The sequence below is a fragment of the Pseudomonas sp. BF-RE-22 genome (assembly GCF_019956155.1).
Classification (GTDB): Bacteria; Pseudomonadota; Gammaproteobacteria; order Pseudomonadales; family Pseudomonadaceae; genus Aquipseudomonas; species Aquipseudomonas migulae.
Map to the genome: position 1 here is coordinate 1 of NZ_JAHBDD010000004.1, position 57345 is coordinate 57345.

Here is a 57345-nt window from a genome sequence, read left to right on the forward strand (position 1 = left end):
CCCCCCATAACCCCCAGCCCCCAACAGCTCTAAGCCCACTGGAATTCCAGAAAAACCCTGCTGTACTCAGCCAAGGTTCTGGAGATGAGCCTGTCGTAAATCTGCAGGATGCATAACTCGATACAGTCTCGATAGGAAACCTATCAAGGACACTCTCATGTCTCTGTTCAAACGTTCAGTCACTGAGTTGTTAGGTACGTTCTGGCTGGTGTTGGGGGGTTGCGGCAGTGCGGTTCTGGCCGCGTCTTCTCCGCTTGGAATCGGAGTGCTCGGTGTGGCCATCGCGTTTGGTCTCACCGTACTGACCATGGCCTTCGCCATCGGCCACATCTCCGGTTGTCATCTCAACCCCGCCGTATCGGTCGGTTTGTCAGTCGGTGGCCGATTCCCCGCCAAGGAACTGCCCGCCTACATCATCGCCCAGGTCATCGGCGGGATCATCGCCGCCGCGTTGATCTACTACATCGCCAGCGGCAAGGAAGGCTTCGACCTCTCCGCCGGCCTGGCCTCCAACGGCTACGGCGAACACTCCCCCGGCAAATACTCGATGGCCGCAGGCTTTGTCTGTGAGCTGGTAATGACGGCGATGTTTGTGCTGATCATCCTCGGCGCCACCGACAAACGTGCGCCGGCCGGGCTGGCACCGATCGCCATCGGCCTGGCCCTGACACTGATCCACCTGATCTCGATTCCCATCACCAACACCTCGGTCAACCCGGCCCGCAGTACCGGCCCGGCCCTGATTGTCGGCGGCTGGGCGATCGCGCAACTGTGGATGTTCTGGGTCGCGCCGCTGCTGGGTGCGGTGGTCGGTGGTGTGACGTATCGGTGGCTGGGCAAGGAAGGCACTTGACCCCATGGAAGAGGATCAGTCCTGTCGGTAAGGCAAGGCGGTCCTCGCTTCCTCGGCATAGGCCAGGACGCCGAGACGCTCCTGATGAAGGAAGTCTTTGACGGCGGCTTTCAAGCCGGGATGGCGCAAGTAGTGCCAGGAATGGGTGATCACCGGTTCAAACCCGCGAATCAGTTTGTGCTCACCCTGAGCACCGGCATCGAAACGCTGAAAACCGTTGGCAATTGCGTAGTCCATCCCTTGATAGAAACACGTCTCGAAATGCAGACGATCGAACTCCGCCAGACAGCCCCAGTAACGCCCATAAAAACTGTCGCCGCCCACCAGGCTGAAGGCCATGGCCACCGGCCGTGAGCCCTGTTTGGCCAGGACCACGCGAATCGATTCCGGCATGCGCTCGGCCAACAGACTGAAAAATTCCCGCGTCAGATAGGGCCGTTGCCGGCGCACCGCGTAGGTGTTGGCGTAACAGGCGTAAACGAAATCCCACTGCGCCTGATCCAGTTGCTTGCCTTCCAGCCACTCGAAATCAAACCCCTGCCCCGCCACTTGCTCGCGCTCTTTGCGCATCTGCTTGCGCTTGCGCGAACTGAGGACGTCGAGGAAGTCCTGAAAATCCCGATAGCCGCGATTTTGCCAGTGGTACTGACAGCCGATGCGCTGCAGCCAGCCAGGTTGTTCGGCCAGCGCCGCGTCGGTGAACGGATCGGTGAAATTGATGTGCGCACTGGAGAGTTCTTCGATCTCGAGGTAGCCCGGCAAACTTTTCAGCAGCTCGAAACCGTCCTCGACCAAGGCCGCCAGCAAGCGCGGTCCGCTGACCGGACTGAACGGCACGGCGGTCAACAGTTTGGGGTAATAGTCGATGCCGGCACGCTCGCAGGCATCGGCCCAGGCGTGATCAAACACGTACTCGCCATAGGAATGCCATTTGCGGTAACTGGGCAGCGCGGCGATCAACCGGTCCCCGTCCATGTGCAACAAATGCTCGGGCTGCCAACCGGAATGCGGACCGACGCTGCCGCTGTCCTCCAGTGAACTGAGAAAGGCATGGCGCAGAAACGGCTGATCATCCGGCACCAGGGCATCCCAGGTGTGCGGGGCTATTTCGGACAGTCGTTCCAGGCGTTGCAGCGGCATCACTTCCCTCTCCACTTCTTGGCGTAAAAGCCTCGCGAGTATCGCCTATCGAGGCGCAATCCACACTCGTGATCCGCCGACAGGGCCCGGAATAGAAAGTTCCTTCGCACTTTGTATCGTCATCGAGCCGCCATCACTTTGCCACTGCCTTGTCATAAACCATCGCGATACTGGCGCCAGTTTTTAGAGCGTCGGGTTCTATCCCGATCACTGTTTTCCGTCCGACATCGGTCGGTTGTGCCCTGGATGGCTAAGTCATCCCCTCTCATCTTCGGAGATTGATATGCGTCTTGCTTCCACGAAAACTGCGGCGGCCCTGTGTGGCGGCCTGCTGCTGGCCATGAGTGTTCCGGCCAGCGCCGCAGTCGACGCCAAACTGCTCGACATGCTGAAGGCTAACGGTTCGATTACCAACGCGCAGTACAGCGAGTTGCAAGCCGAGCTGGCCAGGGATCAGAAGGATCAGCAAATCGCCCGTCAGGCTCAGCAAGAGACTAACGAGCAGATCGCGGCCACCGCGAAGAAAACCGAAGCACTGAGCACCTTCGACCAGAAACTGGCGTGGGCTGCCAAGACCCAGTTCAAGGGTGACGTGCGTTTCCGCCAGGAAACGGTCAAGAACGACGGTGTTTCCAACACCGGCGACCAGGATCGTCAACGTATTCGCGTCCGCCTGGGTGCCTACACTGCAATCAACCCGCAAGTGGACACCGGCATCCGTATTGCCACTGGCAGCGACAACGACTCTCGTTCCACCAACCAGAGCCTGGATGGCAACTTCACCAAGAAGGATATCTGGCTGGACCAGGGTTACGTCGACTACCACCCTGACGCCATCAAGAATCTGCACTTGATCGGCGGCAAGATGGCGCAACCATGGGTGAGCATGGGCGACATCATCTGGGATAGCGACATCAACCCGGAAGGTCTGGCAGTGACTTACAAATACCCGCTGGGCGGCAGCACCGAGCTGTTCGGTAGCGCCGGCCACTTCACCCTCAAGGACAACGTCGACGGCGAAGGCAAGCAGTTCCGCCACGACCTGCGTCTGTACTCAGGCCAGTTGGGCGCGCGTTTCGCGATCACTGATAACCTGAAAATGACCTTGGGTGGCAGTCTCTACGCTTACGACAACGACAACGACATCAACAATACCTGTGCGGCGAACACCTGCCGACTGGCCATTAACGGCAACACGGCGAACGAACAGTTCAAACTGTACGAAGGCTTTGGTCAGCTCGACATCGGCGGCCTGCCAATGCCACTGTCGATCTACGGTCAAGTCGTCAACAACGACGATGCCAGCAACGATCAGGACATGGGCTGGCTGGCCGGTGTCAAGACCAACGTCTTCGGCTTCGGCGTGGACTACAACTATCGTGACGTACAGCGTAACGCCGTGGTCGGCGCCTTCACCGACTCTGACTTCGCCAACGGTTTCACCGGTTCGCGCGGCAGCAAGTTGAAAGTGAGCTACGAGATCGACAAGAACTTCGCCCTCGGCGCGACGTACTTCATGGCTGATTCCGACTACACCAACGCCACCCTGCGGGACTCGAAAATCAACACCCTGCAACTGGATGCCGAAGCCAAGTTCTGATCCCTGCTACACGGTTCGGGCAAGGACGCCCAAACTGCTTTTACAAACTCGCGCTGCTGTATCGGTCCCCATCATCCGTCCGATTCAGCAGCGCGAGTTTTTTTATGCAAAAAAAAGATCGCAGCCTTCGCAGGCTGCGATCTTTTCATTTACCGCGACAACTCAACGCTTGCGCAGAATCACGCTACCAATCGAATAACCGGCGCCGAACGAGCTGAGCACCGCCAGCGAACCCGCCGCCAGATCATCCTGGTTCTTGTGAAACGCAATCACCGAGCCCGCAGAGCTGGTGTTGGCGTAGGTGTCGAGAATCACCGGGGCTTCTGCTTCGGTGGCTTCGCGACCCAGCAGTTTCCTCACGATCAAGTGGTTCATGCTGAGGTTGGCCTGGTGCAGCCAGAAGCGCTTCACGTCGCCGACGTTGAGCTGGTTCTCTTCCAGGTGCGCACCGATCAGCTCGGCCACCATCGGGCAGACTTCCTTGAACACCTTGCGGCCTTCCTGCACGAACAGTTTGTCCTTGGCACCGATGCCCTCTTCTGCCGCGCGGTTGAGGAAGCCGAAGTTGTTGCGGATGTTGTTGGAGAACTTGGTCAGCAGCTTGGTGCTGACCACGTCGAACTGATACTTGGACGTCGCCAGGTCCGCTCGCTCGATGATCACTGCAGTGGCCGCGTCGCCGAAGATGAAGTGGCTGTCGCGGTCACGGAAGTTCAGGTGACCGGTGCAGACTTCCGGGTTGACCATCAGCACTGCCCGGGCCTGGCCCAGTTGCACGCTGTTGGCCGCCGCTTGAATGCCGAAGGTCGCCGAGGAGCAGGCCACGTTCATGTCGAAACCGAAACCCTGGATGCCCAGCGCTTCCTGGACTTCGATGGCGATGGCCGGGTAGGCGCGTTGCAGGTTGGAGCACGCGACGATCACGCCGTCGATGTCCGCCGCGGTTTTGCCGGCGCGCTGCAAGGCTTGTTCGGCTGCGCCGATGGCCATCTGGCAAAGCACCGACCACTCGTCGTTCGAGCGCTCCGGCAGGCGTGGCGCCATGCGTTGCGGGTCGAGAATGCCGTCCTTGTCCATGACGAAGCGGCTTTTGATACCGGAGGCTTTTTCGATAAACGCGGCGCTGGATTCGGTCAATGCCTCGACTTCGCCACGGGCGATGGCGTCGGCGTTGTCGGCGTTGAACTGCGCGACGTAAGCGTTGAAAGACTGCACCAGCTCTTCGTTGGAAATGCTGTTGGCCGGGGTGTACAGGCCGGTGCCGCTGATGACGACGTTATGCATGGTCGTTTCTCTAATCTGTTCAGGCAGAAAGCATTGGCACCGACGTACCAATACATAAAGGGTCTGTTCCCGTCACAGGAAGCAAACCTGGCATCGCTTTATTCCGAACCGCCCGAACCTGTGGAGGCTCAAAACCGCGGGGCCGGCGTTTATAGGCGCGAAGTTTGCCATAAACGTTGGGGTTTGGCGCCTTTTGCGAGTGCAACGGCACTACGTTTCAAGTAATGACAAATGGCAGATATCCAACCTGTAGGAGCACGGCTTGCCGGCGAAGGCGGCCTTGAACCTTGCATCGCACTCAAAGACGCCTTCGCCGGCAAGCCGTGCTCCTACAGGTTTTAGGGTTCGACCTGGGTCCATTGCTTGTTCAGGCGTTTGTCGGAGATCGGCACCTTGGTCCCCAACTGCTGGGCGAACAGCGAAACCCGGTACTCCTCCAGCCACCAGCGATAGAGCTCAAGCTGCGGATCGCGTTTGCCTTCCTGGGCGTGTTTGTTGGCGCGGGTCTGGTATTGAGTCCAGAGGCCGGACAGCTCACCGCTCCAGACCCGATCCTTCTGCACCTGCGCAGCCAGTTTCTCGAAGCGCTGCTCGATGGCTTTCAGGTAACGCGGCAGTTCCTTGAACCACTGCATCGGCGTTTCGCGGACGAAACCCGGATACACCAGATGACTGAGCTGCTGCTTGATGTCATTCAACGCCACGGCCTGCGCCAGATCAATCTTGCCCTTGAAGCGTTTTTGCAGGCCGTGCCAGAGCTTGAGAATTTCCAGGGTCAGCTTCGCCAGACGCTCGGCATGCTCGGTCCAGCCGCCGCGCTTGCGTTCGGCCAGCGCCGCCAATCCGGCGCCATCACGCGGCAACGGGTCTTCGCCGTCGAGGATGCAGCTGTCGAGACTGGCCAGCAGAATGTCTTCCACCAGACTGTCGACGCGGCCCATGTCGCGGTACATCAGGCCCAGCTCCGTCAGGCCAGGCAACTTGCCGCGCAGGAACTTCGCCGGTTCCGCCAGTTGTTGCATCAGCAGGCGCTGCAACGCGCGGCGATGCTGGAACTCGGCTTCGGCCGGCGTCGAGAACCGCCCTTCCTTGACCGTGCCGGCCTCTTCGACCAGCGCCGGATACACCGTCATCGACAATCCGGCAATCTTCTGTTGGGTCTTTTCCGCCACGGCGGCGAAGACTTTCGCCTCCACCGGCTGCTGACTTTTTGCCGTTTGCGGGACGGCCAATGCCGCCTGGCTGGCTTCAGCGAATCGCGCGGTGAGCTCCGCCAGATCTCGTCCTTCGCCGAGGAACTTGCCCTGGCCATCGACGATTTCCAGGTTCATCCGCAGGTGATTTTCGACCTGCTGCGCCGCTTCGGCCCACGCCTCATCGCTGACCCGCGCACCGGTCATGCGCAGCAACTCGCGACCCAATGCCTGAGGCAACGAGCCCTCGGCAAAGGTCATGCGCTGCAACGCGGCTTTGACGAAGTCCGGCACCGGCACGAAATTCTTGCGCAGCGCCTTGGGCAGGTTGCGCACCAAGGCAATGCACTTGGCCTCGATCACGCCGGGCACCAGCCATTCCAGACGTTCCGGCGGCAGCATCGGCAACAGCGGCGCCGGCACGCGCAGGGTCACGCCGTCACGCGGGTGGTTCGGTTCGAAATGGTAACTGAGCGCCAGTTCCAGATCGCCAATGTGCAAGGTGTCCGGGTAATGCAGCGCGGTGACTTCACTGGCCTCGCGGGCCAACACGTCCTCTTCGCGCATGATCAGCAGTTGCGGGTCTTTCTGGCTGTTGACCCGATACCAGCTGTCGAAGGTCGCGGTCTGGTGAATCTCCGCCGGCAGTCGCGCATCGTAGAAGGCGAACAGGGTTTCTTCGTCGGCCAGAATGTCGCGACGGCGAGCCTTGGCTTCCAGCTCGTCGAGCTGTTCCAGCAGTTGCTGGTTGGCGGTCAGGCACTTGGCTTTGGATTGAATCTCGCCGCGCACCAGGCCTTCGCGAATGAAAAACTCACGGGACACCACCGGGTCGATCGGCCCGTAATGCACCGGCCGGCGACCGACCACGATCAGCCCGAACAAGGTGATCTGCTCGAACGCCACGACCTGCCCGCGCTTCTTCTCCCAATGGGGTTCGAAGTGGTTTTTCTTGATCAGGTGCCCGGCAAGCGGCTCGATCCAGTCAGCATCGATCTTCGCGACCATGCGCGCGTAGAGCTTGGTGGTTTCCACCAGTTCGGCGGTCATCAGCCATTGCGGACGCTTTTTGCCGAGGCCCGATGACGGGTGAATCCAGAAGCGCCGCTGCCGGGCACCGAGGTAATCGCCTTCATCGGTTTTCTGCCCGATCTGGCTGAGCAGGCCCGAGAGCACGGCTTTGTGCAGCTTTGGGTAATCCGCCGGCTCTTTGTTCAGGCTCAACTGCATGTCGCGGCAGATCAAACTCAACTGACGGTGCGAGTCGCGCCACTCGCGCAGCCGCAGGTAGTTGAGGAAATTCTTGCGGCACCAGTTACGCAACGGACTGGCCGTCAGCGCCTGGCGTTGCTCTTCAAAACCACGCCACAGATTGACCAGCCCGGCGAAGTCCGAGTCCACGTCTTTCCATTGCGCATGCGCCTGATCCGCCGCTTGCTGACGCTCTGGTGGACGCTCGCGCGGGTCTTGAATCGACATCGCACTGGCGACGATCAGCACTTCCTGCAAGCTGCCGAGTTTCGCCGCTTCCAGCAGCATGCGGCCCATGCGCGGGTCCACCGGCAGGCGCGCCAATTGGCGACCTAGCGGGGTCAGCTGGCTGTTGCGGTCCACCGCCGACAGTTCTTGCAGCAGGTTGAAACCATCGCTGATGGCCTTGCCATCGGGTGGCTCGATAAACGGGAAATCGGTGATCTCGCCGAGGCGCAGATGCAGCATCTGCAAAATCACCGCCGCGAGGTTGGTCCGCAGGATTTCCGGGTCGGTAAATTCCGGGCGACCGATGAAGTCTTCTTCGCTGAACAGCCGTACGCAAATGCCTGGCTCAACCCGACCGCATCGACCTTTACGCTGGTTGGCGCTGGCCTGGGAAATCGCTTCGATGGGTAGGCGCTGGACCTTGGCGCGGTAGCTGTAACGGCTGATGCGCGCGGTGCCGCTGTCGATCACGTAACGAATGCCCGGCACGGTCAGCGACGTTTCGGCGACGTTGGTCGCCAGCACCACGCGACGACCCGGGTGCGACTGGAAAATCCGCTGCTGTTCGGCCGGCGACAAGCGTGCGTACAACGGCAGGATTTCGGTGTGCTTGAGTTGCGCCTTGCGCAGCATGTCGGCGGCGTCGCGAATCTCGCGCTCGCCGGGCAGGAACACCAGCACGTCGCCGGGGCTCTTGCGCTCGCTGCGTTCGAACGCGGCGATTTCGTCGAGGGTGGCGAGGATCGCCTGATCCACGGTCAGGTCATCCTCGACGCGGTTGCCCTCTTCATCCTGTTCCAGGGTCAGCGGGCGATACCAGGTTTCCACCGGGAAGGTGCGGCCGGAGACCTCAACGATGGGCGCATCGTCGAAGTGCTTGGAGAAACGTTCCAGGTCGATGGTCGCCGAGGTGATGATGACTTTCAGGTCCGGACGACGGGGCAGCAGGGTTTTCAGGTAACCGAGCAGGAAGTCGATGTTGAGGCTGCGTTCGTGGGCTTCGTCGACGATGATCGTGTCGTAGCGTTCGAGGTAGCGGTCGTTCTGGGTTTCCGCCAGCAGGATGCCGTCGGTCATCAGTTTGATCAGCGTATTGGAATCGCTCTGATCCTCGAACCGCACCTGATAGCCGACCAGCGCGCCCAATGGCGTCGCCAGTTCTTCGGCAACCCGGCTCGCCACGCTGCGCGCCGCAATTCGACGTGGCTGGGTGTGGCCGATCAGGCCATGCTGGCCGCGACCGATTTCCAGGCAGATCTTCGGCAACTGGGTGGTTTTGCCCGAGCCGGTTTCGCCGGCGATGATCAGCACCTGATGCTTGAGCAGCGCTTCCTTGATTTCATCGCGCTTGGCGGCGATGGGCAGGCTGTCGTCGTAACGAATCACCGGCAGGCTGGCGCGTCGCGCCAACACCTGATCACAGGACGCCTGCATGCGCGCCACCCACTGGGCCAGCTTGGCTTCGTCAGGTTTCTTGCGCAGCTCAAGCAACTGCCGACGCAGCCGGTGGCGGTCGGCGAGCATGGCGTGATCGAGGTTTTTCAGCAGTTTGTCGAGTGAAGGCGATTCGTCAGTCATCAGGTACGCAATAAGTCGTCTAGTGGCGCAGGGGGCGGATTGTCGCAGATTTAGAGGACAAGCGAGATCCCTTGTAGGAGCCGGCTTGCTGGCGATAGCGGTGTATCAGTCACTTCATGGGTGTCTGTCAGGCCGCCATCGCCAGCAAGCCGGCTCCTACAAGGGTTGTGGTGTCATTCGGTATCCATGCCCTTGCGCCGATACGGGAACACGTCGATCACCTTGCCCGCACGAATCGCCTCTTGCAGGCTTTTCCAGTAATCGGCGTTGTACAACTCGCCGTGCAACTGATCGAACAAGCGCCGCTGCGCGGAATCGGCAAACAGAAACGGCGGAAACTCCTCGGGGAACACATCCAGCGGCCCGATCGAATACCACGGCTCGGACGCCATTTCGTCTTCCGGCGTGCGCGGTTGCGGGATGTGGCGGAAGTTGGCTTCGGTCAGGAAGCAGATCTCGTCGTAGTCATAAAACACCACACGACCGTGACGGGTGACGCCGAAGTTTTTCAGCAGCATGTCGCCAGGAAAAATGTTCGCCGCCGCCAGTTGCTTGATCGCCAGGCCGTAATCTTCCAGCGCGTCGTGCACCTGCGCCTCGTTGGCGTTTTCCAGGTACAGGTTCAACGGCGTCATCCGCCGCTCGGTCCAGCAGTGGCGGATCAATACCGTGTCGCCTTCCACCGACACGGTAGACGCCGCCACGTCCAGCAATTCTTCCAGACACGCCGGCTCGAACTTGCTCAACGGAAAACGGAAATCGGCGAACTCCTGGGTATCGGCCATGCGCCCGACGCGGTCGACGCTTTTCACCAGCCGGTATTTCTCGATCACCGTCGCGCGGTCGACGTTTTTCGACGGTGAGAAACGGTCCTTGATGATTTTGAACACGGTGTTGAAACCCGGCAGCGTGAACACGCTCATCACCATGCCGCGCACGCCGGGGGCCATGATGAACTGGTCGTCGGTGCTGGCCAGGTGGTTGATCAGCGCCCGGTAAAACTCCGACTTGCCGTGCTTGTAGAACCCGATCGAGGTGTACAGCTCGGCGATGTGCTTGCCCGGCAGGATCCGCCGCAGGAAACCGATGAACTCCGCCGGCACCGGCACATCGACCATGAAGTAGGAACGGGTGAACGAGAAGATGATCGACACGTCGGCTTCGTCGGTAATCAACGCATCGATCTGGATGCCTCGGCCCTCAAGGTGCAGCAGTGGAATCGCCAGCGGCCATTGCTCATCGGTGGTGTAGATGCGCCCCACCAGGTAAGCGCCCTTGTTGCGGTACAACACCGAGGAAAACAGCTCGACGCTCAGCTCGGGATCCTTGCACACCCAGTCCGGCAGGTTCTCGCGCAGTTGTGCTTCGAGGCGACGCAGATCGCCCGCGAGGTCGGCGTAATCCTCGCTGAAACGGTAGTCGGCAAAAATGCTCGCCAACATGCCTGACAACTGCCCCTGAGGTTTGTAGGTGCGGGTTTGCGCGGCGCGGGCCCGGCGCAGGCTTGGCCGGGTGGTGTGGATGAACATGCAGCCGTCGCTGATCAGGTCGTGGCTGAACAGCCCGCAGAAGATCGAGTTGTACCAGGTCTCGGACAGCTCATCGTCGAAACGCAGGTCGATCAGGCTGATGTAGGCGCTTTTGACCAGTGGCCAGCAGCTGACATCCAGCGTGTCGGCGTCGAACGCGATGCGCAGCCGGTCCACCGTTTCGCTGACTTTATCTTCGTAGAGGTTGATCCGCGCCGCCGAGGCGATTTGCGTTTCCTGCCATTGGGCTTGCTCGAAACGCGCTCGGGCGCCGTCGGTGATCTGCCGGAAATGCTCGCGGTAATCGTCAAAGCCATCGAGGATCATTCGGGCGATGTCGGCGGCTGGCCATTGCTGCGGCATGGTGAGACCTCTACGGGAATTCGGAAGGCCTGAGCTTAGCCAGTGAACCGGGTGCAGGAGAAGCCTAATTTCGGTCCGAAAACGAATGAATCACTCATGGGCGCAGTTTTTTCGGACTTTTTTTAATCGACCGTTCGGTCAGTAAACAACCTAACCAGTCCCCTTCATTCCACTTAATCGATTCATCTACAGCCCTCTGATTATCAGGTGTACGGATCCAATCCACGCTGAGGCAAACGTCAGCCTTTAGATTTTCTGCTTTTCCCGGAATGCCAGCCCGCCTGAAAAGCGCTCTCGGATTGGTCTTACCAAGATGATGGCTCTTTGATATACACCCCACGTTCACCCGCCTAAAAACAAGATCCTCGGTCCACGAGGACTACCTCTCAAAATGCCCAAGGAGCACATAAGATGCCTATAAGGAACATGCGCATAGGTTTGCGCGCGAGCTTGAGTTTTGCTGTGCTGGCCAGCCTGCTGGTGCTGGTCGGGATGTTCGGCCTGGGTCAGATGGCGACCCTGCGCGAGAGTGCATCGGTCATCGAGGAATCGTGGATGCCGAGCATCGAGAGCATCCATGACAGCGCGTCCAACATCGCCACCATCCGCCTGGAATCGTTGCGGTTGATCGCCAACAGCCAGAGCGCTGTGCGGGAAAGGAGCAAAGGCATCCTCAACGCGCAACGCCAGGAATTGCAAAAGCGCCTCAACGACCACAAGACGCTGCTGTCCAGCGACCAGGAACGGGCCATGCTCGACAGCCTGAATGCCGCCGTTGCGAAGTACCTGGCCATCCTCGATCAGATCCTCGCGCAGATCGATGCCGGCCAGGATGAGCAGGCCTACGCCCGCCTCAACAGTGAACTGGCCCCGCAGGGCATCGTGCTGGATAAAGTCCTGGAATCGATGATCAGTTTCAATCAGCAAGGCGCCGATACCGCTGCGGACGCCGCCGCGTTGATGTATCAGCGCGCGCAATGGATCGTCGGCACGATCATCGTGATTGCACTGCTTGCCACGCTGCTGTTGGCCTGGTTGCTGACGCGCAGCATCACCACGCCGATCAATCAGGCGCTGCAGGTCGCACGCCGGATTGCCGCGGGCGACCTCAGCGGACAGATTGCCAGCCACGGCAAGGACGAAGCCGCGCAATTGCTCAACGCCCTCGCCGACATGCAAGGCAACCTGCGCACGACCATTCGCGGCATCAGCGACTCGGCGCGCCAACTGGCGTCGGCAGCCGAGGAGATGAGTTCGGTGATGGAGGAAAGCACACGCGGCCTGCAGCAGCAGAACGACCAGATCGAGATGGCCGCCACCGCCGTCACCGAGATGAGCACTGCGGTGGACGAGGTCGCCGCGAATGCCGTGTCCAGCGCCGAGGCCTCCCAGGCGTCGAACGAGGACAGCAAGCACGGCCACGTGCAGGTCACTGAAACCATCACCGCGATTCAGGGGCTGGTCAGCGAAGTGCTTGGCGCCTCGGAACGGGCCGAGGGCCTGGCGGTTCAGGCGCAGGACATCAGCAAAGTGCTGGAAGTGATTCGCGGCATCGCCGGGCAGACCAACCTGTTGGCGCTCAATGCGGCCATCGAAGCCGCACGCGCCGGTGAAGCCGGGCGCGGGTTTGCCGTGGTGGCCGATGAAGTGCGCTCGCTGGCGCAACGCACCCAGAACTCCACCGAAGAAATCGAGCTGATGATCAACAACATCCAGCACGGCACCGGGGCCACGGTCAGCGCGCTGCAAAGCAGTGCCGAACACGCCGGCCAGACCTTGCGCCGGGCCAACAGTGCCGGCAGCGCCCTGGAGAAAATCACCGCATCGATCTCGCAGATCAACGAACGCAACCTTGTCATCGCCAGCGCCGCCGAACAGCAAGCGCTGGTGGCCCGGGAAGTCGATCAGAACCTGGTGAACATTCGCGATCTCTCGACCCAGACCGCCGCCGGCGCCACCCAGACTTCGGCCGCCAGTCAGGAACTGTCGCGGCTGGCAATCGACCTCAACGGCCTGGTGACACGTTTCATAATTTGATGCCGGTTTTTCGGTTGCCATAGGCAAGGCTCTCGGCAACACTCTCGTCCCCATCAAGGAAGGAGTGCACCGTGAGCCCTGTCGATATCGTTCGTTTACTGTCGCTGGCGGCCATCTGGGGCGCGAGTTTCCTGTTCATGCGCATCATCGCCCCAGTGATTGGCAGCATCCCCACGGCGTTTTTCCGCGTGTCGATTGCGGCGGTCGGGTTGCTGGTGATTGTCGGGCTGATGCGCATCAGCTGGGATTTCAAGGGCAAGCTCAAAACCGTGATGCTGCTCGGGGTGATCAACTCCGGGATACCAGCGACCCTCTATTCAGTGGCGGCCCAGGTGCTGCCCGCCGGTTACTCGGCAATCTTCAACGCCACCACGCCACTGATGGGCGTGTTGATCGGCGGCCTGTTCTTCAGTGAGCGGCTCACTGCCGCCAAGCTCGGCGGGGTGTTTCTCGGTTTGTTCGGTGTTGGCGTGCTGACCCGTGCCGGCCCGGTGGCCTTCGACCTGCAACTGCTGATGGGCGCCCTCGCCTGCCTGCTCGCCACCACCTGTTACGGTTTTGCCGGGTTCCTCGCCCGCCGCTGGCTCGATCAGGCCGGCGGGCTCGACAGTCGTCTTTCGGCACTGGGTAGCATGCTCGGGGCGACCTTGTTCCTGCTGCCGTTGTTCGGCTACAGCGTGATCAGCCAGCCACCGGCGAGCTGGGGCGGCTGGAGCGTGTGGCTGTCGTTGCTGGGATTGGGGCTGGGGTGCACGGCGTTTGCGTACATTATTTACTTCCGTCTGCTGAGCTCGATCGGGCCTTTGAAATCGATGACAACGACGTTCCTGATTCCGCCGTTCGGGGTGTTGTGGGGGGCGTTGCTGCTGGATGAGCCGTTGTCGATGGCGCACGTGTATGGCGGGGTGTTGATTGCGGCGGCGTTGTGGTTGGTGTTGAAGCCTTCGGTGATGAAGGTCGCCGAGGTGACCGCCAAATAGAGTTGTGGTGCTGCTGATGACGCCTTCGCGGGCAAGTCGGATCGCCGCACCGCTCGCTCCTACGGGTTTTGTGCAGGACCTGTAGGAGCGAGGCTTGCCCGCGAAAGCAATCGCTCAGGCACTACAAAGCTAACTGACTCTCTTCGCCATCCACCAACCGCCGAATCCCCAGCGGATTCGCGTTCTGCAACGCCTCGGGCAACAACGCATCCGGGTAATTCTGGAAGCACACCGGCCGCAGGAATCGATCAATCGCCAGCGTCCCCACCGACGTCCCGCGAGAATCCGACGTCGCCGGATACGGCCCGCCATGCACCATCGCCTCACAGACTTCGACCCCGGTCGGATAGCCGTTGAGCAAGATCCGCCCGACTTTTTCCTGTAGCAATTGCGCCAGCCAGCGGTATTCCAGCAGCTCTTCGGCCTCGCCGATCAGCGTCGCCGTCAATTGCCCGCGCAGGCCGTGCAGCGCCGCCGCGAGCTGCGCCCGATCTTCGACTTCGATGACGATGGTGGTCGGCCCGAACACTTCTTCCTGAAGCAACTCATCGCCCTTGAGCAACAGGCTGACATCGGCCTTGAACACCTGCGGTTGCGCCTGATTGCCCTGCTGCGGTTTGCCCGCCAGGTGCGTCAGCCCCGGATGTTCGTGCAATTCCCCAAGGCCTTGGCTGTAGCTGACCAGTGCGCCGGCGTTGAGCATGGTTTGTGCCGGCTGCTCGTTCATGTTGGCGCAGAACTGTTGAAGGAAAGCGCTGAACTGTGGCGAACGCAAACCGATGACCAAACCCGGATTGGTGCAGAACTGCCCGCAACCCAAGGTCACCGAACCGGCCAGTTGCGCCGCGATCTGCTCGCCCCGCACGGCGAGGGCTTCGGGCAACAGGAACACCGGGTTGATGCTCGACATTTCGGCAAACACCGGGATCGGTTGCGGCCGGGTCGCGGCCATGTGGCTCAGGGCATTGCCACCCTTGAGCGAACCGGTGAAGCCCACGGCCTGAATGGCCGGGTGCTTGACCAGCCACTCACCAACGCCACCGCCATAAATCATGTTGAACACACCCGCCGGCATGCCCGTGCGTTCGGCGGCGCGGATGATGGCGTCCGCGACCCGTTCGGCGGTCGCCATGTGTCCACTGTGCGCCTTGAATACCACCGGGCAACCGGCGGCCAGTGCCGAAGCGGTATCGCCACCCGCCGTGGAAAAAGCGAGAGGAAAATTGCTGGCGCCAAACACCGCCACCGGACCGATGGCGATGCGGTACTGGCGCAGATCCGGGCGTGGCAACGGCTGACGATCCGGCAAGGCCCGATCGATCCGCGCACCGTAGAAATCACCGCGCCGCAGGACCGTGGCGAACAGACGCATCTGGCCGCTGGTGCGCCCGCGCTCGCCCTGGATACGCCCGGCCGGCAGTGCCGTTTCCCGGCAGACCGTGGCGACGAAGTCATCGCCCAGCGCATCGATTTCATCGGCGATGGCATCGAGGAACGCCGCGCGTTTTTCCGCGCTCAGGTTGCGGTAGATCGGGTACGCCGCAGCGGCGGCTTTGGCGGCGGCATCCACTTCGGCTTCAGTCGCCTGGAAGAAGGTGCCGGGCAGCGGCTCGCCGGTGGTGGCGTCGAGGCTTTGCAGTTGCAACGTGCCGTTGGCGCTGCGCTGTCCGCCGATGTAGTTGTGTCCAAGTAACGTGGTCATGAGGTAATTCCTGATCAATTAGCACGGACCTGTAGGAGCCGGCTTGCTGGCGATGGCGTAGGGTCAGCCAACATAAATTTCGCCTGACAAATCGCTATCGCCAGCAAGCCGGCTCCTACAGGGATCAAGCGTTCCGCCAGTTTTAGAGCGAACGCACTTGGCCGATGGCCAACGGCTGGGCGCTTTCGCCGATGCCGTTTTCCAACGGTGCGCCAAACGCGTCGTGGCTGATCTGGAAGCGATCACCCGGCTGGGTTTTCACGCCGTCGGCAAACGACAGCGTCGCGGTGCCGAAGTAATGCACGTGGACATCGCCCGGACGCAAAAACTGCGCGTATTTGAAGTGATGGAATTCGAGGTTGGCGAGGCTGTGGCACATGTTGTCTTCGCCGCTGAGAAACTCTTTTTCCCAGAGGGTTTCGCCGTTGCGGATGATGCGGCTGGTGCCCGCCAGGTGTTTAGGCAATTCACCGACACGCAGCTCCGGACCATAGGCGCAGAAACGCAGTTTCGAGTGCGCGAGGTACAGGTAATTGCGGCGTTCCATGACATGGTCGGAGAACTCGTTACCCAAGGCATAACCGACACGATACGGCTGACCGTCATCGCCAATCACATAGAGGCCGGTCAGCTCCGGTTCTTCACCGGCATCTTCGGCAAACGGCGGCACCGGGAAATCCGCGCCGGGGCGCACGACGATGCTGCCGTCGCCCTTGTAGAACCATTCCGGCTGCGCGCCGACCTGCCCGGCTGCGGGTTTGCCACCTTCCAGGCCCCACTTGAAAATGCGCATGGTGTCGGTCATGCCGGCTTCAACGGCGCCATCCTGCTGGTGCATTTTGTCCCGCGCCGAGGCGCTGCCGAGGTGAGTCAGGCCGGTGCCGCTGATCAGGCAGTGCGCAGGGTCTTCGTGATCCAGCGGCGGCAGGACGTTGCCCTGCTGCAACAGTTGCGCGTAATCCGGGCCCGCCTCGGTGCCGCGTTGGGCCACTTCTTCTTGCAGGCTGCGTTGGGCGCGGATCGCCGCGAGAGCCAGTTCACGGGTGCTGCGGGTGCCTTTGAGCACCTGGACCTGCGAACCTTCGACGACGCCGACCTGACGCTCACCGGCAGTGTTTTCAAATTGAATCAGGCGCATGACGGCCCTCCATAAAGTCGGGGATGGCGCCGCCCAAAAGCGGCGCCTCAAGGTCACTCGATGATGTTGAAGTCGCTCAGGTATTCATCGGAGATTTCCAGGCCCAGGCCCGGCTTGTTGTCGTCGAGCTGGATGTAGCCGTTGACCGGTTGCGGCTCGCCCTTGAACACGTAGTAGAAGAGTTCGTTGCCGACCTCGACGTCGAAGACCGGGAAGAACTCGGCCATCGGCGAGGCGGTGGTGGACATGGTCAGGTGATAGTTGTGCATCTGCCCCGCGTGCGGAATCACCGGCACCGACCAGGCTTCGGCCATGGCGTTGATCTTGCGCGCAGCGGTGATGCCGCCCACACGGTTGGTGTCGTACTGGATCACGTCGACGGCGCGGCGTTCCAGCAGGTCTTTGAAGCCGTAGGAGGTGAATTCGTGCTCGCCGCCGGAGATCGGCATGATCCCCATTTTTTTCAGCTCGATGTAGCCCTCGATGTCGTCGGCGATCACCGGTTCTTCGAGCCAGCGCGGTTCGAATTCGGCGAGTTTGGGCAACATGCGCCGTGCGTATTCCAGGGTCCAGCCCATGTAGCATTCGAGCATGATGTCGATGTCCGGGCCGGCCAGCTCACGCAGTGCGCGCACTTGTTCGATGTTCTTGCGCATGCCCGCCGGGCCATCTTTCGGGCCGTAGCCGAAACGCATTTTCAGCGCGGTGAAACCCTGGTTCAGATAGCCCTGGGCTTCTTCGAGGAACAGGTCGAGGTTGTCGTTGGCGTAGAGCTTGGAGGCGTAGGTCCAGATCTTTTCCTTGGTGCGGCCACCGAGCAACTTGAACACCGGTTTGTTGACCGCTTTGCCCATGATGTCCCAGATCGCGATGTCGATCGCCGAGATCGCCGCCATGCCGATGCCTTTACGGCCCCAGGCGTGGCTCTGGCGGTACATCTTCTGCCAGATGTATTCGTTGTCGAACGGGTCTTCACCAATCGCAATCGGCGCCAGGTAGGTGTCGATGATTTCCTTGGCAACGCGTGGCGCCAAGGCGCAGTTACCGATGCCGACAAGACCGGTGTCGGTCTCGACTTCCACCACCAGCCAGCCGTGGAAACGGAACGAACCCATGGCGTCGCCGCGCTCGAACAGGATGTCGCTGGCGTTGGTGCAGAAGTGCGCTTGTGGTGGGACGACTTTGCCTTTCCACTCGAAAACGCGGGTACGGATTGCTTTGATTTTCATGAATTCAATTCCTTGCTAACGCTTGGGTAGTGATCAGCCAACCTGAGCCGGTGTGAGCTGCGAGGGGGATTTAGGGGTGTGGGTGCTGCGAAGTCGGGACAACAGGACGGCGCCGACAATGCCGACCAGGGCCAGGGCGAACATGCCGGCGCGGGGGTCGGCGAAGCTGGTTTCCATCACGGTTTTCAGGTTCGGCGCGACGAAGCCGCCGAGGTTGCCGATGGAGTTGATCAGGGCGATCCCGCCAGCTGCGGCGGCACCGCTGAGGTAGCTGGTGGGAATGGTCCAGAACAGTGGCTGCACCGAGACGAAACCGGCAGCGGCGAAACAGAAGGCGAGGACCACCGGAACCATGCTGGTGCCCAGCGCCGAGGCGGCGATGCCGAGGGCGGCCATGGTCAGCATGCACACGGCGAGGCGACGGTGCTGGCCAGTACGGTCGGCGTAGCGAGTGACGAGACGGGTCACGACCAGAGCGCAGACCCACGGTATCGCGGTGATCAGGCCGACGTTGAGGCCGACGTGGCCGTCGAGCAGCCCGGCGATGCGCGTCGGCAGGTAAAACACCACGCCGTATACGCTCATCTGAATGGTGAAATACGCCAGGCAGAATTGCAGCACCCGAGGGTTGCGCAGCGCACTGAGAAAACCATGGGGGCTGCTGTCTTTTTTCTTCGCGTCTTCTTCGCTGAGCGCGGTTTGCAGCGCCTGCTTTTCATCGACGCTCAACCACGTGGCATCGGCCGGGCGGTTGACCAGATAGAAGTACGCAGCGATGCCGACCACCGACGCCATCAAGCCTTCGACGACGAACAACCATTGCCAATTGGTCAGGCCGAACACGCCGTGGAAGTCCAGCAACCAGCCCGACAGCGGGCTGCCCAGCACCAGCGCCAGGGGCAAGCCGAAGTAGAACAGACCGAGCGCCTGGCCACGGCTTTGTGCCGGGAACCAGTAGGTGAGGTAAAGGATGATCCCCGGGAAGAAGCCGGCTTCGGCGACCCCCAACAGGAAGCGCAGGACGTAAAAGGTTTCGGCGTTGTGGGCGAACATCATTGCCGCCGACACCAGGCCCCAGGTGACCATGATCCGGCACAGCCAGACCTTCGCGCCGAGGCGGTGCAGCATGTAGTTGCTCGGCACTTCGAAGAACGCGTAGCCGATGAAGAAGATGCTCGCGCCGAACGCGAACGCGGCATCGCCCAAACCGGTGTCGGCCTGCAACGCGGCTTTGGCGAAGCCGACGTTGGAGCGATCGATGAAGGCGAGGATGTACATCAGGATCAGAAACGGCAGCAGACGCAGCCGGCTTTTGGAGATGGCACTGGACAGAGCCAGGGCGAAATCTGGACGAGTCATGTGAAGGTTCCTTTGCTGCCGGTATGTGCCTTGCGGAAGTGACAAGGCGGGCTTTTTGTAGTTGTTGAATCGTGCGATCGAGGCAGCTCGGGTGGCCGGCTCTGGTCATTCGATGGAGCGACTTTAGCCAGCGCACAGGGCGACGGATAATCACTTATGCACATCCATCGATAACCTGGGGTGATAGGTAAGTGCGGTTATTGCCTAGATCGAGTTATCAGGCGCCCCCTAAAACAACTGTGGGAGCGAGCCTGCTCGCGAAGGCGATCTGACAGGCACATTGCAGTGACTGATAGAGCGCTATCGCGAGCAGGCTCGCTCCCACATGGGGTTTTGCGTTGATTGAACAACCTGGCAGCACCACGCATTACTGTAGGAGCCGGCTTGCTGGCGATTGAGGTCTGACAGGCACTTCATCTGTGTCTGTCAGGCCCTCATCGCCAGCAAGCCGGCTCCTACAGGGAGTTGCGGTGTGTCAGTTAGCTTTGCGGTGTGTTGGTGAGTTTTGTGGGGGGTCAGTAGTGGTTGGTGCCCATGCGGCAGGCGATTTCGAACGCCTGGCGGATCGCGCCGGGGTTGGCTTTGCCCTGCCCCGCGATATCAAACGCGGTGCCATGGGCCGGTGTGGTGATGGGGATCGGCAAGCCGCCCTGCACCGTCACCCCACGGGAGAAGCCCATCAACTTGATCGCGATCTGTCCCTGGTCGTGGTACATCGTCACCACCGCGTCAAAGGCGCTCGCATCGCCCTGCACCTTGAGGAAAATCGTGTCGCCCGGGTACGGACCTTCGGCCGCAATCCCCAACGCCTGCGCCGAACGTACGGCCGGGCCGATGATGTCCAGTTCTTCGCGACCGAACGAGCCGTTGTCGCCGTTGTGCGGGTTCAGGCCGCACACGCCGATGCGCGGTTTCTCCAGGCCGTTGCGTTTGAGCGCGGTGTCGATCAGCTGGATCGCTTCCACCACCCGCGCTTGCGTCAGCATGCCCGGCACCTCCGCCAAGGCCACATGCGAAGTCACCCGCGATGTCCAGAGGTTGTCGAGCACGTTGAATTCGCAGAACGGCCCGTGGAAATCCAGCAGCTCAGCGAACCAGTGCAACTCGTCGTTGTGGGCCATGCCGGCCATGTGCAGCGAGGTCTTGTTCAGCGGCCCGAACAGCACCGCGCCGGTGGTGCCGGCCTCGGTGAGACGCAGGGCTTTTTCCAGAGTGTCGAGGCTGTAGCGGCCACCAATGACGCTGGCTTCACTGCGCGGGAATTCGCCGATGGTGTCGCCGCGAAAGTCATAGAACAACGGCGTGTCATCGACAAATGACAGCTGATCCAGCGACTCGACGCGACGGTATGGAAATTCCACCCCGGCGATGCGCATGCCGCGCCGCATTTCCGCCTCGTCGGCAATCAGGATCACGTTGGCCTGGCTGCGAACCTGAGGCTCGGCGAGCAGGCGTGCGATCAGTTCCGGGCCGATGCCCGCCGGGTCGCCCAGGACCATGGCGATGGTTGTCTTGCTCATGCTTCACTCCTCAAGGGTTCGGGCCATGTACGGTCAATGGCGCTAGGCTCGCAGCGATAAACCCGCTGCGCGTTGCTGTAGAACAGGCGCTCCTGATCCGCCCATGGCAGGTCAGCAACGATGGATTTGAAACCGCTGTAGATGTCGTCGAACGAGCCGCACAGGCTGTCCACCGGAAAGTTGCTGGCGAACATCACGCGGTCGGTGCCGAACATGGCGATCACTTCGCGCACGATCCAGGCATTGTCTTTGGCGCGCCACGCCTGCCCTTTCAGGCCCAGGCCGGAAACCTTCACCTGCACGTTCGGCCATTCGGCCAGTCGTGCCATCGCCAGACGCCACCCCGCCAGGCCTTCGGCGCTGCGGTCATTGGGCAACCCGGCGTGGTTGAGAATCAGCGTGGTGCCGGGAAAGTCCCGGGCCAGCCGTTCGGCTTCGTAGAGGTTCCACCAGGGTGTCTGCAAATCGAAATGCAGCCCCAGCCCTTGCAGCGCGGCGTAACTGCGGCGCCAGTGTTCATCGCTCATCAGGCTGCGCAGATGGCCCACCTGCGCCGTCGAAGTCGGGCCACCGGGTTTGTGGCGCACGCTGCGTACGCACTTGAAACTCGCCTGCTCGGTGAGCACCGCGATGGCGTCCGGATGATCGAGCCAGGCCTGCGCGACGATTGCATTCGGTACGCCGTAACGCGCCGCCAAACCTTCAATGAATCGGGTTTCGCCAATCGGGTCTTGCGGGTCCCATTCGGTCTCGATGTACACCGTTTGCACGACGTTATGCGGCCCGGCATCGGCGAAGTAATCGTCTGGAAAATAGCGCCGTTTGATCGCGCTGTAGTCGCCGTAGCGAAACGGGATCCTGGCTTCAGGCGCGAGCCACGGATGGTGATTGATCGTCGGGTCCCAGAAGTGGTGATGGGCGTCGATGATCGGCCCCGTATACAACTCAGTCATGGCGCACCTCGTCGAGGCTGATGAACAGCGTGGCGAAAACGAAGACCGCCGAACACGCCGCAAAGAAACCCAGCACCGGCGCGAATCCACCGGCCATTTGCAGGATCACGCCGACCAGGATCGGCACCGCAATCCCGCCCGTGCTGCCGGCCATGTTCATCACGCCGCCGATCAGGCCGACCCGCGCCGGCGCCGCCAGCAATGCCGGGAAACTCCAGTAGAGGCTGCCCCACATCAGGAAAAACGCAGTCATGGCCAACAACGCCACGGCGGCAAAAGGGTTAGTCAGGGTCGGCAATAACAGGAACGCGCCGAGGGCCACCAGGCCGGAAAACGCCAGCAGACTCTTGACCGCCACACCGCGACTGACGCCTTTGCGGATCAGCCCGTCGCAGAGGAAACCACCGGTCAACGAGCCGAGCGCACCGCAGACAAAAATCACGAACGTCGCCGCGCCAATGCCCTTGATATCGAAGCCGCGAGCCTGCGCCAGATAACTCGGGCCCCAGGTCAGCAAGCCGAAATACACCATCGCCCAACTGGCGCGGCCGATCAACAAACCGCTCAGGGAACGGGCCGCAATGCCCAGGCCTTTGACCGGCACTCGCGCCGCTTCGGCTGCCGGCGTGGCGCGCCCGGCGTTGATCTTCTCGAGTTCTTCGGCATTCACTTGCGGGTGACTGGCCGGGTCATCGCGCAGATACCGCCGCGCCAGCCACGCCAGTACCAGCGTCGCGATACCGGCGATCACGAACGCCAGGCGCCATGAGTCCAGCGACGCGATCAGATAGGCGATGATCAACCCGCCGAGCGCCACGCCCAACGGGCTGCCGCTGTCCATCAGCACCGCGCCGCGACTGCGCTCGCTTGGCGCCAGCCACAACGAAATCAATTTGCCGCCCGACGGGAACAAGGGAGCCTCGGCAGCACCGAGTGCAACGCGGGCGAACAACAATGACAAGCCGCCCGTGGCAAATGCCGCCAACACTTGAAACGTCCCCCACAACCCGGTGGACCAACTGATGACCCGGTGCGGGCCGAAGCGGTCGATCATCCAGCCGCCGGGAATCTGCAACAGCGCATAGGCCCAGAAGAAGCTGCTGAGGATCAGGCCTTGCATGCTTGGCGACAGGGAAAACTCATGGGCGATGGTCGGCATCGCAATGGACAGCGACACCCGGTCGATGAGGTTGACCATGGTCAGCGCGAAGATGATCGCGAAGATCCGCCAGCGCACATTGCTGGCCTTGGTGGTGCCGGTCAGCGGTGTGGCCGCTGCGGCGGGTAATTGCAGGGAAGCACTGGAACGAGCCATGGTGCGTACCTCGAATTTATTATTTTTGTGGAGTTGCAAACACCGACCTGTAGGAGCCGGCTTGCTGGCGATTGCGGTGGGTCAGGCGCTATCAATGTTGACTGATACACCGCAATCGCCAGCAAGCCGGCTCCTACAGTGATTGCGGTGCATCAATTGATATTGATGGCGCCTGACATTCCGCCATCGCCGGCAAGCCGGCTCCTACAGGGTTCGCGTTTTGCCGTGTTTTTACGGCATTGGTGAGCACTATCGAAGGCTCACTGATAACCGTCTAATCAAAACTTGAAATAAGGCGATAGCCTCGGGTTATGTCATGCCCTGCTTTCAGGGGGCTTTCAATGGATAAGGCCTGCACACACTTTCCACTCAAACTGCTCTGGCGCAAGGCCCGCGGCGATCTTCACGATTTTTCCCCTCCCGAGCTATAACCCCAGGCTATCGGTGTATGTATTGTTTTGACTAGACGCGACGCCTGAGGCTTCCCACACTCGGGCCAGGCTTGCAGCTTTACCGCTCAGACAAGTCACTCATAACAACTACAAAAACGAGGCCCTTCCATGCGAAATGCATTCGTCCGTCGCACATCCCGTCTGTTTCTTGGCTGCACGCTGATCGCCGCCGGCGCCCTTCCCGCCCTGGCCCACGCCGCCTGGCAACCGGACAAGAACGTCGAAATCGTCGTCGCTGGCGGTCCCGGTGGCGGCACCGACCAGCTCGGCCGTTTGATCCAGTCGATCATCACCACCCACAAGCTGCTCGACGTGAATACCATCGTCCTCAACAAGGGCGGCGGCAATGGTGCCGAAGCTTTCCTCGACCTGAAAATGAACAAGGGCGATCCGGAAAAACTGGTGATCGGCACCAACAACATCTACTTGTTGCCGCTGGTGTCCAAGCTCGGCTACCAATGGCAGGAACTGACCCCCATCGCCGCCGTGGCCGAGGACGATTTCATTCTCTGGAGCTACAAAGACGCACCGTGGAAGGACGCCAAGGGCTTCTACGAAGCGGTCAAGGCTGACCCGTCGAACCTGCGCATGGGCGGCAGCCAATCCAAGGACGTGGACCAGACCCTCACCCTGCTGTTGAACCAGACCACAAACAGCAAACTGGTGTACATCCCGTTCAAGAGCGGCAGCGAAGCCGCGACCCAACTGGCCGGCAAACACATCGCCGCCAACGTCAACAACCCCAGCGAAAGCATCAGCCAATGGCGCGGTGATCAGGTCGAGCCGCTGTGCGTGTTCAGTAAAGAACGCATGAGCTACACCGAGAAAGTCGCCGGCGACAAATCCTGGGCCGACGTGCCGACTTGCCACGAGCAGGGCCTGGGCATCGATCAGTACCGCTTCCCGCGCACCGTGTTCATGCCCGGCGAAGTCACCGCCGAGCAACGGGCGTTCTATGTTGAGCTGATGCGCAAAGTCACCGAAACCCCGGAGTTCAAGGCCTACGTCAAACAGAACGCACTGGTGCCAACCTTCCTCGAAGGCGAGCCGCTGACCGCCTACATTGAGAAAGACACCGCCCGCGTCACCCCGGTGTTCAAAGAAGCCGGCTGGCTGAAAAACTGAGTTGCCGACGGCCGTCCGCCTGCGCACGGCCGTCACCTCTGGAGGTGCTTTCATGTCCCATTCTTCGGATTCACCGGCGCTGGTCGGTACCCGCTGGGTCGAACTCGGCCTGACCGTCTTCACCGCGCTGATCGGCGTGGTGGTGATGTTCGGCAGTGTCGAACAAGGTATCGGCTGGGGCGATTCCGGCCCCGAGCCGGGTTACTTCCCCTTCTACATCGGCCTGATGCTCAGCGCCGCAAGCGTGGCCAACGGCGTGTTGACCCTGGTGCGCTGGCACGCCCTGAGCATTGCATTCGTCAGCCGCAGTGCGTTCAAGCAAGTGTTGTCGGTGTTCATCCCGATTGCGCTGTTCGTGGGCGCCATGCCGTTCACCGGCATCTACGTGGCGTCGGCCTGCTTCATCGCCTGGTTCATGTGGCGTGACAAGGTCCGCGCCAAGCCTTACGGCAAACTGATGATCGGCAGCGTATCCCTCGGCGCGGTGCTGGCCAGCTACCTGATTTTCGCGCTGTGGTTCAAGGTCCCGCTGGATGCCGGCCCGATGGGCGACTGGATTGCCCTGGCCGGGAGAAATTTCAAATGAGCGAGTTCGATTCCCTGCTGCAAGGCATGAACCTGATCCTCACCCCGGGCCACATCGGCCTGATGGTGATCGGCGTGCTGCTGGGCATTCTGGTCGGCGTACTGCCCGGCCTCGGTGCCCCCAACGGCGTGGCGTTGTTGCTGCCGCTGACGTTCACCATGTCGCCGGTGTCGGCGATCATTCTGCTGTCGTGCATGTATTGGGGCGCGCTGTTCGGCGGCTCGATCACCTCGATCCTGTTCAACATCCCCGGTGAGCCCTCATCGGTGGCGACGACCTTCGACGGCTACCCGATGGCCCGCGAAGGTCGCGCCGCCGAAGCCCTCACCGCCGCTTTCAGTTCGGCACTGATCGGTGCGCTGGCCGGGGTGTTGTTGCTGACCTTTCTATCGACCAAGATCGCCGCATTCGCCATGTCGTTCAGTTCACCGGAGTTCTTCGCGGTGTACCTGTTGGCGTTCTGCACCTTCATCGGCATGAGCAAGAACCCGCCGCTGAAAACCGTGGTGGCGATGATGATCGGTTTCGCCATGGCGGCGGTCGGCATGGACACCGTGTCCGGCAACCTGCGCCTGACCTTCGACCAGCCGATCCTGATGACGGGCATCAGCTTCGAAGTGGCGGTGATCGGCCTGTTCGGCATCGGTGAAATCCTTTGCACGGTCGAGGAAGGCCTGGTGTTTCGCGGCGAGCATGCGCGCATTACGCCAATGGTGATTCTGCGTACCTGGGCCAAGTTGCCGCGTTACTGGTGGACCATTCTGCGCAGCACGCTGGTCGGTTGCTGGATGGGCATCACGCCCGGCGGCCCGACGGCGGCCTCGTTCATGAGCTACAGCCTGGCGCGGCGCTTCTCGAAGAATCGCGAGAACTTCGGCAAGGGTGAACTCGAAGGCGTGATCGCTCCCGAAACCGCCGACCATGCGGCCGGCACCAGCGCCCTGCTACCGATGCTGACCTTGGGCATTCCCGGTTCCGCCACGGCAGCGGTGATGCTCGGTGGCTTGATGATCTGGGGCTTGCACCCTGGCCCGACGTTGTTCGTCGAGCAGCACGATTTTGTCTGGGGCCTGATTGCGAGCATGTACCTGGGCAACGTGGTGAGCCTGATCGTGGTGCTGGCCACCGTGCCGCTGTTCGCTTCGATCCTGCGCATTCCGTTCTCGATCATTGCGCCGATCATCATCATGGTTTGCGCCATCGGTGCCTACTCGGTGCACAACTCGTTCTTCGACGTGGTGCTGATGCTGGGCTTCGGCGCGCTGGGTTACTTGTTCAAGAAACTCGGTTACCCGATTGCGCCGCTGGTGTTGGCGGCAGTGCTGGGTGACAAGGCTGAAGATGCGTTCCGTCAATCGATGCTGTTTTCTGACGGCCACTTGGGGATTTTCTGGTCCAACCCGCTGGTGGGCAGCCTGACCACGGCGGCGCTGCTGATGCTGTTCTGGCCGCTTATTTCCAAAGGGTTGAGCAGCCTGATGGGCCTGCGCAAACCTCACGTCGCCAAGACCAAATCGGTGCTGTGACACGGCAATGCTGGCAACGCCTGACATTTGTTGTCAGGCTTGCCGCAGTCTTTTTCGCGAGCGCGGCCCATGACCCGAATTCCTGATGCCAATGTGATCCACAGTCGACTGCGTCTGCGCCAATTGCGGCTGATGCTGGCGTTGCAGGAACTCGGCTCGCTGCGCCGCGCCGCCGACCACATCGGCATGACTCAACCGGCGGCGACCAAAATGTTGCACGAGGCCGAGGACTTGCTCGGCGTCGAACTCTTCGAACGCTTGCCTCGGGGCATGCGCTCTACCCCGTTCGGGGAGACCGTCATCTACTACGCGCGCATGGTGTTTGCCGAACTCAGCGGCATGCGTGAAGAACTGGTCGCCCTGGAATCCGGCAACCTCGGGCGAGTCGCCGTCGGGGCGATTCCGGCGTTGGCCTCGGGGTTGCTGACCCGCACCATCGCCACCTTGAAGAAAAGCCATCCACGGTTGTCGATGAGCATTCAGGTCGACACCAGTGATGTACTGGTGCAGGCACTGTTGCAGGATCAGCTCGACATTGTGTTGGGGCGGATTCCGGCGGGTGCGCGGGCCGAAGAATTGCTGTTCGATAGTTTGGGTGAAGAGGAGCTGTGCGTGATTGCCGGTGCGCAGAATCCATTGGCGCGGGAGAAGAACCTGAGCTGGGCGGAATTGCAGAACATGACGTGGGTGTTGCAACAGCAACCGAGCCCGATGCGCGCGATCATCAATCAGGTGTTTCACAATGCGCGGGTCGACATTCCCAGCAGCATCGTCGAGACCACGTCGATCATGACCTTACTGTCGTTGATCCAGCAGACCGACATGCTCGGCGTCACGCCGGTGTCGGTGGTCGAGGATTATCCGGGGCGTGATTTGCTGGCGGTGTTGCCGATCAAGTTTGAAGCGCGGTTGCCGCCGTATGGGTTGATTACCCGGCGTCATCGTATTCAGTCTTCGGCGATGCAGGCGTTTATGAATTCGGTGCGGGCTGAGCATGCTTTGAGTAAGTAGGCCCTTGGGTATGCGTATATATCCGTTGCTTCGGTAACGGCGGCTATTGGTTTCGCCCTTACGGCGAGTCACTTTCGAAAAGCCTGCGCGGCCCGGCGGAAAGTAACCAAAGCGCTTTTGCCCCTTTCGTTCGGTGGCTCGCTAATGCTCGCCATGCCCTCGCTCCGGTCCTGCTCCGTGGGCCCGCCGCCATCGGCCATCCATGGCCGGGGGCGGCTAACCCGGCATCCATGCCGGGTTGCCCACTGCGCAGAACCTCCACTCGGCCTATCGAGGAGGCGACTACCGCCACAGCCGCCGAGGCGGCCTGAAAGCCGGCCTGGGTCTTTTGATGTCCGCGTTGTCCTTCTCTGATGCGTTCACCCATTCCGGACATTGGCACCGCTCCCCTGTAGGAGCCGGCTTGCTGGCGATAGCGTCTGTCCAGCCAATACATACGTGACTGACCCACCGCTATCGCCGGCAAGCCAGCTCCTACAGTTGATCGTATTTATCCAAACACATCTGCATTTCCCTTGTAGGAGCCAGCTTGCTGGCGATAGCGTCCGTCCAGCCAATAAATAGGTTGACCGACCCACCGCCATCGCCAGCAAGCCGGCTCCTACAGGGGTCTGTGTTTGCTTTTGATTCCCACCACTCATCAGGCCGAGCGTTAGCTCGCCTTCCGCTTTTGATCTGAGCGCCCCCTCGAGAGGCCGAGCGCAGGTTCAGCGCAGTGGGCAACCCGGCATGGATGCCGGGTTAGCCGCCCCCGGCCATGGATGGCCGATGGCGGCGGGCCCACGGAGCAGGACCGGAGCGAGGGCATGCCGAGCCTAGGCGAGGCACCGAACGAAAGGGGCAAGAGCCCTTGGTTACTTGGGGCTCTTCCAAGTGACTCGCTGTAAAAGCGAAACCGCCAGCCGCCATCACAAAAAAAACGAATATGCCCCCCCCAACCGCTCTACCCCGCCTGACGAAACACAACCCCCAGACCAACAATAATCAGCACCATCCCCACCATGCTCAACACCGCAAGTTGGTTGCCGAAAAACAGATAATCCATCACCGCCGTCACCGCCGGCACCAGATAGAACAGACTGGTGACATTCACCAGATTGCCCCGGGCGATCAGCCGATACAGCAACAACGTCGCCAACACCGACACCACCAGCCCCATCCACAACACCGGCACGATGAAACCGCTGCTGCGTTCAAAGTGAAAGGGCTGGAACGGCACGAAGATCCCGCACAACAACAGCCCCGCCAGATACTGCACCGGCAGCGTACCGAGGGGATTATCGGTGATGCGTTTCTGCATGATCGAACCGAACGTCATGCTCGCCAACGCCAGCAAACCGAAAAACATCCCGGCCAGCGACATGCCGGCCAGACCAATACCCTGATACACCACCATGATCAATCCGGCCAAACCCAGCATCAAACCGAACACCCGGTTCGCTGAGCGCTGGCGCTCCATGATCACCACCGTGAGGATGGGCTGCACACCCATGATCGTGGCCATCACGCCTGGCGTGACCTTCAGGTCCAGGGCCAGCAGATAGAAAATCTGATAAGCGCCCAGCAACACCACACCAGTGGCCATCGCATACAGCATCGGCTTGCCACCCTTGGGCAGTTTCAGCTTGAGCAATGGCACCAGCAGCACCAATCCACAAAGCGCGATGGCGAAACGAATCAGCAAAAAAGCGAAGGGCGACGCGTGGGCCAGGCCCCATTTGGAGAAGATCGCCCCGCTGCTCCACAGCAAAACGAACAGGCTCGTGGACGCCGCCGCGAGCGCGGATTTTTTCGAAAGGACAAACATGAATACCACCTGTAGTCAGGCATAAAAAGCCAACTCAGCCGAAGCTGAAATCCAGTAGTTTTTCAGGCGAACGCTTTTAGAGGGGCAAGGGAACAGCAGGGAAAGCTGATCAGCCCGAAACGCCAACGCCCGGCGGTGATACGACTGCGTACACCGGCGTGCTACGGACAGGTGGGGGGTAATGACTGATCTGCGCAGGCTGCTGATCCCCGCACGGCACGACGCCAGCGTGGACCGCTGAATCGACTACCGCGTTGATGAGGGAAGCAGGCATGGGCTGATCTTTTTTGATGGGATGGACGGCGAACGGAAATCACCGAGCGCCGACTATAACCAGCGCTCGACATGGATTGCAATGACTTGGACAAAGGGCCAGTAGATACAGGTTGTTCTCCGCGTTCTACCTTGGAGAGGAAAGCAAACGCCCGATAGTGGGAATATGGAATGACAAAGATTTAATGCCAAGGGAACGGACTCAACTTCGGTATCAGCTGTACAGATCAAATGCTCGAAAGCTGGCAATTGCCACCCTATCCCGACTTCATCAAGAACTGGAGCATGGAGGGCACGTCGGCTTCGATTTTTCCAGGATTCGTTTCGAACCAATCAACGCACAGGCATTGAATGCATTCCAGCACTGGAATGATCCGCACTACTCATGGAATGAGGTCGTTGGATGGAAGGCAAAAGAGCCGATGTGTTTTGATCTTGCGATCTGGTTTGATCTGGAGTTATGCGGGCTGTGTTTTGCGAATCCAAACCAGAGTCGTCAACGAGTAAAGATCGTGCGATTGGAGGGTAATCCAGAAAGAGGTCATCCCCTGAAAAGTCTGATTGCTTCGCTCGCACTGACCGCTGTTACTCACTTTGCACAAATCATTGGCTGCAGACAGATCGAAATACAGGAGCCTGTAAAGGGTGCCATCGCCATCTATCAGCAGCTTGGTTTTGAATTCGACACAGAGGGTCGGCTTGTGATGCTTATGGAGTGCGACTAATATCGGGCCAACTGCTCATTTAATGATCAACGCTGGAGATTCAATGAAAGCTCTCGCTGAAAAAAATATTGCAGATAGACAACCGATCAAGGCAACTCCGAAGCGACCACCCACTGAGTTGCCAGAAAGTGTTTTGCGTCGCATCAGAGATACACTGGCAAACCCGGTAACAGAAGAGCCGATGGGCGTTCTCGCTGGAGCTTCGTTCACCTTTTCCTCATAAAAAAACCGCTCACAAGGAGCGGTTCTTTATTCAAAGTCCGGTTTCACCCAAACAACCAATACCCCAACAACATCAACACCACCACCGCGAGCACCGGCCGCAGCACACGGTAGGCTTTAGGATTGCGCCGCTTCCACTGCTTGACCACACCGCTGACCTTATCGCTGGAGTTCTTGCTCCAGGCGTAGGCCCGGTTAATCCCGCCGACACGCTCGTCATCGAGGTTCTGCGGCGCAGTGGCACGACCGAGCAGGCTGCTGATCGAGCGGTTGATGCGGGTCATGATACGGTTGCTCAACGGACGTTCGATGTCGCAGAACAGAATGACCCGGGTCTTCTCGGTTTCGTTCTTGACCCAGTGCACATAGGTTTCGTCGAACATCACGTCTTCACCATCACGCCAGGCGTAAACCTGACCGTCGACGAAGATGCGGCAATCATCGGAGTTCGGCGTCGACAACCCCAGGTGATAACGCAGGGAACCGGCAAACGGATCGCGGTGCGGGTTGAGATGGCTGCCACCCGGCAGCAAGGCGAACATGGCGCCTTTGACGTTGGGAATGCTGCTGACCAGGGCCACGGTTTTCGGGCACAGCGTTTCGGCCGATGGCAGGGGTTTGTCGTACCACTTGAGGTAGAAACGCTTCCAGCCTTTCTTGAAGAACGAGCCAAAACCGGCGTCGTTGTTTTTCTCGGCGGCGCGAATGTAACCCTCATCGAACAGGTGCATGGCTTCGTCGCGGATCACTTCCCAATTGTCCTTGAGCACATCAAGTTCCGGGAACTTGCTGCGATCCAGATAGGGTTTGGAGGGCACGCTGGAGAACAGGTACATCAAGGCGTTGTACGGTGCGAACAAAGCGGAGTGGTTGACGAACTGACGCAAGACCGGCAATCGCGCCTTGCCGCGCAAGTGCACATAGAGGGTACTGCCGAGGAACAGCAGCAACAGCGATGCCTTCGCGGCAATGGTAAAGGTCATCTACAACTCCTTGAGAATTAGCAACTCTGCACTACGCCATTTACCCGACGTGGCAGTCGGCCATGATAAACACTACCGGCCTCGGGAAAAACCCGCTTTCCTCAACATTCACTGTTAAAGATTGTGCAACAACGCACTTCTTAACATATGTCTCCTGAACGGGGGCTGACCTGGATCAGCCCACTTGTCGGGATCAAAATCGAAACATCACTGCTTTGATTTGTTCACGATTACTGCTGATTCTCCTGCTCGGTAAACAGATCGCTGAACAGCATGCTCGACAGGTAACGCTCACCGGAGTCCGGCAGAATCACCACGATGGTCTTGCCCTGCATTTCCGGCGTTTCAGCCAGGCGCACGGCCACAGCCATGGCCGCACCGCAAGAGATGCCGCACAAAATCCCTTCCTCCTGCATCAAGCGCAAAGCCATTGCCTTGGATTCGTCATCGGTGACCAACTCGACCCGGTCCACCATCGACAGATCGAGGTTCTTCGGCACAAAGCCGGCACCGATGCCCTGGATCTTGTGAGGGCTAGGCTTGATCTCTTCACCGGCCAGCGCTTGCGTGATCACCGGAGACACCACGGGCTCCACCGCCACCGAGAGAATCGGTTTGCCCTGGGTATTCTTGATATACCGCGAAACCCCCGTAATGGTTCCGCCCGTTCCGACGCCGGCCACCAGCACATCAACGGCACCGTCAGTGTCGTTCCAGATTTCCGGACCAGTGGTTTTCTCGTGAATGGCCGGGTTGGCCGGGTTTTCGAATTGCGCCGGCATGAAGTAGAGGGACGGGTCGCTGGCAACCATTTCTGTGGCCTTTTCGATCGCACCTTTCATGCCTTTGGCCGGCTCGGTCAGCACCAGTTCGGCGCCCAACGCCTTGAGCACTTTGCGCCGTTCGATGCTCATGGACGCCGGCATGGTCAGCATCAACTTGTAGCCCCGTGCGGCGGCGACAAACGCCAGGCCAATGCCGGTGTTGCCGGAGGTCGGTTCGACGATGGTCATGCCAGGCTTGAGTTTGCCGGTGCTTTCGGCGTCCCAGATCATGTTCGCGCCAATCCGGCACTTCACCGAGTAACCAGGGTTGCGCCCCTCGATCTTGGCCAGGATGGTCACGCCACGCGGCGCAATGCGGTTGATCTGCACCAGCGGCGTATTGCCGATGGAATGGGCGTTGTCAGCAAAGATACGGCTCATGGCTGGGTCCTTATGCAGCGTTGAATTAGCCCTCCACGGTATGCCTGTTGCCCGTGGTCGTCCAGTCAGTCGAACGTCCGGCCCGCACAGCAGTCAATCGCTTTACACCGCCAGAGATTTGCCGCCATGAAGCGTCGATACAGTTGGCCTCTGTGGACCCTCGCCGGCCTCCTCATGTTGCTGTTTGCCCTGCACATCGCCCTGCCCTATCTGGTGCGTGACTACCTGAACGAACGATTGGCGAATATGGGTGACTATCGCGGGCAGATCACCGACGTGGACCTGGCTTTGTGGCGCGGCGCCTACAAAATCAACGGCCTGAAAATCGTCAAGGTCGAAGGCAAGGTCCCGGTGCCTTTCGTCAATGCGCCGCTGATCGATCTTTCCGTCAGTTGGCACTCGCTCTGGTACGACCACGCGGTCGTGGCCAAGGCGCAGTTCGTCAAACCCGAAGTGAACTTCGTCGACGGCGGCGCCAACAAGAAAAACTCCCAGACCGGTGAAGGCACCGATTGGCGGGCACAATTGGAGAAATTGCTGCCGATCACCCTGAACGAAGTGCGGATCAGCGACGGCAAGATCAGCTTCCGGAACTTCAATTCCAAGCCCCCCGTGAACATGAACGCCACCCAGGTCAATGCGAGCATTTACAACCTGACCAACGTCGTCGACAAGGAAGGCAAGCGCGACGCACGGTTCGATGGCAAAGCGCTGCTGCTGGGGCACGCGCCACTGGAAACCAGCGCGACCTTCGATCCGCTGAGCGACTTCGAAGATTTCCAGTTTCGACTACGCGCCACGGGCATCGAACTCAAACGCATGAACGACTTCGCCTCGGCCTACGGAAAGTTCGATTTCAATGCCGGGCATGGTGATGTAGTGATTGAAGCGCAAGCGAAAAAAGCCCAATTGACTGGCTACATCAAGCCACTGCTGAAAGACGTCGATGTGTTCAACTGGCAACAGGACGTCGAGAACAAGGACAAAGGGCTGTTCCGGTCCATTTGGGAGGCCATTGTCGGTGGCTCCGAAACCGTGCTGAAAAACCAGGGCAAGAACCAGTTTGCAACACGCGTTGAATTGAGTGGCAGCGTTCACCGGCAAGATATCAGCGCGTTCCACGCGTTTTTACAGATTTTACGTAACGGTTTTATCGAGGCGTTCAATGCCCGGTATGAACGGCCGAAGCCGGAGGCGGGCTGAGTCAAGATGTGACGCCCCATTCAGAGACTGAATAAGCCGTCTGCGTTCACAGTCGACCGGGCAGCGCGTTATAGTCGGGTACTACAATTATTGCGCCCCGCCCTGCCCAGTCAGGTCGGCGTTACCGTTCGAGGATTAGCAGATGAAGTTCGAAGGCACCCAGGCCTACGTCGCCACCGATGACTTGAAGCTGGCGGTCAACGCCGCCATCACCCTGGAGCGTCCGCTGCTGGTCAAGGGCGAGCCGGGCACCGGCAAGACCATGCTGGCCGAGCAACTGGCCGAGTCCTTCGGCGCCAAGCTGATCACCTGGCACATCAAATCCACGACCAAGGCGCATCAGGGCCTGTACGAGTACGACGCGGTCAGCCGCCTGCGCGATTCGCAGCTGGGCACGGAAAAGGTCCACGACGTTCGAAACTACCTGAAAAAGGGCAAGCTCTGGGAGGCTTTCGAGTCTGAAGAGCGGGTGATTCTGCTGATCGACGAAATCGACAAGGCCGACATCGAGTTCCCGAACGACCTGCTGCAAGAACTCGACAAGATGGAGTTCTACGTTTACGAGATCGACGAGACCATCAAGGCCAAGAAGCGCCCGATCATCATCATTACCTCCAACAACGAGAAAGAGCTGCCGGACGCTTTCCTGCGCCGCTGCTTCTTCCACTACATCGCCTTCCCGGATCGCGTCACGCTGCAGAAGATCGTCGACGTGCACTACCCGGACATCAAGAAGGATCTGGTCAGCGAAGCGCTGGACGTGTTCTTCGATGTGCGCAAGGTGCCGGGCCTGAAGAAGAAACCATCGACCTCCGAACTGGTGGACTGGCTGAAGCTGCTGATGGCCGACAACATCGGCGAAGCAGTGCTGCGCGAACGCGATCCGACAAAGGCCATTCCGCCGCTGGCCGGTGCCTTGGTGAAGAACGAACAGGACGTGCAATTGCTTGAGCGCCTGGCCTTCATGAGTCGTCGCGGTACTCGCTAAGCTCTGATTAAGTAGGGGCTAACGCCATGTTGCTCAACCTGTTCAATGAAATGCGCGCAGCCAAGGTGCCCGTCTCGGTGCGCGAGCTGCTGGACCTGATCAACGCGCTGAAACAGCGCGTGACCTTCGCCGACATGGACGAGTTCTACTACTTGTCCCGGGCAATTCTGGTGAAGGACGAAAAGCATTTCGACAAGTTCGACCGAGCGTTCGGTGCTTACTTCAATGGCCTGGAAAAACTCGACGATCACCTTCAGGCCCTGATTCCTGAAGACTGGTTGCGCAAGGAATTCGAGCGTTCGCTGACCGACGAAGAGCGGGCGGCGATCCAGTCCCTTGGCGGCCTGGACAAGCTGATCGAAGAATTCAAGAAACGCCTGGAAGAACAGAAAGAACGCCACGCCGGTGGCAACAAGTGGATCGGCACCGGTGGCACCAGCCCGTTCGGTTCCGGCGGTTTCAACCCGGAAGGCATTCGGGTCGGCGATGCCGGCAAGCGCCAGGGCAAGGCGGTCAAGGTCTGGGATCAGCGCGAGTACAAGAACCTCGACGATTCGGTGGAACTGGGCACGCGCAACATCAAGGTCGCCCTGCGCCGGCTGCGTAAATTCGCCCGTCAGGGTGCGGCCGAAGAACTGGACATCGATGGCACCATCGACCACACCGCCAAAGATGCCGGGTTGCTGAGTATCCAGATGCGGCCGGAGCGGCGTAACACCGTCAAGTTGTTGCTGCTGTTCGACATCGGCGGTTCGATGGATGCGCACGTGAAGATCTGCGAGGAGTTGTTCTCGGCCTGCAAGACCGAGTTCAAACACCTGGAGTACTTCTACTTCCACAACTTCATTTATGAATCGGTGTGGAAGAACAACATGCGCCGTACCTCCGAGCGCACGTCGACCCAGGACCTGCTGCACAAGTACGGCGCCGACTACAAAGTGATCTTCATCGGTGACGCGGCGATGGCGCCTTATGAGATCACCCAGGCCGGCGGCAGCGTCGAGCACTGGAACGAAGAAGCCGGTTACGTGTGGATGCAGCGGTTCAAGGAGAAGTACAAGAAGCTCATCTGGATCAACCCGTATCCGAAAGATACGTGGGGCTATACGTCGTCGACCAATATTGTTCGGGATTTGATTGATGACCAGATGTACCCGCTGACGTTGCGGGGGCTTGAGGAAGGGATGCGGTTTCTTTCCAAATAGAAATTCATCGCCTGTAAGGGCCTCTTCGCGGGCAAGCCTCGCTCCTACAGGGGTAACTCCGAAATCTGTAGGAGCGAGCGGTGCGGCGATCCGACTTGCCCGCGAAGCTTTTAACTGCCTTGAAACCGCCGCAAATACTCGACCTGTTCACGATGCGCGACATCCTGCACTACCGGCCGCAACCGCACCGTCGCCCCCGGCAGACACTGCGCCAGGCGCGCCAGTGCCAGCGGCGTCAACGCCCCCAGTCGCGGATAACCACCAATGGTCTGCCGATCATTGAGCAGCACAATCGGCTGCCCGTCCGGCGGCACCTGTACCGCGCCGAGCGGAATACCTTCGGAGATCATCGGTTTGCCCTGGTACTGCAACGCTGTTCCCAGCAAGCGAATACCCATGCGGTCGGCACGACTGTCGAGGGTCCAGGCGCTGTTGAACGCATCGAACAAGCTCTGGCCACTGAACTCGCCGATCTGCGCGCCGAGTACCACGTCCAGTGGCAAATCGGATTTGAAGTCCGGTACTTGTTCGCGAGGTAACTCGCGCATCAGCAATGGTGCTTCAGCCGAATAGCTCAGCGACGCACCTTTGGCTAACGCCCGCCCCATGCCGTCCAGCCCACCCAGCTCCTCACGCACCACCGTCGCGCTGCTGCCCAACACCTTCGGCGCATCAAAGCCGCCCGGCGCCGCGAGATAAGCCCGCGCGCCCAGGAGTGGCTGAGTGAACTGCAAACGCTGACCTTTGCGCAGCTTGAAACTGCGCCACGGCGCCAGCGCCTGACCGTCCAGCTGTGCGCCAAGGTCCGCCCCGGCCAGCGCGAGCAAGCAATCGTCCTCGGCCACCACGGTAAATCCGCCGAGGGTGATTTCGATCACCGCTGCATCCAGCGCATTGCCCAGCAGCCAGTTGGCCCAGGACATCGAGCGCCAATCCAGCCCGCCGCCCTGGGTCACGCCCAGATGCCGCACGCCAAAACGGCCAGCGTCCTGCAACAGGCACAACGGTGTGCTCGCTTCAATCGATAGCCGGCTCATGCCTGCGCCTCCAGTGGCGTGTCGTCACCGCCCAGATTGATGAACTCGGCGTGGCTGACCGCTTCAAAACGCACGGTGTCGCCCGGTTGCATCAGGCTGTAGCCATCGCGTTCGCGGTCGAACAGTTTGGCCGGGGTGCGGCCGATCAGGTTCCAGCCGCCGGGGGACACCACCGGGTAGGCAGCGGTTTGCCGTTCGGCGATCCCCACGCTGCCGGCCGCGACTTTTTTGCGCGGCGTATTCAGGCGCGGTGCGGCGAGGACGTCTTCCACCAACCCCATAAAGGCAAAACCCGGCGCGAAGCCCAAGGCGAACACCTGGTATTCACGGTCACTGTGGCGGCGGATCACCTCCTCCACGGCCAGCCCGCTGCGCAGAGACAACAGGCGCAATTCCGGACCGACGCTCACGTCATACCAGACCGGCAGCACATGACATTTGCCCCCGGTGCGGGTGTTGGGCGACAAATCGATCAGTGCTTCGGCGATCAATTCCCGCGCCTGCGCCGGGCTCAATGCGATCAGATCGTAATGCACCATCAACGTCGTATACGACGGCACCAGATCGATCAGATGCGCACCAAACGCCGCACGCAGGTTTTCGCTGGCAGCGAGCATCCACGGCATGTTGGCTTCGGCGATCTCATCGAACAGCCGCACCATCAGGCAATCCAGCGCCACCACTTCCACCCGAAGTTTCATGGCGCACTCTGCTGATCGAGGGCTTCGCGAATGCGCCGCACGGCCGCCACGGAACTGGCATTGTCACCGTGTACGCACAGGGTGTTGGCCTGCAAATGCAAGGCGCTGCCGTCGCTGGCGGTCAGGTTGTCGCCACGGGCGATGGTCAGTGCCTGTTCGATGATTTTTTCCGGATCGTGATGCACCGCACCCGGCAGTTGCCGCGAAACCAGCATGCCGGCGCTGTCGTAGGCACGATCGGCGAACGCTTCGAACCACAGCGTCACGCCGTACTCATCACCCAATCGCTGTGCGGCGCTGTTGTCGCGGGTGGCCATCAGCATCAGCGGCAACGTCTTGTCATAAGACGCCACGGCCTGCAGGACTGCGCGCAATTGCGCCGGGTTGGCCATCATGTCGTTGTACATCGCGCCGTGGGGTTTGACGTAGCTGACGCGCCCGCCCTGCGCCCGGCAGAGGCCGTCGAGGGCGCCGATCTGGTAGTGCAGAATGTCCTGAAGTTCCTGGGCGGTATACGCCATGGAGCGACGGCCGAACCCGACCAGATCCTGATAGGCCGGATGGGCGCCGATCTGCACGCCGTTGCTCAGGGCCAGGCTGACAGTCTTGCGCATGATGCTCGGGTCGCCGGCGTGAAAGCCGCAGGCGATGTTGGCGCAATCGATGAAGGGCATGACCTCGGCGTCCAGACCCATGGTCCAGTTGCCGAAGCTCTCGCCGATGTCGCAGTTCAATAGCAGGCGGCTCACGGTGAACACTCCTGTAGGTTTTGTTCTTTTCAGATGTGGGCAGATTACTGCGCATCCAGTTGTTTGCCACGGGTTTCCGGCAGGCTCAACGCCGCAAGGATCACCACCCCGTAGGAAACCGCCGCGAACGCCCCGATGCCTACGCTCAATGGCACCTTCTGGCTGAGCAAGCCGATCAACAGCGGAAACAACGCCGCCAGCGCCCGGCCTATGTTGTAGCAAAAGCCCTGGCCCGAACCGCGAATCCGCGTCGGAAACAACTCGGTCAGGAAGGCACCCATGCCGCTGAAAATCCCCGAGGCAAAGAAGCCCAACGGAAAGCCCAGCCACAGCATCACGCCGTTACTGACCGGCAATTGGGTGTAAAGCAACACGATGGTGAACGAGCCCACCGCGAACAGAATGAAGTTTTTCTTACGGCCAAGGATGTCAGTCAAATACGCGCTGATGACGTAACCGACGTAGGAACCGACGATCACCATCGCCAGATAACCGCCCGTGCCGAGTACGCTCAAACCGCGTTCGTTCTTCAGGAACGTCGGCAGCCAGGAAGTGATTGCGTAGTAACCGCCCAGTGCGCCGGTGGTCAGTATCGAAGCGCGAAGCGTGGTGAAGAGGATGCCGGGGGCGAAAATCTCGTAAAACTTCGCCGGGTTGCTCGGTTCCTGTTTGGCCTTGGCTTCGCGGTAGATTTCCGGGTCCTTGACCAGGCGGCGGACGAAGATCACGAAAACCGCCGGGACGATGCCGAGGATAAACAGTGCGCGCCACGCGTCTTCCGGTGGCAACACCGAGAACAGCAGCGCATACAGGATCGCCGTCAGCCCCCAACCCAGCGCCCAGCCCGATTGCACCATGCCCACCGCTTTGCCACGGTCCTTGGCGCGAATCACTTCACCCATCAGTACCGCGCCGGCGGTCCACTCGCCGCCAAAACCGAAGCCCATCAAGGTGCGGCTGATCAGCAGTTGTTCGTAGTTTTGCGCGAAGCCGCAGAGGAAAGTGAAGAAGGCGAACCACAGCACCGTCAGTTGCAAGGTGCGCACGCGGCCGATGCGGTCGGAGAGAATCCCCGCCACCCAGCCGCCGATGGCCGAGGCAATCAGCGTACTGGTGTGAATCAGCCCGGCCTCGCCGGTGGTGATGCCCCACATCGCAATGAGGGTCGGCACCACGAAGCTGAGCATCTGGGTGTCCATGCCGTCCAGGCCGTAGCCGATCTTGCAGCTCCAGAATGTGCGGCGTTCTTGCTGATTGATGTTGCGGTACCAGTCGAAAGGTCCCGGGCGAGCCGTGGCTTTCGGGATGACGGTGGTGTCGGGCGCACTCATGGCAACTCTCCGTGCAAATTTTATTGGTATTGTTCTGAGCCCCGACGACGCCTATCGTGGGAACCGGATGGCCTGATTTTTGGGCGCTGGGCCCTGTTGCGTCCAACTAATAAAAACCCGCCTTAGACATAAGAAAACTTTATCCACGAGCTGACCCCATGAACCTGAAGTTTCTCGAGACCTTCGTCTGGGTCGCCCGACTCAAAAGTTTTCGCCTGACCGCCGACAAGCTCTTCACCACCCAGGCGTCGATTTCCAGCCGCATCGCCGTGCTCGAAGGCGAACTCGGGGTGAAGCTGTTCCTGCGCGATTCACGCGGCGTGAGCCTGACGCCCGAAGGCTTGAAAGTGCTCGAACATGCCGAGCAGATGATGGACACCATGCAAGCGCTCAAGCAGTCGATCGAGACCCGCTCCAGCAAGGTCGGACGGGTGCGCATCGGCGTGATGGACACGGTGATTCATACCTGGCTGAGCCCGTTGGTAGCGCAGATGACGGATCACTATCCACTGGTGGAAATCGAGCTGGTGGCCGATACCTCGCTCAACCTCTGCGATCAGCTGCAAAAAGGCTTCCTCGACTTGATCCTGCAAACCGACCTGCTGCGTCAGGAAAGCGTGCGCAGCCTGGAGCTGGCCAGTCACCCGATGGGCTGGATCGCTGCCAGCAACTCGATCTACAACCGCGAGTATTCCAGCGTGGCCGATCTGGCGCGGGAGCGGATCATTACCTACTCGAAAAACTCACACCCGCATCAAGAGGTGCTCGCGCTGATGCAGGCCAATGGCGTCATGACGCCACGGCTGAACTGCGTGAATTCGGTGTCGGCGATTACCCGGCTGCTGCGGGACGGTTTCGGCATCGGCGCGTTGCCACCGGTGCTGGTGGCCGAGGAGCTGGCGCGCGGCGAATTGACCTTGCTGGCCATCGATCAACGGCCACCGGATTTACAAGTGGTGGTGTCCTGGCGGACCGGGGCGGAATGGGTCGAGGAGATTGTCGCGTTGTGTCAGCAGGTGCTGGCGGGGTATGCGCGCAAGGTCGGCGAAAACTACATCGTCCTTGCGCGCTGATCACTTACAACCCGCGTAAATCCCGCTCTTCAATCGGCCGGCTCTGGCGCAGGCGCTTGCCGCCCAGCACCACCCAGTCGATCAGCCGGAACAGGCATTCAATCCCGAACGACAGCAGCAACGCGCCGCTCATGCCCCAGATCATCGCTTCCGGTGTCAGCAGGATCTGGTAGCTGTAGCCGTTCCAGGTTTCCTTGCGGATATCCGGGTCGGCGGCCAGTACAACCTGCAGGAAGCGGATGTACCACGGGCCTTGCATGGCCTGGAATTGTTTATCGAGGGCCAGTTGACGGGTGAGCAGGTTGCTCAGGCTGTCGGCATCGCTGCGGAAAACCGGGTCTTCGCTGGCGCGGTAGTGGGCGACCAGGGCCTGCATGTCACCCTTGAAGAATTGAATGGCGGTGCCCTGAAAACCGCTCAAGCCGGTCTGCGCCTCAATCAGGTGCGCTTCGACCCGCTTGGCGTAGTCGTTGATGAACCCCGGCACCTGGACGCCGATCAACAGGCCCGCCGCGAACAACACCAGCCGTAGATAACTGAGCAACATGGGGGAGAATCCTTATTCGGTCTTGCCCTGGCTGACGCATTCACCGCGTCGCCAGAGGCTCCATTGGCCCGGTTCGTAGCGGGTCCAGGTTTCGTTTTCGGTCAGGGGTTCGGTGGCGATCACCGTGACCACGTCGTTGGGCGTGGTTTCGGCCTGGAAATCGACGATCACGTCGACATCCTTCAAGCGCGCCGGGCCGAACGGTGCGCGACGGGTAATCTGCGCCAGCTTGGTCGAGCAATAACAGAACAGCCAGTCACCGTCGCTGAGCAGGCAGTTGAACACGCCTTTGCTACGGTATTCGGCGCACGCGGCTACCAAATCCGGCAGCAGTGTTTCGATCTCTACCGGTTCCGGGAACGCCGCGCGTACGCGGTTGAGCAGATCGCAGAACGCCGCTTCACTGTCGGTATCGCCGACCGGGCGATAAAAGCTGGTGATCGGCTGAAAGTCCGCCAGTTGGCCGTTGTGGGCGAAACACCAGTTGCGCCCCCACAGTTCGCGCACGAACGGATGGGTATTGGACAGGCAGACCTTGCCGACGTTGGCCTGGCGGATATGGCCGATGACCACTTCGCTCTTGATCGGATAACGTTGCACCAGGTTGGCGACTTCAGACTCGCTGCTCGCCGCCGGGTCCTGGAACAGGCGCAGGCCACGGCCTTCATAAAAGGCGATACCCCAACCGTCACGGTGCGGGCCCGTGCGGCCGCCGCGCTGCATCAGCCCGGTAAAGCTGAACACGATATCGGTCGGCACATTGGCGCTCATGCCCAATAACTCACACATGCTCGGACTCTCTGTAAGGCAGGGGCAAGGTTACAAACGCGGTTCGACGCGCATACGCTGAGGGTTGCTCGGGACCGGCGGACGACCGTAACGGTCATCACCGGCACCGCCGAAAGGATGATCGTCGTCAGGGTCATCGGCCCGGGCCGCAGCCTTGGCGGCCGCCGTGCGTTCCTTGCGAGCGTTGGAAGCGCGTTCGATCGGGAAACGGATCGCCACGAACACCAGGTAAATGCCGAAGGCGATCATGCCGTACATGAACAGGTCGGAGACCGCCCGCCAGGCATTGTTGCCAACCTTGAACGCGAGATCGAGGGCGGTAATGGCGATGGCCGGAGCGACCTTTTCCTTCACCGGATCGATGATCGTCGGGCTGAACAGCAACACAGCGACCAGCAGCCGCAGGGGCTCGCGCAACCAGCGCCACATCCAGCGGGTCATGCGCATCCACACCAACAGGCAGCCTAAAGCGGCGAAGGCGTAAAGGCCCCAAGCGATCAGATAGTCGTTCTCGGTCATGGTGTCCATGGCAAGGCAGGCAAAGAGGCGCTTATAGTAACGACTTTTCGCACATCAGGCTTGCCCCAATGCCGGCCGGCTATGCACAAACCCTGTGGGAGCGGGCTTGCTCGCGAAGGCGTCCTGTCAGCAACATTAATGGCGACTGACACACCGCTTTCGCGAGCAAGCTCGCTCCCACAGGGATTTGCGTCATTTGCCTATAGCCTGCGAACCCCTCTATTCCGTACATCGCCCGAGAGCCCTTCATGCCCCAATCCGCCAACATCACCAGCGCCCCGATTGCCCACAAGGCTGAAGGTTCTGACCCGTATGCCTGGCTGCAGGAACGCGACACCGACGTGGTGCTCGATTACCTCAAGGCTGAAAACCGCTATCTAGAGGCGCAAACCGCCGATCAGGCCGGCCTGCGCGAAACCCTCTTCGAAGAGATCAAGGGCCGGATTCTCGAAACCGACCTGTCGCTGCCCTCCCCGTGGGGCCCGTATCTGTATTACACCCGTACCACCGCCGGCGACGAATACGCCCGTCACTACCGCTGCCCGCGCCCGGCGGATGACAGCCTGCAACTCGACGAAAGCCAGGAACAGCTGCTGCTGGACCCGAACGAACTGGCCAACGGCGGTTTCTTCTCCCTCGGCGCATTCAGCATCAGCCCGGACCACCAGCGCCTGGCCTACAGCCTCGACACCACGGGCGATGAGATTTACACGCTGTTCGTGAAGGAATTATCCAGCGGCCGCGTCAGCGAACTGGAATTCGCCGACTGCGACGGCAGCATGACCTGGGCCAACGACAGCCTGACGCTGTTCTTCGGCGAATTGGATGACACCCATCGCCCGCACAAACTGTTCCGCTATCGGCTGGACGGCACGGCGGCCGAAGAAGTGTTCCATGAGCCGGACGGCCGCTTCTTCATGCATTGCTACCGCTCAAGCTCGGAGCAGCAATTGCTGCTGGCGCTGGGCAGCAAGACCACCAGCGAAGTCTGGGTGCTCGACGCGTTCCAGCCGCAACAGGCGTTTACCTGCGTGGCGCCACGGGTCGAAGACCATGAGTACGACGTCGATCACGGCGCTCTCGATGGCCAGTGGACCTGGTTCATTCGCACCAACCGCGACGGCATCAACTTTGCCCTGTACACGGCCGTCGATACCGGCGTCGCACCGACCGAAGCTGACTGGCAGAACCTGATTCCCCACAGCGACACCACGATGATCGACGGCATGAGCCTCAACGCCGGCGCCCTGACGCTGAGCCTGCGGGTCGGCGGCTTGCCGATCATCGAGGTTCACCCGCAAGACCTGCCGAGCTACCGCGTGCAATTGCCGGATGCGGCCTACAGCCTGCACGTGCAAAACAGCCTGGAGTTCGTCAGCGAGCGGATCCGCTTGCGCTACGAAGCATTGAACCGTCCGGCGCAAATCCGCCAACTGGACCTGGTCAGCGGCGAACAGAAAGTGCTCAAGGAAACCCCGGTGCTCGGCCCGTTCGACGCCGACGCCTATGTCAGCCAGCGTCTTTGGGCGACCGCACCGGACGGTACGCAAGTGCCGATCAGCCTGGTGGTCAAGCGCGAAGCCCTCGGCAAGCCGACCCCCCTTTATCTGTACGGCTACGGCGCCTACGGCGAAAGCCTCGACCCGTGGTTCTCCCACGCGCGCCTGAGCCTGCTGGACCGCGGCGTTGCGTTTGCCATCGCCCACGTGCGCGGCGGCGGCGAATTGGGTGAAGCCTGGTATCGCGCTGGCAAACAGGAACACAAGCACAACACCTTCAGCGACTTCATCGCCTGCGCCGAGCACCTGATCGCCAACGGTTTCACCACCTCACAGCAATTGGCGATCAGCGGTGGCAGTGCCGGCGGGTTGTTGATCGGTGCGGTGCTTAACATGCGGCCGGAGTTGTTCGGCGCGGCGATTGCCGAAGTGCCGTTCGTCGATGTGTTGAACACGATGCTCGACCCGGATCTGCCGCTGACCGTCACGGAATACGACGAGTGGGGCAATCCCGAAGAGCCGGACGTTTATGATCGGATCAAGGCCTACGCTCCGTACGAAAACGTCACCGCGCAGGCGTATCCGGCGACGCTGGTGATCGCCGGCTACAACGACAGTCGCGTGCAGTACTGGGAAGCGGCGAAGTGGGTAGCGAAATTGCGCGCGACCAAAACCGATACCCATCAACTGCTGCTCAAGACCGAATTGGGCGCCGGGCATGGCGGAATGAGTGGCCGTTATCAGGGATTGCGTGACGTAGCACTCGAATACGCATTTGTTTTCGGGGTTTTGGGGATTGCCTGAGGAACTTGGCTCGGTGATTCGGTCTTAACACCAGAACGCCGAGCCTGCCCTTGTAGGAGCGAGGCTTGCCCGCGAAGGCGGCGTGTCAGCCAAGAGGGATGTTGAATGATAAGGCCTCTTCGCGGGCAAGCCTCGCTCCTACAGAGAGCGCTCCATAATCCCGCAAAGACACAAGAAAAAGACCGTGACGACATGTCAGAACCGACCTTACTGAACAACGAAATCCGCGACTGGCTGATGGACTGTGGCCTGTTCGATCAACTGCTGCCCGCCGACTTCGCAGCCGCCTCGGGCTACTTCAGCATCAGCACGGTGGCCGAGGGCGAAGAGATCTTCCGCGAAGGCGATGCCGGCAGTTTCATGTGCATCATCCATACCGGCCAGGTCGCGGTACAAAAAACCAACAGCGACGGACAACGGGTGACCATGGCCACGCTGCGCAGCGGTCGGGCGTTCGGCGAAATGGCTGTGCTCGATGGCGAACGGCGTTCCGCCAGTTGTGTGGCCGCGAGCAATTGCCAGTTGCTGAACCTGGGCAAGGATTCCCTGGAAAAGATGCTCAACGACGCGCCGAAAATCGCCGCCAAGATCATCCGCGCCCTCGCCGTCTCCCTGTCAAAACGCCTGCGCATGGCCGACGGGCAACTACTCTCGCAGCAGGTTTAACCACCCGGCGACTTGATCTTCGTGCGGTTCTGCTCAAGCCCCGGCAAGGGCTGATCCTTGGGCGGGCTGGGCACGATGATCGGCGGCAACAGCGGCGGCCCGCCACTGCCAGGCCCGACTTTGGGCACACTGTTGGGGGTGATCTGCGGGTACGGCGTCGGCGTTGCCGTGCCGGGCGAACCGGGCAGCGGCGACGGGCTGGTCGGAATGGTTTGCAGCTCTTGGGCCTGCACTGCAGTTATCGAGAGCGCGGCCAAGGCAATGACCGTTAGAATGGTGCGCTTCATCAATGGCTCCGTTAGCCTTGTTGTCTGTTTGCAGGCTACTCCCAACTGCGTTCGTTTGCCTCCCCCATGCCCTTCCTCCTCAAGAGAACCCCATGAAACGTTTCGTTCTGCTCGACACCGCGCCTATCCCTGAAAACGGCGGTGCCCTGTGCCTGTTCGAATACGGTGAGGATTTCGTCATCAAGATCCAGGGCGGCGACGGCGGACAATTGATGAATACGCGCATGCACGGTTCCGAAGATGCGCTGGCCGAGATCCCCTGCCGCAAGGTCGCCGGACGGCCGAATTCACGGGTATTGATTGGTGGCCTGGGCATGGGCTTTACCCTCGCCTCGGCCCTCAAGCATCTGGGCAAGAGCGCTGAAGTGGTGGTCGCCGAACTGGTACCGGGCGTGGTCGAGTGGAATCGCGGGCCGCTGGGCGAGAAAGCCGGGAACCCGCTGCTGGATAAACGCACGGTGATTCGCATGGAAGACGTGGCGAACGTGCTGCAGGCCGAACCGCAAGGTTTCGATGCGATCATGCTCGACGTCGATAACGGCCCGGAAGGCCTGACCCAGAGAGCCAACAGCTGGCTCTATTCCGCGGGCGGCCTGAGCGCCTGCGCCAAAGCCCTGCGCCCAAAAGGGGTGCTGGCCGTCTGGTCGGCCAGCGCCGACAAGCAGTTTTCCGACAAACTGAAGAAGGCGGGCTTCAAGGCCGAGGAAGTCCAGGTCTTCGCCCACGGCAACAAGGGCACCCGCCACACCATCTGGATTGCCGAGAAGCTCAAGGGCTAGGCTAAACTTACGTCATAACCGTCATTAGTCTTTTACAAAGGTGAACCCATGAGTTCGTCAACACCGACCAACACCTCGAAGCTGGACCGCATCCTCGCCGACAACCAGCGCGACAAGGAAATGGGTTACCGCGACAAAGCCCTGAAGATGTACCCGCACGTGTGCGGCCGCTGCGCCCGTGAGTTTTCCGGCAAGCGCCTGAGCGAACTGACCGTGCACCACCGCGACCACAACCACGACAACAACCCGCAGGATGGTTCGAACTGGGAATTGTTGTGCCTGTATTGCCACGACAACGAACACTCGCGGTATACCGACCAGCAATATTTCGGTGAGGGCTCGTTGAGCACGCCGAAGATTGCCAAGGCGACGCATAACCCGTTTGCGGCGTTGGCCGGGTTGATGAAGAAAGACGACTGAATATCTTCATTGCCTGACCCGGCCCCATCGCTAGCAGGCTAGCTCCCACAGGGGATCTTCTGTGCACATAAGTGTTTGTGAACACCCAAGATCCAATGTGGGAGCTAGCCTGCTAGCGATAGCAATTGTTCAGGCACCACCAATCTCAAACCAGACACCCCCTCCCCCAATCCCCGTATAATCGCCGTTTTTTCCCCGAAGGCACCCCGCTCGTGGCAGACAAACGGTACAGCTGCATTGGTTTGTTCAACCCAAAATCACCGGAAAACGTCGGCTCGGTCATGCGCGCCGCCGGCTGCTACAACGTGGCGTCCGTGTTCTACACCGGCAAGCGCTATGACCGCGCCGCCGACTTCGTCACCGACACCAAGCGCGTTCACTACGACATTCCGCTGATCGGCATCGACGACCTGAAAAAAATCCTGCCGCTGGGCTGCGTGCCGGTGGCCGTGGAACTGGTCGACGGCGCCCGTTCGCTGCCGGAATACACCCACCCGGATCGCGCGCTGTACATCTTTGGCCCGGAAGACGGCTCGCTGGATAAAGAGATTCGCGACTGGTGCGAAGACGTGGTCTACATCCCGACCACCGGTTGCATGAATCTTGCGGCCACCGTCAACGTCGTGCTGTACGACCGCATGGCCAAGGGCCTCAACACTCGCTCCGGGCCGAAATTCCGCTGAACCGACGCACATCCGATGGAACAAGCCGCCCGCCTCGGCAGTCAGCTTAATTATCTATTCTTGAAGCAGTCCTTCCAGCAGGAGACAGATCATGAGCGAACTCAAACGCGTGGAGCGCATCGAATCCACCCCGTTCCAGAGTCCTTCCGACCATAACGTCCACGGTTGGGAACGCGCCGGCTCCGTCGCCGGCGGCCTGGTGATGGTGGGCAAAGGCTTGCGTCGCGGCGGTATTTTCGGATTGATCCAGGTGGCGATCGGTGGCGTGGCGCTGGCCCGAGGCATCACTGGCCACAGTTCGGCCAAGAGCCTGCTGGAGAAGAGCCGTCAGGACATGAACAACGTGCGGGCGAAAATCGAGCGTGCCGGGGAAGACCTGGCTCGGTTGAAGGCGAATGCCGAGGCAGCGACCAAAACTGCCAGCGTGACCGGGAATGATTCGTTGAAGTCGCCGAAAGCCGGGGTTTGATCCGGGATTTTGTGTCGCGGTTCAGGGCCTCTTCGCGGGCAAGCCTCGCTCCTACAGGACCGCGTGATCCCTTGTAGGAGCGAGGCTTGCCCGCGATGGCGGTGTCACTGAATCAAATCGTTATCGAGGACTTTCGAGGACTCGCCAATAACGCTCTCGGCCAGTTGAACGAATTCCTTGGTATCCACACTCTCCAGGTGCATCGCCCCGCGCAACACATCATCGAGCGAGCGCTTGTTGCGGGTTTTAATGCGAATTTCCTGATCCAGTTCACTCAGCAATAGAACCGCTTTGCCAATCTGTGCCGGGCTGATCTGCTCGCCCCGCAACGTCGTGACCTTCTGGCTATCCTTGGCCAACTTCTTGTGCAAACTCTCATACCGCTCATCACTCATGCCACCGGCGCGGCGCACCAGTTCGACGGCGTAATACTCGGCAAAGCCTTCGCTGATCCAGTCGCTGCGCTGCTTGTCGTTGATCCGCCCGAACACCTGGGCCAGCTCACGCACCAGTGCGCTGCTGCCACTTTCGCTGACCAGTGGCAGACGCGAATTCAGATAGATCGACTCTCGCGCCGCCAGACTGCCGCGCCACATCGGGTCGTTGGCGCCGACGATCAGCAATTTGGCGGGATGACGCGGAAACACGGCCTGCACTTGCGGCCAGACGAACGTCAGCAGCGTCAGCACGTCCATGCGGCGCATGCCCTGGCCCTGAGGCGAGGCGACGGTGACTTCGGTTTCCCCAAGCCGGGTGCGACGGCTGCCGAGGTGACCGGCGAGCATCCAGCCGGTTGGCCGGTCGAACAGGCGCGAGACGTTGTCGATGCGGAATTTGTTCTTGCCGATCCGCGGCCAGGCGGTTTCGACGCTTTTCCATCCGGTGGGCAATTCGAATTCAAGGCGTGACACCAATTCGATGCCGTCCTGCTGATCGAGTCTGGCGGCCGGTACCAGATCATCACCACGCATCAGCGCCCAAGTCGGGGTCATGCGCGTGTCGAAGCTGCCGCTCTTGCGCCCGTGGCTGATGCGCACGCGGTAGGTCAGGCTGGCCTTGTCGGCTGCCGGGCGCCAGACACCCCGGGCCTCTTTGCCCGGCGTGAGTTGCCATTGGCCGTCAGCCTTGAAGTCGCTGTAATGGCTGCCGTCGCCGAGGTCGAAATCCAGACTGCGCACCGCCGAACCCTGGGCCAGCGTCAGGCGCACTTCAGCCTGATCGCTTTGCGGCAACAGGCGCACGTGGTAATCCAGATCGACTTTTTTCGCCGCCCACACCGACGAACTCAGGGCCAGCAGCCCAACGGCCAACGCCAGCCGCAATCCCACAGCCATACACACTCCCTTGTAAAACTAACCTGCGCGGAAAATCAGATGGTCTTCCCAATCGTCCTCGGGCACGCTGCCTTCAGCGAGCATGCGCCCGGACTGGGAAATACGTTCGTGATGCACGGCATCGCGATCACCGCACACCAGATGGTGCCAGAGTGGCAAATCCTTGCCCTCGCTGACCAGGCGATAACCGCAGGTCGGCGGCAGCCATTTGAACTCATCGGCCTTGCCCGGTGTGAGCTGAATGCAGTCCGGCACGAACTCACGACGGTTGGGGTAATCGCTGCACTGGCAGGTTTTCAGGTCCAGCAGTTTGCAGGCGATGCGCGTGTAATAAACGCTGTTGTCGTCTTCATCCTCAAGCTTTTGCAGGCAGCACAGGCCACAACCGTCGCACAGCGATTCCCATTCCTCTTGATCAAGTTGATCGAGGGTTTTGCGTATCCAGAACGGTTCGACTTTGGCGGCCATGGCTCAAGCATCAACATCAGGTGGTGAAAAGGCCGCCAGTCTAGTGCCAAGGCCGTTGCGGGCCAAGCATTGGCGACTGCCGGTAGAACGCGCTTGTCAGTTTTTGCGCTGCCCAGTAGGGTTTCGCGTCGCCCCTCACCTTCAAACGTAGCAAGGAATCTATTGATGAGTGCCAATCCACGCGTTGCCGATTATGCCATCCACCCTCAATTCACTGATCGCTGGTCGCCCCGCGCCTTCACCGGCGAGGCCATCTCCGAGGAAACCCTGCTGAGCTTCTTCGAAGCCGCACGCTGGGCGCCATCGGCCTACAACTCGCAGCCTTGGCGGTTTCTCTACGCGCGCCGCGATACGCCGAACTGGGAGCGTTACCTGGGCCTGCTGAACGAATTCAACCGCAGCTGGGCGCAACACGCCTCGGCGCTGGTGATCGTGATCTCGAAAACCACCTTCACAGCACCCGGCGCCACCGAAGAAACCCCGGCGCTGTGGCACACCTTCGACACCGGTTCTGCCTGGGGCCACCTGGCGCTGCAAGCGAGCATCAGCGGCTGGCACACTCACGGCATGGCCGGTTTCGATCAGGAACTGACCCGCAAGGAGCTGAACATTCCTGAAGGTTACGCACTGCACGCGGCAGTGGCGGTGGGCAAGCTGGGGGACAAGGCGACGCTGGCGGATTACCTGCAAGCCCGCGAAGAGCCAAGCCCGCGTCGTCCGTTGAGCGAGTTGGCGGCTGAAGGCGACTTCACCCTCTAAGCCACAACATAGAACCAAAACTGTAGGAGCGAGACCGGCTTGCCGGCGATGGAGTGTCAGTCGACATCAACGTGTCTGACACTCCATCGCGAGCAGGCTCGCTCCTACAGAAGGTTTGCACAGTATTCAATGATGCAGTGGGTTCAATACCCGCGATTGAAATCCACTTCGCCGCGCAACGCTTCGCCCGCCTGATACGCCCGCAAATTCTCGACAAACAACCTCACCATCATCGTCGGCGACGTTGGTGCGGAGCTGTGGCCGGTCAGCAGCAGGCCCCAGGCCGTCCAGAACGGATGACGTTGCGGCAGCGGCTCCTGACGGCAGACGTCGATCACAGCGCCTGCCAGATGCCCTTCCTTCAAGGCTTCCACCAGATCCGCATCGACCACCGCCACGCCGCGCCCGACGTTGATGAACAACCCGGTCGGCTTGAATTGCTTGAACAGCGCCGCGTTGTACAGGTCGTGGGTGCTCGGGGTGTTCGGCAGCAGATTGATCACGTAATCCACTTCACCGACCAGGCGCGGCAAGTCCGCCAGCGCTCCCACTTCGACAAACGGAGCCTGCTCGCGGGCTTCGCTGGCGATGCCATACAACTCGACGCCAAACGGCAGCAGAAACTGCGCGACGGTCTGGCCGATATCGCCGGTGCCGACGATCAAGACCTTGCGCCCTGCCAGGCTTTGGCCCTGACGGCTGTCCCATTTGCGCTCGACCTGACTGACCAGCCGCGGCAGCACTTCGCGTTCGTGGCCGAGCATGTAGGTCAGCACGTATTCAGCCATGACCTGACCGAAAATCCCGACAGCGCGAGTCAGGCGATAGTGGCGCGGCAAACCGTCGGCCAGCAACGGCGTGATCCCGGCCCACGTCGACTGCAACCATTGTGGCTGGTGGCCCTGACGCAACAGAGTGGCCAGGAGGTCCGGCTGACCCAGCCAGATCGGGCAATCGGCAGCCTGACTGGCCAGTTCGGCGGAGTCACCGCTGGTCAGCACTTCCAGATCAGGTGCTGCCTGACGCAACAGTTGGGCATACACAGGGTGGTCGTGTTCAGCAATCAGAACGCGCATGGTTCAAACCTTTCAAAAGCAGTGCAGACGGCCGCCGAGGGAGTATCGCTCCCTCGTTGCGGCCATCGCCAAAATCATTCCAGTTTTTCATAAAGGCTCTGAACAGAGCCTGTCTGCCGACTACATCGGGTCGTTGCGTCGCAACAACTCTTCCGGCAAGTGTTCGATGTATTCGTCTTCGGCCGGCGGCATTTGCAGGTGATAGCCCTGCTTGTCGAGGTTTTCCAGGACCACGGCGATGTCCTCGCGCGACAGCTTGCGCTCGGGGGTCAGCACCAGATCGAAGGCGTGGATGGCTTTGCCGAAGGCCGCCATCAGTGTTTCGGGCACGCGCTCCAGTGCATCGCTCTTGAGCACATAGAGGTACATTTCATTTCTTTTCGAGCTGCGGTAGATGGAGCAAATACGTTTCAAGGCTGTTCTCCGGCGGTGGCCAGGCTGTCGAGCAGCGCCTGGCCCATCAATTCGCGGCGCCAGCCACGCAGCGAATCAGGCAATTGGTAAGGACCATTGGGGAAGCCGCTCTTGAGCAGCGCTTCCAGGGTTTTCTTGCGCAGCATCAGTTCCGGCGCGACGTTCAGTCGCTCGGCTTCGGCCTGGCCGAGTGCACGCAACTGTTTGATCAGTGCGGCAGCATCCACCGGCAACGGTTCCGGCACGGCAGGCGGCCATTGATCTGGCGACACACTGCCAGAGCGCTTGATCAGATCAAGCAGAAATTCGCCGTCCTGACGCACGGTACGCGGGTGCATGTCTTCGATTTTCGCCAACGCCCCGAGGTTGTCCGGTTGCGTGCGCGCCAGCGGCCACAGGGAATGTTCACGGATGATGCGATTGCGCGGTAGATCACGGGCGCGAGCCTCGCGCTCACGCCAGGCGCAGAGTTCACGCAAAACGGCGAGCTGAGCGCGAGACAACTTCCAGGCCAGTTTCGCTTCGCGGTAAACCTCATGCGGGTCGACTTCACGACGCAGGTTGGCCACCAGCTCGGCGCCATCTTCCAGGACCCAGGCGTACTTGTCGTCAGACAGCTTCGGACGAAGCTGTACGAAAACTTCCGCCAGGTGCAAGGCGTCTTCGGCGGCGTAGCTGATCTGGGTGTCCGACAGCGGGCGTTGCAGCCAATCGGAACGGGTCTCGCCCTTGGGCAGGTCGATGCCGAGCACTTCCTGCACCAACCGCGAATACCCCATGGAGAAACCGAGGTTCAGGTAGGCGGCGGCCAATTGCGTGTCGAACAGCGGCGCCGGCAGACTGCCGGTCAGGCGCAGCAACACTTCGAGGTCTTCGCTGCACGCGTGGACGACTTTGACCACGGCCGGGTTTTCCAGCAACGCGGCCAGGGGTTGCCAGTTGTCGATGGTCAACGGGTCAATCAGGTAAGCGCGTACGCCATCGCCGATCTGCAGCAAACCCGCGATCGGATAAAAGGTGTCGACCCGCATGAATTCGGTGTCGAGGGCAACGTAGGGCAGCTGCTGCCACTCGGCGCAAAACCGGCCGAGGCTATCGTTGTCGCGAATCCAGTGAATATCGATGGCCACACGGCTCTCCCTTGAAGAATGGCGCGCAGTATATATCGCCCCCGGCGATTTCCGCGCCTCCACTGAACAAGAGCTTTAGCGAAAACACCTGCTTGTTAGCAAGAATAGTCTGACGGAGGGAGGTTATCTGGCCTTACGCAGCACGTAGACGCGCATCCGCGTGCAACCGGGCAGGAAATCCTGATGGCTGAGTAAACGGAACCCGGCCTGTTTGAACTCGGCTTCCACCTCGGCCTTACTGGCCAGATGCCGGGCATGAGTGCCTTGTGCATCGGGTTGCCGGCGCTTGAAATGAGCCTCGACCCGCACCGCGACAATCACGGTGTCGCGGCTGACCCGGTGGAACTCACCGAGCATGGCTGACCGATGCTCGGCGCAGGCGATGTGCTGAAACAGTTGCATGCAAAAAATGCAGTCCACCGCATTCGCCGACAAGCCGATGGCGAACGCCGAACTCTGAAAGGTCTTGACCCGTTTCAGCAGCTCTTGCGGATGATGGATCGGGGCGTGATCGAGCATGTCCTGCGACGGATCGGACGCCAGGATCACCCGGTTCGCGTGTTCGGCCAGCACCGGCCAGAAACGTCCGGCCCCGCAAGCGACGTCAAGAATCAACCCCGGCTCGCCGGCCACTTTGAGCGCGTTGCGCACCAACTGCTCGTCCCGCCAGAACCCCAGGCGCCCGGCCAGGCCACGCGGACGCGGCTGCATGCAGACGCGGGCGTGTTCCTGGTCATAGCGCCGGGCGAACTCAAGCTCGAAGGCGGATGGGGGTTGAGGGGACATGTGTGATTGCTCTTGTAGGAAAATCTACCGGCCGCAGGTTAGCGGCCGATACGTGAAAAAAAGGTTGCCACCCTCACTCTTTGGCCAAGACGCCGTCGATCACCGCACCACGGCAGCCGGCAAACAGGTCCAGATCCTGGTTGTAGACCTTACTGTTGACCTCCAGCAGACCGAGCATCGAATGGAACAGGTTGTCCTGGCTCAGCGGCTTCTCACGGCTCAATTGCAGGCAGTGTGTGTCCACCGAGAACGACTTTTGATAGCTGTCGGAGAACCAGGCCAGCATCGCAACATGCTTCTGTTGCTCCGGCGCCAGCATGTAAGGCGTACCGTGGAGGAACAGGTTGTATTCGCCCAGGGATTCGCCGTGGTCCGACAGGTAGAGCATCGCGGTATCAACTTTGTCCTGGTTGCTGCGCAACAGATCGATCAGGGTCGACAGCACGTGGTCGGTGTAAACGAGGGTGTTGTCGTAACCATTGACGATACTTTCGCGACTGCAATTATTCAGGGCATTACTTTCACACACCGGGGTAAAGCGTTCGTACTCTTTCGGGTAGCGCTTGAAATACTCCGGGCCATGACTGCCCATCTGGTGCAATACCAACACCGTGTCTTTATCCAGGGTGTCGATGAAGTGCTGCAAACCTTGCAGGAGAATTTCATCGCGGCATTCACTATTGGCGCAGAGCACCGGGTCTTTCAGGTTACTGACATCGTCGAGGGTGACGCGGTCGCACGTGCCTTTGCAGCCTGACTGGTTATCGCGCCATATCACCTCCAGGCCTGCACGCTTGAGCACATCCAGCAGGCCTTCTTCATTCTTGGCCTTGCTCGCGTTGTAGTCCTTGCGGCCCATGTTGGAAAACATGCAGGGCACCGACACGGCCGTTTCAGTACCGCAGGAATGCACATCGGTGAACGCGATCAGGCCGGCTTCTTTATCCAGTTTCGGCGTGGTGTCACGGTTATAACCCAGCACACCGAAATTCTCGGCCCGGGCACTTTCACCGACCACCAGCACGGTCAGGGATTTGCGGCTGTGCGCTTGCCAGGTCGGATTTCTCTCGGCGTCCTCACCGATTTTAACGAAAGGCTGATGGGCCGAAGCGACTTGCTCACGCAGGTAGCTGAACGAGGCGCCGATGTAGTTACTCGGAACCACCATCAAACGCAATTCATGGTGATTGCGAAACAGTGAGGACAGGCCCTGATAGTTGACCAGTGCGACGCCACCGATCACCGCCACCGACGCAACACTTACCAGTACTTTACTGAGCAACTCACGGTGCCAGCGACGGTAATTAATTGGCGTCTTCCACAACAACCACGAAGGTAAAACCCCGAGCAGAACAATATAAACAAGTAACTTTATCGAGAGTAAGTCACGCACTTCCGTGGCATTGGTTTGCGCAAAGTTACGCAACATGCCGGTGTCGATAAGTGCACCGTATTGCCCCATGAAATACGCCACCCCGGCGCTGATCATGAAGAGTAGGGTCAAGACCGGTTTTAACAGCGGGCGGAACGCCAGCAGGGTCAATACGATGTTGAAAGCAGCCAGAATCATCAAGCCAAAAGCCACACGCATGACGATGCCTTGACCGTCGAACGCGGTGATTTCAAACAAATGTTGCCAGAGCACCAAATTAAAGCCTGTCAATAAAAAGGCACTGGCAATCAACGTCACCCACTCGGGGCGAACGGCTTTGAGTTTCCACATGATAATCGGCTGTTCCTGAAAAGAAGTGCCGTCGGCCAATGTGAAAATTTCATTGACCGCGACAGCACTAATTTTAAGTAGCCAACCATCAATTTTTTGTGAAAAAGAAGCCAACGATTAGTTGGCTTAAGGCGTTTAACTACATCTTGAGATGTATTTGAGAATGGTTCAGGCCTGGTTCAGGTACCAACGCCAATCCTGCTCACCGACTTCGCCCATGAATTGACGATACTCGGCACGCTTCACCGCGAGGTAAACACCCAGAAATTCTCTGCCGAAGGCCTCTCGCGCCCAGCCCGAACCTTCCAGTGCGCGCAAGGTGGTCAGCCAGTCGGTGGGCAACAGTTCCGTGGCCTGGGCGTAACCATTGCCTTCCACCGGCGCACCCGGGTCCAGTTGTTCGCGAATGCCGCGATGGATACCCGCCAGAATCGCCGCAGCCGCCAGGTACGGGTTGGCGTCGGCGCCGCAAATGCGATGTTCGATGTGCCGCGAGAATGCCGGCCCGCCTGGCACGCGTAGACTTACGGTGCGATTGTCCACGCCCCAGGTGGCCGCCAGCGGCGCGTAACTGTTGGTCTGGAAGCGACGGTAGGAGTTGGCGTTCGGGCAGAACAGCAACAACGAATCGAGCAAAGTGCTGAGCATCCCGCCAACCGCCTGTTTAAGCAGCGGCGTACCGTCTGCGGCTTCGCTGGCGAACAGGTTGTTGCCGTCCTTGTCCGCGAGGCTGACGTGC

52 protein-coding genes (1 of these 52 only partly in view) are annotated in these 57345 nt (G+C 60.3%); 21 read left to right on the top strand and 31 right to left on the bottom strand.

The window, feature by feature from the left end:
* The first annotated feature begins 157 nt into the window (after positions 1-157).
* The gene (aqpZ, locus tag KGA82_RS02700) at positions 158-853 is read left to right on the top strand and encodes an aquaporin Z (RefSeq protein ID WP_008029032.1); all 696 of its coding nucleotides are present in this window, start codon (positions 158-160) and stop codon (positions 851-853) included.
* 15 nt (positions 854-868) lie between these two features.
* On the opposite strand, the gene KGA82_RS02705 is transcribed toward aqpZ, so the two are convergent.
* Positions 869-1993: a GNAT family N-acetyltransferase gene (locus KGA82_RS02705; protein WP_223449570.1), complete on the bottom strand. Its 1125-nt coding sequence runs from the start codon at positions 1991-1993 to the stop codon at positions 869-871.
* 283 nt (positions 1994-2276) lie between these two features.
* Here KGA82_RS02705 and KGA82_RS02710 point away from each other — a divergent pair, with 283 nt between their 5' ends.
* Positions 2277-3593 carry a putative porin gene (locus tag KGA82_RS02710; protein ID WP_008029035.1) on the top strand — a complete coding sequence of 439 codons (1317 nt, stop codon included), beginning with the start codon at positions 2277-2279 and terminating at the stop codon, positions 3591-3593.
* 162 nt (positions 3594-3755) lie between these two features.
* Here KGA82_RS02710 and KGA82_RS02715 read toward each other — a convergent pair whose 3' ends face one another.
* The 3 genes from KGA82_RS02715 to aceK all read right to left on the bottom strand — a co-directional run bounded on the left by KGA82_RS02715 (position 3756) and on the right by aceK (position 11019).
* Positions 3756-4877, bottom strand: a complete 1122-nt coding sequence (locus tag KGA82_RS02715; RefSeq protein WP_008029037.1) for a beta-ketoacyl-ACP synthase III — start codon at positions 4875-4877, stop codon at positions 3756-3758.
* Between the two features lie 338 nt (positions 4878-5215).
* Positions 5216-9127 carry an ATP-dependent RNA helicase HrpA gene (gene hrpA / locus KGA82_RS02720; RefSeq protein ID WP_223449571.1) on the bottom strand — a complete coding sequence of 1304 codons (3912 nt, stop codon included), beginning with the start codon at positions 9125-9127 and terminating at the stop codon, positions 5216-5218.
* A gap of 173 nt (positions 9128-9300) precedes the next feature.
* Complete coding sequence (gene aceK, locus KGA82_RS02725; protein ID WP_008029042.1) at positions 9301-11019, bottom strand: bifunctional isocitrate dehydrogenase kinase/phosphatase; 1719 nt, start codon at positions 11017-11019, stop codon at positions 9301-9303.
* A 426-nt stretch (positions 11020-11445) separates the two neighbouring features.
* On the opposite strand from aceK, the gene KGA82_RS02730 reads away from it, so the two are divergent.
* Both KGA82_RS02730 and KGA82_RS02735 read left to right on the top strand, forming a co-directional pair.
* Positions 11446-13056 carry a methyl-accepting chemotaxis protein gene (locus KGA82_RS02730; RefSeq protein ID WP_411737736.1) on the top strand — a complete coding sequence of 537 codons (1611 nt, stop codon included), beginning with the start codon at positions 11446-11448 and terminating at the stop codon, positions 13054-13056.
* 71 nt (positions 13057-13127) lie between these two features.
* A complete protein-coding gene (locus KGA82_RS02735; protein ID WP_008043472.1) occupies positions 13128-14036 on the top strand; it encodes a DMT family transporter in 909 nt (302 codons plus the stop codon).
* A 121-nt stretch (positions 14037-14157) separates the two neighbouring features.
* Here KGA82_RS02735 and KGA82_RS02740 read toward each other — a convergent pair whose 3' ends face one another.
* The 7 genes from KGA82_RS02740 to KGA82_RS02770 all read right to left on the bottom strand — a co-directional run bounded on the left by KGA82_RS02740 (position 14158) and on the right by KGA82_RS02770 (position 23252).
* On the bottom strand, positions 14158-15738 hold the full coding sequence (locus tag KGA82_RS02740) for an aldehyde dehydrogenase (NADP(+)) (protein WP_223449573.1): 1581 nt from the start codon (positions 15736-15738) through the stop codon (positions 14158-14160).
* Positions 15739-15880: 142 nt separating this feature from the next.
* Positions 15881-16876 (bottom strand): AraD1 family protein, encoded by a 996-nt coding sequence (araD1, locus tag KGA82_RS02745; RefSeq protein ID WP_223449574.1) that lies wholly within the window; start codon positions 16874-16876, stop codon positions 15881-15883.
* 53 nt (positions 16877-16929) lie between these two features.
* The gene (locus KGA82_RS02750) at positions 16930-18105 is read right to left on the bottom strand and encodes an L-rhamnonate dehydratase (protein ID WP_008043480.1); all 1176 of its coding nucleotides are present in this window, start codon (positions 18103-18105) and stop codon (positions 16930-16932) included.
* Between the two features lie 33 nt (positions 18106-18138).
* The gene (locus KGA82_RS02755; protein ID WP_223449575.1) at positions 18139-19464 is read right to left on the bottom strand and encodes an MFS transporter; all 1326 of its coding nucleotides are present in this window, start codon (positions 19462-19464) and stop codon (positions 18139-18141) included.
* A gap of 515 nt (positions 19465-19979) precedes the next feature.
* Complete coding sequence (locus KGA82_RS02760; protein WP_223449576.1) at positions 19980-20984, bottom strand: 4-hydroxythreonine-4-phosphate dehydrogenase PdxA; 1005 nt, start codon at positions 20982-20984, stop codon at positions 19980-19982.
* Entirely contained in the window at positions 20981-21937 is a 957-nt protein-coding gene (locus KGA82_RS02765; protein WP_223449577.1) for an amidohydrolase family protein, read from the bottom strand. The genes KGA82_RS02760 and KGA82_RS02765 overlap by 4 nt, the downstream gene beginning before the upstream one ends.
* Positions 21930-23252, bottom strand: coding sequence for an MFS transporter (locus KGA82_RS02770; RefSeq protein WP_008029058.1), 1323 nt, complete (start codon positions 23250-23252; stop codon positions 21930-21932). Before KGA82_RS02770 ends, KGA82_RS02765 begins: the two co-directional genes overlap by 8 nt.
* A 560-nt stretch (positions 23253-23812) precedes the next feature.
* On the opposite strand from KGA82_RS02770, the gene KGA82_RS02775 reads away from it, so the two are divergent.
* The 4 genes from KGA82_RS02775 to KGA82_RS02790 all read left to right on the top strand — a co-directional run bounded on the left by KGA82_RS02775 (position 23813) and on the right by KGA82_RS02790 (position 27952).
* Positions 23813-24829, top strand: a complete 1017-nt coding sequence (locus KGA82_RS02775; RefSeq protein WP_008045229.1) for a Bug family tripartite tricarboxylate transporter substrate binding protein — start codon at positions 23813-23815, stop codon at positions 24827-24829.
* Between the two features lie 52 nt (positions 24830-24881).
* Positions 24882-25415, top strand: coding sequence for a tripartite tricarboxylate transporter TctB family protein (locus tag KGA82_RS02780; protein ID WP_008029063.1), 534 nt, complete (start codon positions 24882-24884; stop codon positions 25413-25415).
* A complete protein-coding gene (locus tag KGA82_RS02785; RefSeq protein WP_223449578.1) occupies positions 25412-26941 on the top strand; it encodes a tripartite tricarboxylate transporter permease in 1530 nt (509 codons plus the stop codon). The genes KGA82_RS02780 and KGA82_RS02785 overlap by 4 nt, the downstream gene beginning before the upstream one ends.
* Before the next feature lie 69 nt (positions 26942-27010).
* A complete protein-coding gene (locus KGA82_RS02790) occupies positions 27011-27952 on the top strand; it encodes a LysR family transcriptional regulator (protein ID WP_008029067.1) in 942 nt (313 codons plus the stop codon).
* A gap of 943 nt (positions 27953-28895) precedes the next feature.
* On the opposite strand, the gene KGA82_RS02795 is transcribed toward KGA82_RS02790, so the two are convergent.
* Positions 28896-29759: a DMT family transporter gene (locus tag KGA82_RS02795; protein ID WP_008035076.1), complete on the bottom strand. Its 864-nt coding sequence runs from the start codon at positions 29757-29759 to the stop codon at positions 28896-28898.
* 109 nt (positions 29760-29868) lie between these two features.
* Entirely contained in the window at positions 29869-30033 is a 165-nt protein-coding gene (locus KGA82_RS02800) for a hypothetical protein (protein WP_177318199.1), read from the bottom strand.
* Positions 30034-30217: 184 nt separating this feature from the next.
* Between KGA82_RS02800 and KGA82_RS02805 the strand changes: the two genes are divergently transcribed.
* Together KGA82_RS02805 and KGA82_RS02810 are read left to right on the top strand one after the other, a co-directional pair.
* Positions 30218-30757, top strand: a complete 540-nt coding sequence (locus KGA82_RS02805; protein ID WP_223449615.1) for a hypothetical protein — start codon at positions 30218-30220, stop codon at positions 30755-30757.
* Between the two features lie 43 nt (positions 30758-30800).
* A complete protein-coding gene (locus tag KGA82_RS02810) occupies positions 30801-30980 on the top strand; it encodes a hypothetical protein (RefSeq protein ID WP_157214384.1) in 180 nt (59 codons plus the stop codon).
* A gap of 43 nt (positions 30981-31023) precedes the next feature.
* On the opposite strand, the gene KGA82_RS02815 is transcribed toward KGA82_RS02810, so the two are convergent.
* Together KGA82_RS02815 and cysK are read right to left on the bottom strand one after the other, a co-directional pair.
* On the bottom strand, positions 31024-31962 hold the full coding sequence (locus KGA82_RS02815; protein WP_008044886.1) for an aspartyl/asparaginyl beta-hydroxylase domain-containing protein: 939 nt from the start codon (positions 31960-31962) through the stop codon (positions 31024-31026).
* Between the two features lie 230 nt (positions 31963-32192).
* On the bottom strand, positions 32193-33167 hold the full coding sequence (gene cysK, locus KGA82_RS02820) for a cysteine synthase A (RefSeq protein WP_008035073.1): 975 nt from the start codon (positions 33165-33167) through the stop codon (positions 32193-32195).
* Positions 33168-33293: 126 nt separating this feature from the next.
* Between cysK and KGA82_RS02825 the strand changes: the two genes are divergently transcribed.
* The 3 genes from KGA82_RS02825 (at position 33294) to KGA82_RS02835 (ending at position 36563) form a co-directional block, all read left to right on the top strand.
* A complete protein-coding gene (locus tag KGA82_RS02825; protein ID WP_223449579.1) occupies positions 33294-34370 on the top strand; it encodes a DUF748 domain-containing protein in 1077 nt (358 codons plus the stop codon).
* Positions 34371-34512: 142 nt separating this feature from the next.
* The gene (locus KGA82_RS02830) at positions 34513-35358 is read left to right on the top strand and encodes an AAA family ATPase (RefSeq protein WP_008035065.1); all 846 of its coding nucleotides are present in this window, start codon (positions 34513-34515) and stop codon (positions 35356-35358) included.
* A gap of 26 nt (positions 35359-35384) precedes the next feature.
* Positions 35385-36563 (top strand): vWA domain-containing protein, encoded by a 1179-nt coding sequence (locus tag KGA82_RS02835; protein WP_008035063.1) that lies wholly within the window; start codon positions 35385-35387, stop codon positions 36561-36563.
* A 110-nt stretch (positions 36564-36673) separates the two neighbouring features.
* Here the strand turns inward: KGA82_RS02835 and KGA82_RS02840 are convergent, their stop codons facing one another.
* The 4 genes from KGA82_RS02840 to KGA82_RS02855 are packed head-to-tail and all read right to left on the bottom strand — an operon-like array spanning position 36674 to position 40381.
* Positions 36674-37600 carry a biotin-dependent carboxyltransferase family protein gene (locus KGA82_RS02840; RefSeq protein WP_223449580.1) on the bottom strand — a complete coding sequence of 309 codons (927 nt, stop codon included), beginning with the start codon at positions 37598-37600 and terminating at the stop codon, positions 36674-36676.
* Complete coding sequence (locus KGA82_RS02845; protein WP_223449581.1) at positions 37597-38301, bottom strand: 5-oxoprolinase subunit B family protein; 705 nt, start codon at positions 38299-38301, stop codon at positions 37597-37599. The genes KGA82_RS02840 and KGA82_RS02845 overlap by 4 nt, the downstream gene beginning before the upstream one ends.
* Positions 38298-39050 carry a 5-oxoprolinase subunit PxpA gene (locus KGA82_RS02850; protein ID WP_008035059.1) on the bottom strand — a complete coding sequence of 251 codons (753 nt, stop codon included), beginning with the start codon at positions 39048-39050 and terminating at the stop codon, positions 38298-38300. The genes KGA82_RS02845 and KGA82_RS02850 overlap by 4 nt, the downstream gene beginning before the upstream one ends.
* 44 nt (positions 39051-39094) lie before the next feature.
* Positions 39095-40381: an MFS transporter gene (locus KGA82_RS02855; RefSeq protein WP_008035057.1), complete on the bottom strand. Its 1287-nt coding sequence runs from the start codon at positions 40379-40381 to the stop codon at positions 39095-39097.
* A 158-nt stretch (positions 40382-40539) separates the two neighbouring features.
* Between KGA82_RS02855 and KGA82_RS02860 the strand changes: the two genes are divergently transcribed.
* On the top strand, positions 40540-41454 hold the full coding sequence (locus tag KGA82_RS02860) for a LysR family transcriptional regulator (protein WP_008035056.1): 915 nt from the start codon (positions 40540-40542) through the stop codon (positions 41452-41454).
* Between the two features lie 4 nt (positions 41455-41458).
* On the opposite strand, the gene KGA82_RS02865 is transcribed toward KGA82_RS02860, so the two are convergent.
* From KGA82_RS02865 to KGA82_RS02875, 3 genes are read right to left on the bottom strand one after another with little or no spacing between them, the layout of a single operon-like run.
* Positions 41459-42001 (bottom strand): DUF2937 family protein, encoded by a 543-nt coding sequence (locus KGA82_RS02865; protein ID WP_008035055.1) that lies wholly within the window; start codon positions 41999-42001, stop codon positions 41459-41461.
* Between the two features lie 12 nt (positions 42002-42013).
* On the bottom strand, positions 42014-42790 hold the full coding sequence (locus tag KGA82_RS02870) for a class II glutamine amidotransferase (protein WP_008035054.1): 777 nt from the start codon (positions 42788-42790) through the stop codon (positions 42014-42016).
* Between the two features lie 30 nt (positions 42791-42820).
* Positions 42821-43318 (bottom strand): MFS transporter, encoded by a 498-nt coding sequence (locus tag KGA82_RS02875; protein ID WP_192228710.1) that lies wholly within the window; start codon positions 43316-43318, stop codon positions 42821-42823.
* Between the two features lie 239 nt (positions 43319-43557).
* Here KGA82_RS02875 and KGA82_RS02880 point away from each other — a divergent pair, with 239 nt between their 5' ends.
* Positions 43558-45612 (top strand): S9 family peptidase, encoded by a 2055-nt coding sequence (locus KGA82_RS02880; RefSeq protein ID WP_192228709.1) that lies wholly within the window; start codon positions 43558-43560, stop codon positions 45610-45612.
* Between the two features lie 192 nt (positions 45613-45804).
* Positions 45805-46278, top strand: coding sequence for a cyclic nucleotide-binding domain-containing protein (locus KGA82_RS02885; RefSeq protein WP_008035048.1), 474 nt, complete (start codon positions 45805-45807; stop codon positions 46276-46278).
* Here KGA82_RS02885 and KGA82_RS02890 read toward each other — a convergent pair.
* Positions 46275-46565 (bottom strand): hypothetical protein, encoded by a 291-nt coding sequence (locus KGA82_RS02890; RefSeq protein ID WP_192228708.1) that lies wholly within the window; start codon positions 46563-46565, stop codon positions 46275-46277. The two genes, KGA82_RS02885 and KGA82_RS02890, sit on opposite strands and share 4 nt — an antisense overlap.
* Before the next feature lie 92 nt (positions 46566-46657).
* Here KGA82_RS02890 and KGA82_RS02895 point away from each other — a divergent pair, with 92 nt between their 5' ends.
* From KGA82_RS02895 to KGA82_RS02910, 4 genes are all read left to right on the top strand, one after another.
* Entirely contained in the window at positions 46658-47344 is a 687-nt protein-coding gene (locus KGA82_RS02895) for a spermidine synthase (RefSeq protein ID WP_008034788.1), read from the top strand.
* Positions 47345-47392: 48 nt separating this feature from the next.
* Positions 47393-47764, top strand: coding sequence for a YajD family HNH nuclease (locus KGA82_RS02900; RefSeq protein ID WP_008034789.1), 372 nt, complete (start codon positions 47393-47395; stop codon positions 47762-47764).
* A gap of 212 nt (positions 47765-47976) precedes the next feature.
* Complete coding sequence (locus KGA82_RS02905) at positions 47977-48447, top strand: RNA methyltransferase (RefSeq protein WP_008034973.1); 471 nt, start codon at positions 47977-47979, stop codon at positions 48445-48447.
* A gap of 91 nt (positions 48448-48538) precedes the next feature.
* Positions 48539-48916, top strand: a complete 378-nt coding sequence (locus KGA82_RS02910; protein WP_008036152.1) for a DUF2892 domain-containing protein — start codon at positions 48539-48541, stop codon at positions 48914-48916.
* Between the two features lie 104 nt (positions 48917-49020).
* Here the strand turns inward: KGA82_RS02910 and KGA82_RS02915 are convergent, their stop codons facing one another.
* Both KGA82_RS02915 and KGA82_RS02920 read right to left on the bottom strand, forming a co-directional pair.
* Positions 49021-50250 (bottom strand): hypothetical protein, encoded by a 1230-nt coding sequence (locus tag KGA82_RS02915; protein WP_223449582.1) that lies wholly within the window; start codon positions 50248-50250, stop codon positions 49021-49023.
* Positions 50251-50268: 18 nt separating this feature from the next.
* On the bottom strand, positions 50269-50718 hold the full coding sequence (locus KGA82_RS02920; protein ID WP_008034970.1) for a YcgN family cysteine cluster protein: 450 nt from the start codon (positions 50716-50718) through the stop codon (positions 50269-50271).
* Positions 50719-50883: 165 nt separating this feature from the next.
* Between KGA82_RS02920 and KGA82_RS02925 the strand changes: the two genes are divergently transcribed.
* Positions 50884-51477 carry a nitroreductase family protein gene (locus tag KGA82_RS02925; protein ID WP_008034969.1) on the top strand — a complete coding sequence of 198 codons (594 nt, stop codon included), beginning with the start codon at positions 50884-50886 and terminating at the stop codon, positions 51475-51477.
* Positions 51478-51620: 143 nt separating this feature from the next.
* Here the strand turns inward: KGA82_RS02925 and KGA82_RS02930 are convergent, their stop codons facing one another.
* The 6 genes from KGA82_RS02930 to KGA82_RS02955 form a co-directional block, all read right to left on the bottom strand.
* The gene (locus KGA82_RS02930) at positions 51621-52553 is read right to left on the bottom strand and encodes a D-2-hydroxyacid dehydrogenase (RefSeq protein ID WP_223449583.1); all 933 of its coding nucleotides are present in this window, start codon (positions 52551-52553) and stop codon (positions 51621-51623) included.
* Positions 52554-52673: 120 nt separating this feature from the next.
* A complete protein-coding gene (locus KGA82_RS02935) occupies positions 52674-52967 on the bottom strand; it encodes a YcgL domain-containing protein (protein ID WP_192419483.1) in 294 nt (97 codons plus the stop codon).
* Positions 52964-54097, bottom strand: a complete 1134-nt coding sequence (gene rnd / locus KGA82_RS02940; RefSeq protein ID WP_223449584.1) for a ribonuclease D — start codon at positions 54095-54097, stop codon at positions 52964-52966. The genes KGA82_RS02935 and rnd overlap by 4 nt, the downstream gene beginning before the upstream one ends.
* A gap of 123 nt (positions 54098-54220) precedes the next feature.
* On the bottom strand, positions 54221-54883 hold the full coding sequence (locus tag KGA82_RS02945) for a class I SAM-dependent methyltransferase (RefSeq protein ID WP_223449585.1): 663 nt from the start codon (positions 54881-54883) through the stop codon (positions 54221-54223).
* Positions 54884-54956: 73 nt separating this feature from the next.
* The gene (locus KGA82_RS02950) at positions 54957-56606 is read right to left on the bottom strand and encodes a phosphoethanolamine transferase (protein WP_207286120.1); all 1650 of its coding nucleotides are present in this window, start codon (positions 56604-56606) and stop codon (positions 54957-54959) included.
* A 168-nt stretch (positions 56607-56774) separates the two neighbouring features.
* Positions 56775-57345 carry the end of a glutamine synthetase family protein gene (locus KGA82_RS02955; RefSeq protein WP_008034959.1) on the bottom strand. It continues 812 nt past the right edge of the window, so the window shows 571 of its 1383 coding nt (coding positions 813-1383); its start codon lies off the right edge, out of view — the gene reads right to left on this strand; its stop codon occupies positions 56775-56777.

Excerpts from the sequence above, each read along its gene's own strand:
- KGA82_RS02835 (WP_008035063.1), top strand. The coding sequence starts at position 35,385 with ATGTTGCTCAACCTGTTCAATGAAATGCGCGCAGCCAAGGTGCCCGTC.
- KGA82_RS02840 (WP_223449580.1), bottom strand. The coding sequence starts at position 37,600 with ATGAGCCGGCTATCGATTGAAGCGAGCACACCGTTGTGCCTGTTGCAG.
- KGA82_RS02705 (WP_223449570.1), bottom strand. The coding sequence starts at position 1,993 with ATGCCGCTGCAACGCCTGGAACGACTGTCCGAAATAGCCCCGCACACC.
- KGA82_RS02750 (WP_008043480.1), bottom strand. The coding sequence starts at position 18,105 with ATGAAAATCAAAGCAATCCGTACCCGCGTTTTCGAGTGGAAAGGCAAA.
- KGA82_RS02875 (WP_192228710.1), bottom strand. The coding sequence starts at position 43,318 with ATGGACACCATGACCGAGAACGACTATCTGATCGCTTGGGGCCTTTAC.
- KGA82_RS02885 (WP_008035048.1), top strand. The coding sequence starts at position 45,805 with ATGTCAGAACCGACCTTACTGAACAACGAAATCCGCGACTGGCTGATG.
- KGA82_RS02765 (WP_223449577.1), bottom strand. The coding sequence starts at position 21,937 with ATGACTGAGTTGTATACGGGGCCGATCATCGACGCCCATCACCACTTC.
- KGA82_RS02810 (WP_157214384.1), top strand. The coding sequence starts at position 30,801 with ATGAAAGCTCTCGCTGAAAAAAATATTGCAGATAGACAACCGATCAAG.
- KGA82_RS02795 (WP_008035076.1), bottom strand. The coding sequence starts at position 29,759 with ATGTTTGTCCTTTCGAAAAAATCCGCGCTCGCGGCGGCGTCCACGAGC.
- KGA82_RS02825 (WP_223449579.1), top strand. The coding sequence starts at position 33,294 with ATGAAGCGTCGATACAGTTGGCCTCTGTGGACCCTCGCCGGCCTCCTC.
- KGA82_RS02800 (WP_177318199.1), bottom strand. The coding sequence starts at position 30,033 with ATGCCTGCTTCCCTCATCAACGCGGTAGTCGATTCAGCGGTCCACGCT.
- cysK (WP_008035073.1), bottom strand. The coding sequence starts at position 33,167 with ATGAGCCGTATCTTTGCTGACAACGCCCATTCCATCGGCAATACGCCG.
- KGA82_RS02730 (WP_411737736.1), top strand. The coding sequence starts at position 11,446 with ATGCGCATAGGTTTGCGCGCGAGCTTGAGTTTTGCTGTGCTGGCCAGC.
- KGA82_RS02790 (WP_008029067.1), top strand. The coding sequence starts at position 27,011 with ATGACCCGAATTCCTGATGCCAATGTGATCCACAGTCGACTGCGTCTG.
- KGA82_RS02910 (WP_008036152.1), top strand. The coding sequence starts at position 48,539 with ATGAGCGAACTCAAACGCGTGGAGCGCATCGAATCCACCCCGTTCCAG.
- KGA82_RS02945 (WP_223449585.1), bottom strand. The coding sequence starts at position 54,883 with ATGTCCCCTCAACCCCCATCCGCCTTCGAGCTTGAGTTCGCCCGGCGC.
- KGA82_RS02855 (WP_008035057.1), bottom strand. The coding sequence starts at position 40,381 with ATGAGTGCGCCCGACACCACCGTCATCCCGAAAGCCACGGCTCGCCCG.
- KGA82_RS02880 (WP_192228709.1), top strand. The coding sequence starts at position 43,558 with ATGCCCCAATCCGCCAACATCACCAGCGCCCCGATTGCCCACAAGGCT.
- KGA82_RS02740 (WP_223449573.1), bottom strand. The coding sequence starts at position 15,738 with ATGACCACGTTACTTGGACACAACTACATCGGCGGACAGCGCAGCGCC.
- KGA82_RS02870 (WP_008035054.1), bottom strand. The coding sequence starts at position 42,790 with ATGTGTGAGTTATTGGGCATGAGCGCCAATGTGCCGACCGATATCGTG.
- KGA82_RS02755 (WP_223449575.1), bottom strand. The coding sequence starts at position 19,464 with ATGACTCGTCCAGATTTCGCCCTGGCTCTGTCCAGTGCCATCTCCAAA.
- KGA82_RS02915 (WP_223449582.1), bottom strand. The coding sequence starts at position 50,250 with ATGGCTGTGGGATTGCGGCTGGCGTTGGCCGTTGGGCTGCTGGCCCTG.
- araD1 (WP_223449574.1), bottom strand. The coding sequence starts at position 16,876 with ATGCGCCTGATTCAATTTGAAAACACTGCCGGTGAGCGTCAGGTCGGC.
- KGA82_RS02930 (WP_223449583.1), bottom strand. The coding sequence starts at position 52,553 with ATGCGCGTTCTGATTGCTGAACACGACCACCCTGTGTATGCCCAACTG.
- aceK (WP_008029042.1), bottom strand. The coding sequence starts at position 11,019 with ATGCCGCAGCAATGGCCAGCCGCCGACATCGCCCGAATGATCCTCGAT.
- KGA82_RS02715 (WP_008029037.1), bottom strand. The coding sequence starts at position 4,877 with ATGCATAACGTCGTCATCAGCGGCACCGGCCTGTACACCCCGGCCAAC.
- KGA82_RS02780 (WP_008029063.1), top strand. The coding sequence starts at position 24,882 with ATGTCCCATTCTTCGGATTCACCGGCGCTGGTCGGTACCCGCTGGGTC.
- KGA82_RS02770 (WP_008029058.1), bottom strand. The coding sequence starts at position 23,252 with ATGGCTCGTTCCAGTGCTTCCCTGCAATTACCCGCCGCAGCGGCCACA.
- KGA82_RS02860 (WP_008035056.1), top strand. The coding sequence starts at position 40,540 with ATGAACCTGAAGTTTCTCGAGACCTTCGTCTGGGTCGCCCGACTCAAA.
- KGA82_RS02865 (WP_008035055.1), bottom strand. The coding sequence starts at position 42,001 with ATGTTGCTCAGTTATCTACGGCTGGTGTTGTTCGCGGCGGGCCTGTTG.
- KGA82_RS02710 (WP_008029035.1), top strand. The coding sequence starts at position 2,277 with ATGCGTCTTGCTTCCACGAAAACTGCGGCGGCCCTGTGTGGCGGCCTG.
- KGA82_RS02760 (WP_223449576.1), bottom strand. The coding sequence starts at position 20,984 with ATGAGCAAGACAACCATCGCCATGGTCCTGGGCGACCCGGCGGGCATC.
- KGA82_RS02805 (WP_223449615.1), top strand. The coding sequence starts at position 30,218 with ATGCCAAGGGAACGGACTCAACTTCGGTATCAGCTGTACAGATCAAAT.
- KGA82_RS02890 (WP_192228708.1), bottom strand. The coding sequence starts at position 46,565 with ATGAAGCGCACCATTCTAACGGTCATTGCCTTGGCCGCGCTCTCGATA.
- KGA82_RS02950 (WP_207286120.1), bottom strand. The coding sequence starts at position 56,606 with ATGTGGAAACTCAAAGCCGTTCGCCCCGAGTGGGTGACGTTGATTGCC.
- KGA82_RS02925 (WP_008034969.1), top strand. The coding sequence starts at position 50,884 with ATGAGTGCCAATCCACGCGTTGCCGATTATGCCATCCACCCTCAATTC.
- aqpZ (WP_008029032.1), top strand. The coding sequence starts at position 158 with ATGTCTCTGTTCAAACGTTCAGTCACTGAGTTGTTAGGTACGTTCTGG.
- KGA82_RS02830 (WP_008035065.1), top strand. The coding sequence starts at position 34,513 with ATGAAGTTCGAAGGCACCCAGGCCTACGTCGCCACCGATGACTTGAAG.
- KGA82_RS02815 (WP_008044886.1), bottom strand. The coding sequence starts at position 31,962 with ATGACCTTTACCATTGCCGCGAAGGCATCGCTGTTGCTGCTGTTCCTC.
- hrpA (WP_223449571.1), bottom strand. The coding sequence starts at position 9,127 with ATGACTGACGAATCGCCTTCACTCGACAAACTGCTGAAAAACCTCGAT.
- KGA82_RS02920 (WP_008034970.1), bottom strand. The coding sequence starts at position 50,718 with ATGGCCGCCAAAGTCGAACCGTTCTGGATACGCAAAACCCTCGATCAA.
- KGA82_RS02785 (WP_223449578.1), top strand. The coding sequence starts at position 25,412 with ATGAGCGAGTTCGATTCCCTGCTGCAAGGCATGAACCTGATCCTCACC.
- KGA82_RS02845 (WP_223449581.1), bottom strand. The coding sequence starts at position 38,301 with ATGAAACTTCGGGTGGAAGTGGTGGCGCTGGATTGCCTGATGGTGCGG.
- KGA82_RS02895 (WP_008034788.1), top strand. The coding sequence starts at position 46,658 with ATGAAACGTTTCGTTCTGCTCGACACCGCGCCTATCCCTGAAAACGGC.
- KGA82_RS02775 (WP_008045229.1), top strand. The coding sequence starts at position 23,813 with ATGCGAAATGCATTCGTCCGTCGCACATCCCGTCTGTTTCTTGGCTGC.
- KGA82_RS02900 (WP_008034789.1), top strand. The coding sequence starts at position 47,393 with ATGAGTTCGTCAACACCGACCAACACCTCGAAGCTGGACCGCATCCTC.